This is a genomic window from Janthinobacterium sp. PSPC1-1 (assembly GCF_049897625.1).
Taxonomy (GTDB): Bacteria; Pseudomonadota; Gammaproteobacteria; order Burkholderiales; family Burkholderiaceae_D; genus Janthinobacterium; species Janthinobacterium tructae.
In genome coordinates, this window is sequence record NZ_JAFCWP010000014.1 from 1 (window position 1) to 55,338 (window position 55,338).

A 55,338-nucleotide genomic window follows, 5' to 3' on the forward strand; every position below is an offset into this window, starting at 1 on the left:
GTGCCGCTCGATCCGGCCTATCCGGCCGCGCGCCTGGGGTATATGGTGAGCGATGCGGCCCCGGCCCTGCTGCTGACGCAGCAGCACCTGCTGGCACGTCTGGCCGATGTGTCGGCCGTGCCGCGCCTGTGTCTGGATACGGACTGGGCGGCGGTGGAGGGGTTGTCGACAGACAATATTTCCCCAGTTGCCCAGCCGGCCAATCTGGCCTATGTGATCTACACGTCCGGTTCCACCGGGCAGCCGAAAGGCGTGGCGGTCAGCCATGCAACCGTGGTGAACCTGGCGCACACGCTCAGGGAGACGGTGTATCGCCACACGGGTGAACTGGCGGGCCTGAAGGTGGGCTTGAATGCATCGATATCGTTCGACGCATCGCTGCAGCAACTGGTATCGCTGCTGTTTGGCGCGACATTGTTCGTGCTCACGGAGCAGTGCCGTACCGATCCAGCGCTGCTCTCGGCGGCCATCGGGCGCTGGGGACTGGACGTACTCGATTGCACACCGTCGCAGCTGTCGCTGCTGCTGCAGGTCGAGGCGCGTCTGCCGGGCAGCATGCTCGTCGGTGGCGAGGCCATCGATGCGCATCTGTGGCAGCGCCTGCAGGCCATGCCGCAGCAGCGCTTCTTCAATATGTATGGTCCGACGGAAACCACGGTCGACGCCACGGCGTGCGCCATCGGTGCGGCGGGGCCGTTGCCGGTGCTGGGCGGGGCGCTGGAGAACGTGGGGCTATACCTGCTTGACGCGGCATTGCAGCCGGTGCCCGATGGCGTGCCGGGCGAAGTGTACCTCGCCGGCGCTGGCTTGGCGCGTGGCTATCTGCACCGTCCGGGCCTGACGGCGGAGCGTTTCCTGCCGTGTCCGTTCGGTACGCCGGGTGCACGCATGTACCGCACGGGCGACTTGGCGCGCCGGCTGGCCGACGGGCGCATCGTGTATCTGGGACGCACGGACCAGCAGGTCAAGCTGCGCGGCTACCGTATCGAGCTGGGCGAGATCGAGGCGGCTCTGGCATCGCTGCCAGATATCGCTGAAGCATCAGTCACCGCTAATGCAGACGTAACGGGAGCCTTGCTCCTGGTTGCTTATATAGTGAAGCACAGCAATGCCGCGGCGTTGGATGTAGCCACATTGAGGATGGCATTACAGTCCACGTTACCTGCCTATCTGGTACCGGCGATTTTTATTCTGCTCGATAGATTGCCGCTGACTCCCAGCGGGAAAATCGATCGCAAGGCATTACCTGCGCCAGATAGGGCAAACAGGCAGGAATGCGTAGCTGTCCCCCGCTCCGCGATTGAGTCACAACTAGCTGAGATTTGGGCCAGCGTATTGGCGCTTCAGCAGATTGGAATTCATGATGACTTTTTTGTTTTGGGAGGCAATTCTTTGCAAGCGGTGCGCTTGTTACACTTGATCAAGCAGAGGATGGGATTGATCTGCTCGTTAGCCAACTTCTTTGCGGCGCCTACTATTGCAGGGCTGGCTGCCAGCTTAGCTTCTGCAAAGCAGGAAAATGCATTGCTTGTGCCCTTGCAGCCGAATGCAGCACCTGTGACGCTGTTCTGCGTTCATCCTGTCGGTGGCCGGGTGTTTGCGTATCGGCAATTGGCCGACTCCTTGAAGTCATTCGCGACGGTCTATGGCATCCAGTCGCCCGAAGCGGCAGGGCTGGCGGATCGTTACCTCAGTCTGGAGGTCATGGCCAATGCGTATGCGGATCAGATTTGCCAACAGTGTCCGGAGGGCCCTTACTTCCTGGCAGGTTGGTCTACCGGTGGACGGTTTGCCATTGCTATTGCGCATGTCTTGCGTCTGCGTGGTGCTGATGTTGCCTATGTTGCGATGCTGGATACGACGCACGGCGTCATGGCTCGCGACCTCCCGGAACAAGTGCTGGCAGACGCCATGTTGGGCACGCTCGCGGCATTGCGAGGATCATCTTTTTCGCCGCTTGAGTTGGTCAGCATGCACGCTGAGATGGAGGCACAGAACCTGAAGATAGATAGTCTGTTCAGTGATGCTGCCCGCGATGCTGCCATGCCCTTGTTATCTAAGTGGTGCGGCATATATGTGGATGCGGAGGTGTGGTGGCATTTGCAGCAAGAGGTTGGTATTTCACGACACTATCTGACGCTGCTGGGCAGCGGCGACATTACTGGTGACGCCCTTCCTGTATATGAGTATCGGGCCGCAGGCGTCGTGAAGACAGCAGTTGCTGACAATATTTACGTGACCGCTGGGGACCATTTCAGCATGCTGAAGGCGCCGCATGTACTATCGCTGGCTGAAATGATGGAGGTAACGATGCGAAGCCGGGCCTCCTGAAGGAGCGGTTGGCAGATAGTGGCAATATATTTTATTTAATGTGAAACGTAAATAAAGGAAATCCGTATGTCGAATTTTGAATCTCAAGAAAACGTTGTTTATGAAGTTTTGGTGAATGAAGAGGAGCAATATTCACTATGGTTGCAGGACCGCGAAGTACCGCTGGGCTGGAAGAAGGTTGGCAAGCAGGGAGGGAAGGATGAGTGCATGGCCTTTATCGACGAAGTATGGATTGACATGCGGCCGTTATCACTACGTCTCGAAATGACGTCGTGAATCTGCGATTGTATTACCAGATGAAAATGGTCAGGAGGTCGGTGTTATCAAGATAGATGAAATGGATAGTGCCGGTCGCTCCGGCCGGCCAACTATCCGACAGATGTACGCGTACAATGAAGCTTAGCCTGCCTGCCGCCGCATCTATTCCCGTTATGCTGATTGCCTCAAAACCAAAGAAATGGCCTACATCGCGGTACGTCGCTTTATAGAAGCATTCCTTGGCGGAGAAAAATAGCGTCATTGTCTGGCCAAACGTGAATAAGGAGGATGTCACTATGGACAATTCATCTGAATTGATGGCGACCGATGCAATGGCGTCGTGTTGTTCTGCTGTGCCTGTCGATTCCAAGTCGATGCCGACGCCACGTACACTGCCATACTTCTGCGCCACTGCCCCACTGAGATTGCGATTGTGAGTAATGGATCCCAGCATGCCAGGGGGCCAGATGGGCTCACGGTTGAGCCCGGTGTGGATTTCCAGGTTTTCCAGCCCATATTCGCCTAGCGCCATGCGCGCAGTCAATCGGCCAAAAAAGAATTCCGCCTGACGTATTTTTCGGCTTTGATGGATATGGTGTGGCAGGGGCAAAGCCGCATGCCGGTATGCGTCCGTGTGAAATCGCTCCGCTTCAAAACTGATCAGTTGTATGTTCAAGACATGGCTATTTATATTGATGCTCAGTAGTTGAGCGTATTGCAAGCCGAAGGGATGCAAAGAGGTGAAATCATCATGGGGAATTCTTTTTATGGAGGGCATAGTAATTACCGATGAAAACTGTGGTGACATTGTCCCTCAGCGTTTCTTTAGTTTTGTGGCGGGCCAGGATGACGACTTTAGGCTATGCGCATAGTGCATTGATTATACGTGAGCGAGTGCAATGAATGGTTCTGTCGCCTTGTTGATCGGAGAGCGAAGTTATCCCGGCATGGCACTTCTGCCCTCAAACTGGACGGACCCGTCCTGCCCGCGCATAAAATTGGTCGCGACCGACACTGCATTCGCGCCGTCAAGTGCGAACTGGCCCTTTCGGATCGTATGCATGAGTTCGATGCCGGCAATCACGGAGTAGGCGGAGTGGAATCGTAATCCTCGCACCAAATGATCGCCATCCTCAAGCAAGCCGAGGGCGGCTCACCAATCCCTGAACTGTGCCGCGAGCACGGCATCAGCAATGCCACGTTCTACAAATGGCGCTCCAAGTTCGGCGGCATGGACGCCATCAATGCCAGCTCGCGCAAGATCGTCGATATTGTCGACGTGATCGACGGCATTGCTTTCCAGACGAATATTTTGGCCTTGAACGCGGCAGTGGAGGCGGCCAGGGCGGGCGAACAGGGACGCGGCTTCGCCGTGGTCGCCAGCGAGGTGCGCAGCCTGGCGCAACGTTCGGCCAGCGCCGCCCACGAAATCAAGGCCATGATCGGCGACTCGGTCGAGCGCGTCGACGCGGGCAGCAAGCTGGTGGACGAGGCGGACGCCACGATGGACAAGATCGTGATATCCGTCAAGTAAGTGGTCGACCTGATGAGCGAGATCGCCGCCGCCAGCCAGGAACAGAGCCTGGGTATCGAACAGGTCAACCAGGCCATCACGCAGATGGATGAGGTCACGCAGCAGAACGCCACCCTGGTCGAAGAGCAGGCGGCCAGCCTGGTGCGGGTGGTGGGGGTGTTCAAGCTCGATGCGGGCGCCGCTGCCCGCGCCCGCGCGTCCGGGCCGCTGACAGGCAGGCTGGCGGCCAGGATGTCGTTCGGCATGGCGTTTCGTGGACGTTGCTGCTCTATGGTGCGCGGGCCGCTGCCGTGGCTTGCTTGTCGCACGTCGCCAGGCTGCCTGTGCATGCGGAAAACGCTTCCAGATAGGTGATGGTTTTCTCGTACTCGTCGATCAGGTAGCGCAGCTGATATGCCACGTCGCCGGATTCCCCGGCGGCCTTGTCCCGTAGCCTGGAAATATCGTTCAAAAAGCGTTTTCTTCGCAGCAGTTCCGCAGCCAGGCGCGCCTTGCGTTCGGCGGCCGGTGGCAGCGGATAGGGCTTGCCATTGATGGATTTGACGCCCTCAGGCGTCAGATCCAGGTCCTTGCCGGGTGTGCGAAATTCCACGCTCATTGTGCCATCCGCCTGCACCAGTATCAGCAGTTCGTCGGCGTCGCTGTTGGCTGGCAAGGTCATGGCCAGCACTTCAGGCTTGCCCTTGGGCAGCCAGCGATATTCGAGCTTGACCTGCAACGGCGCCGCGGCCTGCGCCGGCAGGTAGAAGCAGCAGCTGGCGGCGCTGCTCATGTACGGATGCAGGGGATCGGTATCGACAGCGTTGTGGGGATTGCCGACGGAACTGATGCCCACCTGAATCATGCGCGGGCTGTAGTTCAAGGTGCTGACCGATACCTTGCGCTCACCGGTGCTGGGCGTGTACGCGTGCAGGCCCCGCTCCCCGCGCTCGTCGTGGCTCGCAAGGAGCGGCCGGTGGAACAGGGGGGTAATGCCGAAGCTCGCGATATTGCTGATATAGCCGGTATCGGACGGGCCGACGCGCGAGTTGCTGTTGCCCGGCGTGTGGTAGAGGTAGCCGATCTCGTCCAGCGATAGCGCGCTGACCATGCGGTCTTGCTGAAACAGTGGTGGCGACGCGTAACTGTCGCCGTTGCCCATGACTTTGGCGTAGATGGGGCCTGTCCATGGTCCGTGGCCGGTAAAACGCGCAAGTACCACGTACTCGCCCAGCAGCGGTTTGACTTTCAGGACATCTTTGGTCTCACCGGTGACAGGGTCGATGATGGAATAAATGCCCGGAAAGGGATTGGTGGCGACACGCGACAGCGTTGGCAGGGCAAAACAGAGTCCGGCAACCACGGCGATGCCGGTGGCGATGGCGGTGCTGGTAGCTTTCATGCGCCGGGGCCGCTTCCTTGCCTTCGGCACAACGCCACCAGGTCAGCCGGATAGAATTTTGCGTCGTGATAGCTGCTGTCGTCGATATCGAGCACGCAGGTAATGGCGGCCGCTTCCCAGGACCAGTAGCCCCAGAACGACGTGTCGCGCAGGTGGCTGTCGTAATAGGGCTCGCGGCGGCTGGCCTCATACCATTGCTGCAGATAGGCTTGCATCAGCGCAGGGCGGGCATCTTTGTCTGCCGCGAATATCTTGAGTGTATTGACGTAGGGCAACTGGCGCGTGCACTTTGGCCAGGCGGCATCCCTGCCGGCAACGAAGCCGGCCAGTAGCCGTTCCAGCAAGCCATCCTTTTCATGGTTATTGAAATCGATGACAGGCGCCAGCCGGGGCAGCAAGCTGCCCCAGCCCAGCAAAATGCCGAGGCAGACCATGCGGTTGACCTGCTCGTAGCCGTCGCCGGGCAGGGCGAAGTGGGGAAATCCCTGCTCGGCCTCGCCGGCCTGAGCGTCAAATGCCATGTCATGCCGGGCAAACGCCAGCCAGTAACCGAGTATCGTGGGATACGCGGCGCGCAACTCGTCGAGCGCGTGGCCGGCGCTGTAGGCGAGGGCGAGCTGGTCGACGCCATCCCAGGCCCGCTCACGCGTGGCCGTCATGAAATTTTCTGGTGGAATATGTTGCAGCACGTGCGCCGGCTGTTGCAAGCCGGCTGCCACCATGTCGTAGCACTCGTCCTGGCTTTCCTTGCTTTCAAGGTAGATGGCGTAGGACAGCCGCGCTTCCCTGCGCAGAGCCAGAAAATCCTCTTCGTTCAGCGTCTGCATTCTTGTCCCTTGCTGATTATGGTTGCGGCCATGTGACTTCACTGGTGTAGCGGTTTTTTTGCCATAATCGTCGCGCATAAATTAATTCTTCCGCGTGTAGACATACAGTTCTTCATCCAGAAATTGCTGGCGGCGGCGCTCGGGAAATGGAAGATTGTTCATCTTGTCTTGCCGCCGTCGTTATCGACGCGTAACGACGACGCGCTTGCATGGAAAAATGCGGACATTGCCTGGAACTCCGTGTGCTGAGGTAAACGTATCGGCAGTTGATGTAATGACTTGTTTGCAAGATTACACACTAGAAATAGTGATCGAACAAGCGCGATTCAATTGAATCGTGTGCCAGAAAGAAATATACAAAATAGCTAATATGAGCGACTCGATGCCGTGCCGCAGGTGTTTTTCGGCCGTCATCGCCTTTTTACGTGAACCGGAGCCAAGCATGAGCAAGATGAAATACGCGGCCGCTGCGGCCCTGTGTGCCAGCCTGTCGCCCGCCATGGCGGCACCCACCCCGGCCGCACCACCGTTCCTCGATGTGCTCGCCTATCAGTACGCCAATTGCGTCAAACCTGCCTACCATCAGGCCGACCTGCTGGTACAAGACGGGACGGGGCGCTACCAGATCGACGTCAAGGGCGAGACCTACACGGTCGAACTGCAGGAACGCATGGGCTTTTCGCTGCAAGCGGGCATTGACGGTCCCGTGGCGGCCGTCGTCAAGCTGGACCGGCCTCCCAAGGGGCAATTCGAGGAGCAGGCACGCTGGCGCGAACGCTGGCTGCGCGACGTAGCCGAGCGCAGCGGCGTGGCGCTGGACGAGCGGACGCTTGCGGGCGGCGCGCGCCTGCTGACCGTGAACAAGGGCGAAATCAAGGGGAACTATGTGGGGCAGTCGCTGCTGCTCGATCCGGCACGGCAGTTGTTCATCGATATGGCCTGGCCGAATACGCTGGGCATCTATCGCGGTGCCGACGGCTTGCGGCATGTGCGCGCAGTGCAGGATGACGTCTGGCAGCGCCTGCTGTCCTGCCCGCCGACTACATGACGCTGGCGGCCACCGCATACCCCTGCTGCGCGCATGCGCATACACAAATAATAATGATTCTCATTTATAATGCGGGCAATGGGGGTAGCATGGGCTGGCGCCAGGGCGCCACGGGTGGTGAAGGAGGGCATGATGGGCAGTGTGTATGGCAACGAGGACCCGATCGCGCATGAGCATCGCGTGCTGATGGGCGAGTATGGGCGCGCGCAGGCGCGTTGCAGTGCGCAGCTGGCCGCGCAGACGGCGCGCATCGCGCAGCTGGAGTCGGAATTGATGCGCGCGCGGGCGCAGGTCGTGATCCGCGATACGCAGCTGGCACTGGCGCGCGACGCACTGGCCGATCTGGCGGCCAGCGTGCCGGGCTTGCCGACGCGCGCCCGGCTGGCCCGCAAGGTCGAGTGGCTCAGCGAGCGCGTGCAGGACTTGATGCGCGAGTTGCTGCGCCTGCAGTGGCTGCCCGCGCCAGCCTTGCCGGCCGACGTGCGCGAAAAAGCCGTGCTGTATGTGGGCAGCTATTTGACCCGGGATGCGGGCCAGGCTGTGGACGGCGCGCACGTGGCGCAGCAGGCCGTCGAGCAGGCCGGCGGGCGCTTCCTGCACCATGCTGGCGGCGACGATGGCGCCGACGACGTGGCGGCGCTGGAGGCGGGCCTGGTGGCGGCCGACCTGGTGATTTGCCAGACGGGCTGCGTCAGCCACGACGCTTACTGGCGCGTGCATGACCATTGCAAGCGCACGGGCAAGCAGTGCGTGCTGGTGGACCAGCCGCAAGCCATGCATTTCGTGCGCAAGGAAGCGCTGACCGCTTCTTGACGCCGGATTAATGCACGCTTAATCCGCATGGGCCACAATGGCCGTCCATTCGACGTGATAGAGAGCGCCCATGCTGTCCCTGCAAATCGGCCCCCTGGCTTTGCCCACGGGCCTGGTCCTGCTGTTCGTTTCCCTGTGCGTCGCCTACGGCGTGGCGTGGTGGCTGCGGCGCTACCGCCAACTGCCCGACGCCGGCCCCCTCGTTTCCGACCTGCTGATCACCGGCCTGCTGGCGGCGCGCCTGGCGTTCGTGCTGCGCTGGTACGAGCAATACTTCGCGGCTCCCTGGTCCATTTTGAATATCCGTGATGGCGGCTTCCTGGCGCCGGCCGGCATCGCTGCCGCGCTGGCCATCGCCGCGTGGCGCTGCCGGCGTCCCGCCATGGCGGCCATGCGCCGCCCCCTGGCCATCAGCGTGGCGTCCGGCGCGCTGGCCTGGGGCGTGATGAGCGCAGGGATATCGCTGGCCTACGACAAGCCGACGGCCTTGCCGGCCGTGGCGCTGCAGACAGTCGATGGCACGCCGGTGACCCTGGCGGCGCTGGCCGGCGGCAAGCCGATGGTGGTCAACCTGTGGGCCAGCTGGTGCCCGCCATGCCGGCGCGAGATGCCCGTGCTGGCCGCCGCGCAGCAGGCGCGTGCCGATATCGTCTTCGTATATGCGAACCAGCGCGAGGATGCGGCTGCCGCCAGCGCTTTCCTGGACAGCAGCGGCGTCACCCTGCGCAATGTGGTGCTCGACAGCGCGGCGGCGCTGGGCAAGGCGGCCGGTTCCTCGGCACTGCCCACCACCCTGTTTTATGACGCGCAGGGGCGCCTGGTCGATACCCACCTGGGCGAATTGTCCGATGCCTCGCTGGCCAGCAAGCTGCAAAAAATCGCGCCGCCCGGATCTCTCTGATAGTATACCCCCCTATAGTATTTATCGAGGTGAAATCATGGGGCACACGGCGCATAACAAGACCAAGCTGCTGAACAGGATCAAACGCATCAGGGGACAGGTGGAAGGCCTGGAGCGGGGCCTGGAAGAGGGTCGCGACTGCGGCGAAGTGCTGCAGCTGATCGCCGCCGTGCGCGGCGCCGTGAATGGCCTGATGGCCGAAGTGATCGAAGAACACTTGCGCGAGCACGTGGCCAGTCCCGATATCTCCGGCGAGGAGCGGGCCAGGGGCGCCGACGACATCGCGGGCATCCTGCGCACCTACCTCAAATAAGGAGACCGTCATGCAAACGCCATTCTTCAAGGAAGACCTGTCCGCCTGGCAGCACGAGCACGTCTTTGGCGCGGCCAGCGACAAAGCGGAACGCCGCGCGCGCATCGTCATGTGGATCACCCTGGCCACCATGGCGCTGGAGATCGTCGCCGGCTGGTGGTACAACTCCATGGCCCTGCTGGCTGATGGCTGGCATATGAGTTCGCACGCGCTGGCCATCGGCCTGGCCGCGTTTGCGTATGCGGCGGCGCGCCGCTATGCGCGCGACCCCCGCTTTGCCTTCGGCACGTGGAAGATCGAGGTATTGGCCGGCTACACCAGCGCCATCCTGCTGCTGGGCGTGGCCGCGCTGATGGTGTTCGCTTCGCTGGAACGCCTGTTCTCGCCGCAGCCCATCCACTATCCGCAGGCGATGGCGGTGGCAGCCTTCGGCTTGGCTGTCAACCTGGTGTGCGCGCTGATCCTCGGCGGCCACCACGACCATGATCACCACCATGGTCACGAGCAGCACGACCATCATGATCACCACGGCCACCACCATGGAGAAGACCTGAACATGAAGGCCGCGTACATTCACGTGCTGGCCGACGCCGCCACGTCCGTGCTGGCCATCGTTGCGCTGGGCGGCGCGTGGGCTTATGGCTGGCAGTGGCTTGATCCCGTGATGGGCATCGTCGGCGCCGTGCTGGTGGCACTGTGGGCGAAAAAGCTGATGCACGAGACGGGCAAGGTCTTGCTGGACCGCGAGATGGACCATCCCGTGGTGGACGAAATCCGCGAGGCCGTGGAAGTGGCAAGCGCCGGCGACACGCCGCGCATCGTCGACCTGCACGTGTGGCGAGTCGGCAAGCAGCTGTATTCGTGCGCCTTGTCCGTGGTCAGCCGCGACCCCTCGCTGACAGCGGCCGAGCTGCGCGCGCGCATCGGCATCCACGAGGAGATTGTCCACAGCACCATCGAGATTATTCGCCGCCCTTGATAATGATGGTGAAAAAAGCAAGCTGATGCGGGGCGTAGGCAGTATAATGTCGGCTTTTACAGCACGCGCTGTTCACCAGACAGAGAAGAAAATGAGCACATTACCACCATGCCCGCAATGCAAATCCGAATTCACGTATGAAGACGGCAGCCAGTTGATCTGCCCTGAATGCGCGCATGAATGGTCGGCCACGGCTGCAGATGCGACGGAAGAGGGCGCCAAGGTGTACCGCGATTCGGCCGGCAATATCCTGCAGGATGGCGACACGGTCAGCGTCATCAAGGACTTGAAATTGAAGGGCGGCGGCGGTGTCGTCAAGATGGGTACCAAGGTCAAGAACATCCGCCTGGTCGACAGCGACCATGATATCGACTGCAAGATCGACGGTTTCGGTTCCATGAGCCTCAAAACCGAGTTCGTCAAGAAGGTGTAACGCTTTTACCTGTAACACGGCGCGCTGGCTTCATTCCTGCGCGCCGTTTTTTTATTCAGAATCCATGCAAATCGATCATCTCCGCCAGCGCCTGCGCGCCCTCGGTGCCAAGCCCCTGCACGAACAGCGCGTGCTGCGCGACTGGATCCAGGGGCAGCCGCACGACCAGGGCCGGCGCCGCGCCGAAGACTTTTTGCCGCTGCCCGTGCGCGAGGCGCTGCCCGCGCTCGACCTCGAATTGCAGGGCATGCTGAAACTGCTCAGCAGCCATCCGGGCGCGGACGGTTCCGCGCGCCTGCTGGTGGGACTGCACGATGGCCAGACGGTGGAAAGCGTGCTGCTGCCGCGCGACGGCCTGTGCGTGTCCAGCCAGGTCGGTTGCGCCGTCGGCTGCCAGTTCTGCATGACGGGCCGCGATGGCTTGATCCGGCAAGTCACCAGTGGCGAAATCGTGGCGCAGGTGGTACTGGCGCGCACCATGCGCCCCGTGAAAAAAGTCGTCTTCATGGGCATGGGCGAACCGGCGCATAACCTGAACAATGTGATGGAAGCGATCGAGCTGCTGGGCACCGAGGGCAATATCGGCCACAAGAACCTGGTGTTTTCCACGGTGGGCGACCCGCGCGCGTTCGAGCGCCTGCCGCAGGGAAGGGTCAAGCCGGCGCTGGCGCTGTCGCTGCATACCACCAAGCCGGAGCTGCGCGAACAGTTGCTGCCGCGCGCACCCAAGCTGTCGCCGCGCGAACTGGTGGACTTTGGCGAAGCGTATGCGCGCCTGACCGGCTACCCGGTGCAGTATCAATGGACCCTGATGGAAGGTATCAACGATGGCGACGACGAGATGGACGGCATCGTGGCGCTCTTGCAGGGCAAGTACGCCGTGCTCAACATGATCCCGTATAACACCATCGATGACTTGCCGTTCAAGCGTCCCAGCTGGGAAAAGGCGCGCGCCATCGCCGCCGCCCTGCATGCGCGCGGCGTGTTGACCAAATTGCGCGATTCGGCGGGGCAGGATGTGGAGGGCGGCTGCGGGCAGTTAAGGGCGCGCGAAGCGAAAGGCAAGGTCATTCCCATCCGTGTCAGCGTGACGGCGTAGGTCGGATTAGCGGAGCGTAATCCGACATTCGCACTCACCCCCCGCCCAGCAAATCGTTTTCATTCAAGATCGCAAACGCGATCTCGGGATGCGCGGCCAGGCAGCGCCGCACGGCGGCCGGAATGGCGGCGCGCGTCTTGCGGCACAGGCCCGGTTGCTCTTGCAGGCGGATCTGGAAGCCGCGCACGGTGCGCACTTCGCCGCCGCCCGGCGCGATCTGCAATTCCACGCCCAGGTTTTTCTTCAGCAGCAGCTGCAGCTTTTGCAGCTGCGCATACGTGGCGATGCCCTCGATGTGCGCCAGCAAACGCTTTTCTTCCGTCAGGTTCAGGCGCAGGATGGCAAGGTCCGCCTGCGGATCGTCGAGCAGGCGCTCGCGTTCGCAGTCGCACAGCTGCGGCGGACACTCCTTGCGGACTTCAAAATCGACGATGCGCATGCTGGTGTTCCAGTGACGTTCCAATGGCGATGCCGGATGAATCCAGTATCGTCCGCCACCTGGCGCCTGTCAATCAGCGCGGACTGACGATCAGGCGCCAGCGGATGGCACCTTGCTCGCTGCTGTGCTGATGGTGGTTTTGCGGCGGCATGATGTGGCCTTCCGTCGACACGATCTCGTGCGCGCAGCCGTCGCAGCGGTAGATGCCCGAGTAGGGCACGGCTTCGCCGGGCGAGGTCAGTTCATCGAAACGCGGGTGCATGGAGCGGGCCACGTAGCTGGGGTTTTTGTAGTCGGCCATGGAATCGTCTGTAAGTGGGAAATGTCCCCATTCTGGCACACAATCGTGCGCGGCCTTGACCGCGTGTCTTGGCGTGCGTATCGCCCTGTGTTGTAATGTTGCTCATCCCATTTGAACACGCAAGGCAATGAGAACCCGCATCAAGATCTGCTGCATCGCTTCCATCGACGAAGCACAACTGGCGATTGCCGCCGGCGCCGACGCGCTGGGCCTGGTGGCCGCCATGCCGTCCGGCCCCGGTCCGATTCCCGACGCGCGCATCGCGCAGATCGCCGCCTGGACGCCGCCACCTGTCGCCACGTTCCTGCTGACGTCCGAGACGACGGCGCAGCGTATCACCGAACACGTGCGCGCCACGCAGCCATCGACCGTGCAGATCGTCGGGCATATCGACCCGCGTGAAGTCGAGGAACTGGCGCGCCTGCTGCCGCATGTGCGGCGCGTGCAGGTGATCCATGTGGAAGGGCCCGAGGCTTTGGCGCTGATTCCCGCCTACGCGCCCCATGTGCATGCCTTCCTGCTTGACTCCGGCCGTCCTGGCGCGCCGGTCCCGGAGCTGGGCGGCACGGGCCGCACGCACGACTGGTCCATCAGTGCGCGCTTCGTGCGCGCCAGTCCCCGTCCCGTCTTCCTCGCCGGCGGCCTCGATGCAAACAACGTGACGGAGGCGCTGCGCCAGGCGCGGCCCTACGGTATCGACCTGTGCTCGCGCGTGCGCACCGATGGCAAGCTCGATGTCATGAAGCTGGCCCTGCTGATGGCGGCCGTGCGCGACGTGGATGCGGCGCTGTATGCGGAAGGCTAAGCCGTCGTTGCCAATGCGTTCATTTCGCGCACGAACGCTGCCGTAAACGCGGCCACCATGCCGCCCGCCGCGCGCGGCGAGATCAGGCCGACGACGGAATGCGACTCCTCGTCGGGCAGCGCAATAAAACGCACGCCGGGCGGCGCCACCAGACGCATGCTGTCGGGGACGATGGCGATACCCATGTTGGCCTCGATCAGGTTCAGCTGCGAAGTCTTGCGCGACAGGGCGCGCGCCGCCTTCGGAAAGAAGCCCTGCGCCAGGCACAGGCCCGCCACCAGGTAACTGAGGCCACCGCGGTCCTTGTGCGGGATCGAGACGAACGCCTCGTCGCGCAGGGCGGCGATCGTCGTGCGCTGCAGCGCGGCCAGCGGCGACATCGCAGACACGGCCACCACCAGCTTTTCCGCAAACAGTTCGCGCACGACGATATTGGCGTGCTTGCGCAAGGTGGGCAGGCGCACCAGGCCCAGGTCGGCACGGCCTTCCTCGATGTCAGCCGCCTGGTTTTCCGACGAGCCTTTCGACACGTCCAGCGTAACACCGGGAAACTGCGCCAGCAGGCGGTTCAGCACGGCGCCGATGGCGGGCGTGAGGGTGACGGAGCTCGAATGCAGCAGGCGGATGATGCCTTGCGCGCCTTGTCCCACGTGGCGCGTCTGGCGCACGGTTTCATCGATGTCTTCGAGGATGCGCTTTGCCCGTTCATAAAAGACTTGTCCCGCCGGCGTGAGTTCGATATGGCGAGAGTCGCGCGTCAGCAGCAAGGCTTGAACTTCGGTTTCCAGCTCCTTGATTTGCCGGCTCAGGGCCGACTGCGCGATGTACAGCTTTTCCGCCGCACGCGAGTAGCTGCCCGCATCGACGACTTCGACAAAATAACGGAACTGTCTGATGGAAATCAATCGTATGCCTTTTCGAGATCGGTGACTGCCTGATTTGATATTAGCCTTGCCCCGGCGTTCAGGCTACAGTGGATTGCTCTGCTGTCACTGCAAAGGAAAGACCATGCTGGAATTGATCGGGGTGCTGGGAGTACTTGTCAGTATTATCGTAAAACTGATTTTCGTCCAGATCGGCGGAGCTGATGACGGTAAAGAGGATTGAGAGGGAATCAACCCAACAGCGTGAAGCTGGGGTCAGTTCCTTCGGAATCGGAATACGGTCTATCAGACCGTATTCCCCCGTCGGGTCTGACCCCGGATTGTCGCTAACGTTGCCACGAAATTTTGCGGTGTCTCCACGGCTTGCAAATGACAATTCAATGCCACCCCATCCCACTCCATCAACGGCAATCCCGCGCACTTGAGCGCCGCCTCGCGCGCCGTCCACGCCTGCGCCAACCGCAGCGGGCGCTGTGCATCGGGGCAGTCGGCCAGTTCCTCGGCCACCTGCGGCCCCAGGTAATCGCGCGCCAGATTCGCCCAGTCGGGAATGTCCTGCACCCGCATGACGTCGATGCCGACAGCGCCATGCAGACCGATGGCGGCCAGCGAGATGCCCTCATCATGGGTCAATGACAAACCTGCCGCGCGGTCGGCCAGCAGCAAGCGAGGAGGGGCGCCCGGCGTCGACTCCAGCGAAATCGATTCGATATCCATCTTCAGCCACTGCGCCGCCGCTTCGCGCACGGCGGCGCGGATGCGCTGGCGAGCCTCCAAACGCGGCAGGACGGCGGCGATGCCGATCACCAGCACGCCGTCGCACGACCAGAGCACGGTGGCATCCATCAGCTGCGATCAGCTACGCAAAGGTGCCGCCGGGCAGCCGGCCCAGTTGCTGCCGGCGGGGATGTGTTCGCCCTTCATCACCAGGGTCAACGGCCCCAGGCGCGCATTGTCGCCCACCTTGGCGCTGTACAGCACGGAGCTGCGCGGCCCCATGTAGACGCGCTGACCGATGTCCACGTGGTCGATCTTCATCACGCGGTCTTCGAACAAATGCGTCTGCGGGCAGGTCAGCGCATTCAATTCGCTGTAGTCGCCGATATGCACGCAGTCGAATTCCGTGATGTCCGTCGTGTCCATGTAGACGCCGCGGCCGATCTTGCAGCCGAACAGGCGGAAAGCCAGCGGCAGCCACGGCGTGCCGCGCAGGTAGCGCATGAAGTTGGGCACGGCGATGCCTTCATACAGGTTGGTGACACCTTCCGAAATCCACACGAACGGCGTCCACATGGGCGCCGCGTGCTTGCGGTAGCGTCCCAGCAGCAGCCACTTGAACAGCACCACGACGAGGAAATTGCCGATGCCGTAGGCCAGGCCGGCGATCGCCAGGTCGCCCACCACTTCGCCCCAGCGCCCGGCGCCCGCGATCGGCATCACGTCCAGCACCAGCGTGTAGCCGACGGCGATCACCACCGCGTGCGGCGCGACGATGCGGAAGGCTTCGATCAGGCTGCGGCCCAGACGGCGCAGGATGGATGGCTTGAAGGTCAGGTGCTCGGCAAAACCGCTGACCTGTTCGCGCGCGGGCAGGTGCATCGGGGGAGAGCCGAGCCAGGTATCGCCGCTGTGCATCTGCTCATTGCGCGGCGCATGCGTGTGCACGCCGATCAGCACGTGCTCGGGCAGGGTGGTGCCGTCCGGGATATAGCTGCCGTTGCCGACAAAGCTGCGGTGCGAGATGACGGTGGGGCGCATGGTCATCCAGCCGCCGTCGATCTGCTCGTCGCCCAGCATGACGGCGTCGGCGATGAAGGTGTCGTCGCCCAGGGTCAGCATGTCGGGCACCACGCCCAGCGCCGTGGAAATCTCGGCGCCCTTGCCGACCTTGGCGCCCAGCAGGCGGTACCAGTACGGCGCGTAGACGGTGGCGTAGATGCCGTGCAGGACGTTCAGGCTCGACTCCTGGATATGGCTGACCAGCCACTTGGCGCAATAGATATTGCTGTGCACGGGCGAGCTGCCCGGTTTCAAGCGGGGCAGCGCGCCCCAGCGGATGGCGGCCGACAGCAGGGCCGTCAGCACGATCAGCACGGCGCTGGCGGGGAAGGCCAGCAAGAAGTAGCGGGCCAGCTGGGTCGTCACGTCGCGGCCCTGCAGCCAAGGCATCATTTCGCGTTCGTCGAACCAGTCGATCAGCACGAAGCTGGGGAAGACGGGCATGAAGAACAGCACGGCGATGAGGACCATGCCGAAGCAGAAGAACAGGGTTTCGCCCGTCAGGCGCAGGCGCGAGACGGCGGGGCGCGGCGGCTGGCTGGCCGGGTCGTAGGGGCCGATGTCGCGCGCGGGCGAACCGGTCCAGATGCGGCCCGCCGGCACGCTCACGCCATCGGCCAGCGCGGATTGTCCCTCCAGGTGGCCGAAGGCGCCCACCTTGGTATTGCCTTCCAAAATCGCGTAAGAGCTGATGCAGGCATCGTCGCCGATGCTGATCTGGCCCAGCAGCAAACGGCCCCGTTCCACGCGGGCGTTTTCAAAGTTGACGGCATTGCCGACGCTGACGTTGTCGCCGATGGACAGCAGGTCGGGCGCACGCAGGGTCATCGAGCCGATGACCACTTCCTTGCCCACTTTCGCGCCCAGCGCGCGCAGCCACCAGCTGTTCAGCGACGAGCCGCTGAGCAGATACGCGGGCGCCGATTCGACCAGGCGGTCGGCCAGCCACCAGCGGTAATAGGTGACGCCCCACAGCGGATAGCTGCCCGGCTTCAGGCGCCCGGCAATCAGCCACTTGCCGGCAATCGCGATGGCAAATTCGGCCAGGGTCGCGAGCAAGAACACGCCGATCGAGGCGGCGATGGCGCGCGGCACGGTGTCTCCCGTGTCGCCCGTGAAGAAGTGATAGGTAAAGAAGGGCGCCATCCACTGCGCCATGCGCAAGGTGACGAGGCCCGGCACGGCCGCCGCCTGCGCCGCGCCGCACAGCCAGCGCTTCATGGCCGATGGCGGCGTCCAATCCGCTTCCGGCGTGGCCAGCGCAGGCGCTTCGTTCAGTACTGCGGCGATCTTGCCGATCTGGCGATTGTGATAAATGTCGCGCACCGTCATGTGGGCGTAGGCCGGATTGGCGCGCAGGCTTGACGCCAGGCGCGCGGCCAGGAAGGAGTGGCCACCGAGGTCGCTGAAGAAATCAAACTGGCGCCGTATCGGCTGGCCCGGGAACAGTGTTGCCAGCGCCGCGAACAGGGCCGTTTCGGCCGGCGTTTCCGGCATGTCCGACTCGCCCGCCTCGCCGGCCGGCGGCGTCGAGAGCGGCATGGCCTTCAGCGCTTTTCTGTCGATCTTGCCCGAGGTGAGGCGCGGCATCAGCGGCAGTAGCTCGAAACGGCCCGGCACCATGTACGGCGGCAGATGCAGGTTCAGGGCCGCGCGCAGGGTTTTTGTGGACAGGGCATTGTCGGGGGCATCCTCGCTGCCGACGATGTAGGCCACCAGCTGGTCGATGCCATCATCCTTGCGCAGCAACACGGCCACCGTGCCCACGCCTGCCTGCTGCGCCAGCACGGCTTCGATCTCGCCCAGTTCCACGCGAAAGCCGCGTATTTTCACCTGGTCGTCGGCGCGGCCCAGGCACAGCACCTGGCCATCAAGATCGATGCGCGCCAGGTCGCCCGTGCGGTACAGGCGCGCGTCATCCTCGCTGGTCGCCCATGGATTGGGCAGGAATTTTTCCACCGTCAGGTCGGGGCGGCCCAGATAACCTTCGGCCAGGCCGGGGCCGATGATGCACAGCTCACCCGTCTCGCCGCGCGGCAGCAAAGTCAAGGGACGGTTTTCTCCCGGCTCGGCTACCTGCAGCACCAGCAAGCCATAGTTGGGCAGCGGCGTGCCGATGGTGACGGGTTCACCGGGCCGCAGGCGCGCCAGGCTGCACGACACGGTCGCCTCCGTGGGGCCATAGGTGTTGAACATGGCGCGGCCCGGGCGCGACCAGCGCTCGACCAGGGATTCCGGGCACATCTCGCCGCCCAGGTTGATCAGGCGCAGACTGGGCACTTCTTCCGCGAACAGGGCCAGCAGGGTCGGCACGGCATGCAGCACGGTGACGTGGTTGGCTGCCAGCGCGCGCGGCAAGGCTTCCGGGTCGCCCGAAATCTCCTTGGGACCCAGCCACAGGGTGGCGCCCACCAGGTAGGCGATCCAGATTTCCTCGAACGACATGTCGAAGGCGACGGAAAAACCCTGGTAGACGGTATCGGCTTGCGTCACTTCCAGCACGGCGTTTTCGCTGCGCAGGAAGTGGCAGATGCTGCGTTGATTGATCAATATGCCCTTGGGTTTGCCCGTCGAGCCGGAGGTGTAGATCACATACGCGGGGTGTTCGGGCAGGACGGTTGCGCGCGCGGGCAGCAGTTCGCCCGGTGCGGCGGGGGCCAGCAGGCTTTCCGCCGTCCACATGGGACGGTCAAGTCCTGCTTCTTCCAGGCGCGGCGCAAATTGCGCGCAGCTGATGACGCCAAAGCCGTTGGCATCATCGAGGCACACCTGCAGGCGTTCCACGGGCGTGTCTTCATCGACGGGCAGCCAGGCGGCGCCCGCCTTGGCAATCGCCGCCTGCATCAGCAGCAGAGGGGCGCCGCGCGGCAGCCACAGGCCCACGATGTCGCCGGGCTTGACGCCGGCGGCCACCAGGCGCGACGCGGCAAGACCAGCTTGCGCGTCGAGTTCCGCATACGTGATGCGGCGCTCGCCGTCGATCAGGGCGATTTGCTGCGGGCAGCGAAGGGCCGTCGCTTCGAGCAGGTCGGCCAGCACTTCCTCGCGCAGCAGATCCGGTCGCGGCGGGCCGTACAGGATGTCGGCGTGGGTGGAAGGGATGCCTGGGCTGACTGCGGTGAAATCGTTCATGGATGACGCTTATCTGTAATGCGGTGTGAGGAATCTGACGGGCTGCGCGTGGTGCGCGGCACAGTTGATACATTACAGCACGCAAGACATTTCAGCGTTGCAGAACGGGGAATTTTGCTGCGCTTTCGGCAATTATGTGACTGCAGGCTCAACTGCCATGATTACGGAATGTAAAACGGGGAAACATGGCGCCGATTTGCGCCACCGTGCTCGCCGCCGGATAGCCGTGCAGGGGGCGGCCGGCCAGCGCCGCATCCTGGCAGCCTTCGGCGCGGAACTGCTGCAGCACGTAGTTGTCGACGCCTTTCGCGGCCAGGGTGCTGGCCAGGGCCAGCAGTTGTTCGTCCGGCAGCAAGTCCGGGTGGGTAGTGGTGCGGCATTCGTAGGCCACGCCGCTGGCGAGGATGGCGTCCAGGCAGGCGCGCGCCGGGTCGCCGCTACCGGCCACGCGGGTCACATGACGATAGTCGGCAAACGGCGCCTTGATGTCGAAGCCCACCCAATCGACCAGGGGCAGCACTTCCTGAAGGCGCTGCGGATAGATGCAGGCCGTATGCAGGCCGATGCCGAACCCCAGTTCCCTGACGTCCTGCATGGCGCGCGCCAGCGCCGGGTCCATGCACGCTTCGCCGCCGCTGAAGACGACGGCGTCGACCAGGCCCACGCGGCGGCGCAGCCAGGTCAGTACGTCCTGCCAGGGCATGGTGCCCTGCGGCGTGCGCGCCTGCAGATGGGGATTGTGGCAATAGCCGCAACGCCAGGGGCAGCCCTGCACGAACACCACGGCGGCCAGCTTGCCCGGGTAGTCGGTGGCGGAAAAGGGCGTCAGGCCGCCCACTTTCAACTCAGCCACGGCAGGCGGGCTGGCCAACCCGGGCGCTCGCTTCCGTAAAGTACTGGCGCTCGTGGAATTCGCCCTGCTTGCCGATGTTGAACGAGGCGACGGGGCGGTGGTAGCCCATCACGCGCGTCCAGATTTCGCAGCGCTGGCGTTCGCTGTCGAGCAGGGTGATGGCGGGAGTGAAGTCGGGACGTGCGTTCATGGTGTTTCCTCAAGTGATGGAACAGGGTGGGCTTGTTTGCGGGCGATCAGTTCCGCGTCGCAGGTGGGGCAGAATTCATGTTTGCCGGCCAGGTAGCCGTGGCGCGGGCAGATGGAAAAGGTGGGGGTGACCGTGATGTAGGGCAGCGAAAAGCGGCTCAGCGCGCGTTTGACCAGTTCGCGGCAGGCATTCGCATCCGACAGCGCTTCCGTCATGTACAGGTGCAACACCGTGCCGCCCGTGTACTTGCGCTGCAGCGCGTCCTGCAATTCCAGCGCCTCGAACGGGTCGTCCGTATGGCCCACGGGCAGTTGCGACGAGTTCGTGTAATACGGGTTGTCGACGGTGCCCGCCTGCAAAATGGCGGGATAGCGCTTGTGGTCTTCGCGGGCGAAGCGGTAGGTGGTGCCCTCGGCCGGCGTCGCTTCCAGGTTGTACATGTGGCCCGTCTCTTCCTGGAAGGCCACCATGCGGGCGCGCACGTGGTCGAGCAGGCGGATCGCCAGCGCATGGCCCTCGGCGGACGTGATGTCGTAAGCGTCGCCGCTGAAATTGCGGATCATCTCGTTGATGCCGTTCACGCCCAGCGTGGAAAAGTGGTTGCGCAGGGTGCCCAGGTAGCGCTTCGTGTAGGGGAACAAGCCTTGCTGCATCAGTTCTTCGATGGTGCGGCGCTTGATTTCCAGGCTGACTTTGCCCAGTTCCAGCAGGCGGTCCAGGTCGGCCAGCAGCGCTGCCTCGTCGCCGCGCCACAAGTGGCCCAGGCGCGCGCAGTTGATAGTGACCACGCCCAGGGAGCCCGTCTGCTCGGCGGAACCGAACAGGCCATTGCCCCGTTTCAGCAGTTCGCGCAAGTCCAGCTGCAAGCGGCAGCACATGGAGCGGATCATGTTCGGCTTGAGTTCCGAATTGATGAAATTCTGGAAGTAGGGCAGGCCGTAGCGGGCAGTCATCTCGAACAGGCGTTCCGCATTTTCGCTATGCCAGTCGAAATCCTCGGTGATGTTATAGGTGGGGATGGGAAAGGTGAAGACTCTGCCCTTGGCGTCGCCCGCCATCATGATCTCGATGTAGGCGCGGTTGATCATGTCCATCTCGGCCTGCAGCTCGCCATAGCTGAAGTCCATCTCCTGGCCGGCGATGACGGGAATCTGCTCGCGCAGGTCGTCCGGGCAGACCCAGTCGAACGTGAGGTTGGTAAACGGCGTCTGCGTGCCCCAGCGCGATGGCACGTTGAGGTTGAAGATCAGCTCCTGCATGTACTGGCGCACGTCTTCGTAGCGCAGGCTGTCCTTGCGGATGTACGGCGCCATGTAGGTGTCGAAGGAGCTGAACGCCTGGGCGCCGGCCCATTCGTTTTGCAGGGTACCCAGAAAATTGACGATCTGGCCGATGGCGCTCGACATGTGTTTCGGCGGGCCCGATTCGATCTTGCCCGGCACGCCATTCAAGCCTTCATGCAGCAGGGTGCGCAGCGACCAGCCGGCGCAGTAGCCGGCCAGCATGTCGAGGTCGTGGATGTGCAGCGCCGCTTCGCGGTGCGCCGCGCCCACTTCCGGCGGATACACCTGGTCCAGCCAGTAGTTGGCGATGACCTTGCCCGACACATTGAGGATCAGGCCACCCAGCGAGTAACCCTGGTTGGCGTTGGCGTTGACGCGCCAGTCGCGCCGCTCCAGGTATTCATTGATGGACGCGGCGACATCGACCTGGCCGCGTGTGGGGGAAACTGCATTCGTCGTCATGAAACCTCCAATAAACACAACATGCGGTGTTTTTATGAAGGTTATCCACTAAATGTAGTGCCGTCAAAGGGGGCGTGCAAGCGATTCGCGTATCCTTGATCCAGGTGAAAAAACCACCTCAGCCGGTTTTGTTCCAGCGCGTTTCGCGCAGGATCAGCCAGCTCGCGCAAAAGAACGCGGCGCCGCAGGCGGCGATGCTGGCGACGGAGGCGGGCAGTACGTGAGCCCAGATTTCCAGTGGCGTATAGGTGCTCCAGCTGGCCACGCGCGCATCGAACGTGACGTAGTTCGCCAGCAGCCAATAGATGGCCAGCAGGCCCGTGCAGATGGCGGCCTGACGCAGCAGCGGCAGTTGGCGGCGCGCGAACACGGCCAGCAGGAACAGCAGCAGCACGCCCGGATAGGCGCCCAGCACTTCCGGTGACAGCACGGAGATGGTCCCCGCGTCATAGCCATCGGCCGGGCCGGCCCACTGTACTTGCAGCGCGGTGAGGAACAGGGTCAGAAGGAAAATCAGCAGCGGTTTGCGGGTCATGGTGGGCAATCGAAGAGGGAGAAAAGTGGGGCATTTTACAGCCAGGTCAAGCAAGTTGAAGGTGCGCCAGCCATGCATGCATTCCTTCACCTGCGTCAAGGACTGGGCAGCATGGGCGGGGCTATAGTCTGCACCCTGAGCCGATACAGGACTGTGAACATCATGATGCTTGAATCAACTACCGCCACCCGCGTGGCCGGACCGCTGGAACTGGTCTGCCCCGCCGGCAGCCTGCCTGCCTTGAAAGCGGCCGTCGACAATGGCGCCGATACCGTTTACCTGGGCTTTCGCGACGCCACCAATGCGCGTAATTTCGCCGGCCTCAATTTCGACGAGAAGGCCATCGCCGAGGGCGTGCGCTACGCCCACCAGTACGGACGCAAGGTGCTGCTGGCGCTGAACACCTATCCGCAGCCGCACAACTGGGCCGTGTGGCGCAGCGCCATCGACCGCGCCGCGCAAGCCGGCATCGACGCCATGATCGTCGCCGATCCGGGTCTGATGGCCTACGCGGCACAGCACCAGCCGCAGCTGCGCCTGCACCTGTCCGTGCAGGGCTCGGCCACCAACTACGAAGCCATCAATTTTTACCATGAACACTTCGGCATCGCCCGCGCCGTGCTGCCGCGCGTGCTGTCGATGGCGCAGGTGGAACAACTGATAGCCAAGACGGAGGTGGAGATCGAAGTGTTCGGTTTCGGCAGCCTGTGCGTGATGGTCGAAGGGCGCTGCGCGCTGTCGTCGTATGCGACGGGCGAGGCGCCGAACACGCACGGCGTGTGCTCGCCGGCCAAGGCCGTGCGCTGGCTGGAAACGCCGAATGGCCTGGAGTCGCGCCTGAACGGCGTGCTGATCGACCGCTACGCGCCCGGTGAAAACGCCAGCTATCCGACCCTGTGCAAGGGGCGTTTCGAAGTCAATGACGAAGAGTATTACGCGATCGAGGAGCCGGCCAGCTTGAATACCCTGGCGCTGCTGCCGCAACTGATTTCCATGGGCGTGCGCGCCGTGAAAATCGAAGGGCGCCAGCGCAGTCCCGCCTACGTGGCGCAGGTCACGCGCGTGTGGCGCGAAGCGATCGACGCCTGCCGCGAAGGCAATCCGCGCTACGCCGTCAAGCCGGGCTGGATGGCGGCCATGGACAAGCTGGCCGAGGGTCAGCAGCACACTTTAGGCGCCTACCATCGCTCCTGGAAATAGCAAAATCTACTGCGCGTCCCGGGGCGCGGCCTGCGATGCTCACCGTGCTCGAGCACGGCTGCGCTTCTCGGCCTCGCCGCGGGCCGCTCGCTACGGTTTTGTAACTTAAAAAATACTGGAAAAGGCATGCTAAAACTATCGTTGGGTCCTTTGCTGTACTACTGGCCGCGCGCCACCGTCTTCGAGTTTTACCAGCAGATCTCTGGCAGCGCCGTCGAGATCGTGTACCTGGGTGAAACCGTGTGTTCGCGCCGGCATGAAGTGCGCCTGGCCGACTGGCTCGATATCGCCGACATGCTGGCCGCTGCCGGCAAAGAGGTGGTGCTGTCGACGCAGGCGCTGATCGAGGCGGGCGCCGAACTGGCGACCCTGCGCCGCATCACGGGCAATGGCCGCTATACGGTCGAAGCCAACGACATGGGCGCCGTGCACTGCATGGAAAAGGGCGCGCCCTTCGTCGCCGGTCCCCATCTGAACCTGTTCAATGGCCCCAGCCTGCAACTGCTGGCGCGCCTGGGTGCGCGGCGCTGGGTGATGCCGCTGGAAATGGGGCAGACGGCGCTGGCCGAGATGCAGCGCCAGAAACCGGAAGGGCTGGAGACGGAAGTGTTCGCCTACGGCCGCATGCCGCTGGCGTTTTCCGCGCGCTGTTTCACGGCGCGCAACCGCAACCTGCCGAAGGACGACTGCGGCTACAGTTGCCTGGAAGAACCGGACGGCTTGCTGCTGCGCACGCGCGACGAAGTGCCGTTTCTCGTACTGAATGGCACGCAGACGCAGTCTGCCCTCGTCTACAACCTGGTGCGCGAACTCGACGCCATGCGCGACATGGGCGTGGCGGTGGCGCGCATCAGCCCGCAGGCCATGCATACGGAACAAGTCATCGCCATTTTCGACCGCGCCCGCCGCGGCCAGGTCAGCGGCGTGGGCGCCCAGGCCCAGCTGGCGGCCTGCCAGCCGGCCGGCGCCTGCGACGGCTACTGGCACGGCCAGCCTGGCATGGAACAGCACGCCGCTCATTGAACGCATCGAAAGGAAGCACCATGCAAGATCAACTGGAAAGATTGCCCATCCCGGCCAAGCCCGCCATGAGCAAGCCCGCCATGTCGTACCGGCTGCCCGAACCGCTGGCCGAATTGCTGTCCAAGCTGCCGCCGTATCCCGCCTCCTGGCTGTTCGTGCAAGGCCTGAACCGCCTGCTGGCGCCGCAATTGCCCGACGATGTGCGGCGCAGCCTGGAGGGGCGCAGCCTGCGCCTGCGCCTGGTCGACGCGGGCATCGCCTTCGATTTCGAGTGGCAGGGCACGGTGTTCGTGGCCGAGCGTTATGTGGACGTGCCGGACCTGTGCATCGCCGCCAGCGTGCATGACCTGATGCTGCTGGCGCGGCGCCAGGAAGATCCTGACACACTGTTCTTCAGCCGTCGTTTGAGCCTGGAAGGCGATACGGAGCTGGGCCTGCTGTTCAAGAATACGCTCGACGCCATCGAGCTGCCGCCGTTCGATTTACAGGCGCTGGGACCGCGCCGCGTGCTGGCGCATCTGCGCGACCGGGGCGCGCGGGAGGGCTGAGCGGAGCAGGGGGAGCGGAGAAGGGCTGGAGCCGGCGTTCAGTGGCGGCAATGGCCGCAGGCGCCGCTGCAGGACGGCAGTTGTTCCTCATCGGAGGCCTCGCCCATGAAGCCGGCGTCGTTGACGGCCGCCAGCAGGCGCTCCTGCGTGGCCAGCCGTTCGTCAAATTGCACCGTGGCGCCGTGGCGCGCCAGCGAGACGCTCACGGTGGCCACACCCGTGACGGCCTCGAGCGCGCCCGTCAGCCTGTCGGCGCAGCCTTCGTGATCCATCCCGATAATATTCAAGCGTGCTGTCTGCATGGGTTCCTCTTGTTTTTCAGATAAAAAAACAGCGTAGGCGAGGGGTGCGCATGCCGTCCAGAGCAGCACGCAAGATTTATTTTCTATTTGCGGTTTTATTGATCTGGATTAATTCACTCTCTCCGGGACAGCCTGTAACTGCTGTTGTTTTATACACATTTGCCCTATTCCAGTCGACAAGCGTGCTCTGCTGCGCGATACTGCCATTCTGATAAGAACGCTATGAAAGCGCTGGAAAGGAGGGGCCATGCAGCGCCGCCCCCTGCTCAAACTTGCCGCCCTGTGGCCGTTGGGCGCGGCCGCCGCCAGCACGTCGCCGCCGCTGCCGCTCGTGTATCCGCGGCATCAGGCACTCAATGATCCGCAGCAAGGCTACGTGACGGCCTTGCTGCAACAGGCGCTGGCGCGTTCGGGCCAGGCGTATGCATTGCGCCGCTCCGAACTGCGCATGGTGCAGACGCGCGCCATGCAGGAAATCGCCACGGCGTCGGGCAGCGTCGACGTCGTGTGGGCCATGACGAGCCGCGCGCGCGAAGCGCAATTGCTGCCGGTACGCATCCCCATCGACCGTGGCCTGATCGGCTGGCGCGTGGCCCTGATCCAGGCGCGCCAGCCGCAGTTGCTGCGGGGCGTGCACAGCATCGCCGCGCTGGCGCGGCTGTCTGCCGGCCAGATGCGCGACTGGCCCGACTCCGCCATCCTGCGAGCGAATGGCTTGCGCCTCGACACCTCGAGCACCTACGAAGGCCTGTTCCGGCAACTGGCGGCAGGGCGCATCGATTACTTTCCCCGTTCCGTGATCGAGGCGCAAAGCGAGCTGGCCAGCCACGCGCAATTGCCGCTGGCGCTAGACACCCACCTGGTCATCCGCTACCCGGCCGCGCTGTACTTTTTTGTCGGCAGGCACCGGCCGGAACTGGCACGCCATATTGAAATCGGACTGGAAAGCATGCTCGCCGATGGCAGTTTCGCGCAGCTGTTCCAGCAGCATTTCGGCCGTCTCGCGGATGGCCTGAAGCTGTCCCATCGCTACATGCTGGAACTCGCCAATCCCGACTTGCCGGAGGAGACGCCACTGGCGCGCAAGGCACTTTGGTATCGTCAAAATCATTACTAGTGGTTTTGTTGATCCGTGTCAAACCATCGCTCCAATCGTGCGCAGGATGTTTGATGAAACGCAAGGCGAGTTCAATAGAACACCTGTTGACACTTGTAAAATTTTCACCGAACATGATTCCTCGTAACAACATTTCCCCGGCACGGGCCTTCAGGGCCGGTGCTGCGCGGGACTCTGTACACCCGTTCATCCGCCAGCACCTGCCAGCCCGAGAACGGGTAACCAACCGTCTCTTTTCGAAGGTTTGCTCATGCTCGATTTGATCGCGTCGGTATTGCACCAGGTGCCGGAATTGGCCTTGTTCCTGGCCCTGGCCCTGGGCTACGCGGTAGGGCAGATACGCTTCGGTCCCATCCAGCTGGGCGGCGTGTGCGGCACCCTGATCGCCGCGCTGCTGATCGGCCAGCTGGGCATCACGCTGGACGCCAGCGTCAAGAATGTTTTTTTCATGCTGTTCATCTTTGCCCTCGGCTATGCGGGCGGTCCCCAGTTCTTTGCCAACCTGAATGCCAAGGGCTTGCGCTTGGGAATACTCTGCCTGATCGAAGTGGTGGTGGTACTGGCGCTGGTGCTGCTGGCCACGCGTTTCCTGGGCCTGGACCAGGGCACGGCTGCCGGCATGATGGCGGGCGCGGCGACGGAGTCGGCCGTCGTCGGTACGGCCACGGACGCCATCTCGAAGCTGGCGCTGCCGGCCGCGCGCATCGCCGAGCTGCAGGCCAACGTGGTCACCGCGTATTCCATCACGTATATTTTCGGCCTGATCGCCATCGTCATCGTCACCAGCCAGATTTTCCCGCTGTTGCTGCGCGTCAATCTGCGCGAGGAAGCGGACAAGCTGTGGGAAAAGATGGGCGGCGCGCAAACCGATGGCGACGGGGTGCAGGCCACGCCGGAAATGGTGGGCCGCGCCTACCGCATCAGCCGTGGCGCTGGACGCCGTCTCGATGCCTTGCAGCATATTTTTGCGGGCCGCGCCAGCATCACGCGCGTGCGCCGGCACGGCAAGGTGCTGGACCTGGAACCGGCACTGCGCCTGCGCGCCAATGACGAAGTGCTGGTGATCGGCCACCGTCCCGCGCTGGTGGCGGCCGAAGCCATCCTGGGCGAGGAATTTGCCGACACGACGGGCTTGAACATGGCAGTGTCCGCCGTCGAAGTGGTGCTGCAGCAAGCCGCGCTGGTGGGCCAGCCCCTGCGCCAGCTGGCCTTGCCTTCCGGCGTGCATGTGGCGGCCGTCGTGCGTGGCGAGCACAGCATGCCGCCCCTGCCGGACCTGGCCCTGCAGCGCGACGACGTGCTGCGCCTGTACGGCACGAAGGACGGGCGCGAACTGAACACGGCGCTGGCCGCCATCGGCAAGCGCGTGCCCACCGGGGACCGCAGCAATATCGTCTACGCCAGCATCGGCATCGTGCTCGGTGTGTATATCGGCGGCTTTACCGCCAAGCTGGGCGGTATCCCGTTTTCGCTGGGCACGGGCGGCGGCGCCTTGCTGACGGGCCTGGTATTCGGCTGGTACCAGGCGCGCAAGCCGGGCATGCCGGGCATCCACCCCAGCGCGCTCGACATGATGAAGGATATCGGCCTGGCCACCTTCATCGCCTGCGTGGGCCTGGCGTCGGGACCGCAGGCGATCGAGCTGATCCGCCAGTATGGGCTGTCGCTACCGCTGATGGGCGTGCTGATCGCCGTCGTTCCCGCTTCGCTGTCGTTGCTGGTAGGCCACTTTTTCCTCAAGCTGGAAGCGCCCGTGCTGCTGGGCGCCATCGCCGGCCAGCAGTGCAGCACGCCGGCCCTGTCGGCTGTGCAAAACGCGGCCGGCAACTCGACGCCCTTGCTGGGCTACACGATCACGTATGCGATCTCGAACGTGGTGCTTCCCCTGCTGGGGCCGCTCATCGTGGCCCTGGCCGGCTCGGTCCACGCGTGAAGCCCGCAAGAGCACAGGCAGTAAAGAATTCCTTCAACACGAAAGGCGGTCCGTATGGAATGGTTGCATGAGTTATTCAAGAAGTCGCCCGAAATTGCCTTGTTTCTCTCCCTGGCAGTGGGTTACTACATCGGCAAGATCAAGTTCGGCTCGTTTCAGCTGGGCGGGGTCGCCGGTTCACTGCTGGTGGCGGTCCTCGTCAGCCAGGTAGGCGTCGCCATCGATCCCGGCGTCAAGTCGGTGCTGTTCGCCCTGTTCATTTATGCGGTCGGCTATGAAAGCGGACCGCAGTTCTTCAACTCCCTGGGGCGCCAGTCGGTGCGCGAAATCATCCTGGCCGTGGTGCTGGCCGTGACGGCGCTGCTGACGGTGGTCATCATGGCCAAGGTCTTTGGCCTGGACAAGGGCCTGGCGGCCGGCGTGGCGGCGGGCGGCTTGACGCAGTCGGCCATCATCGGCACGGCCGGTGACGCGATTACCAAGCTGGGCCTGGCGGCCGACGAGGTGGCGCGCCTGCAGGGCAATGTGGCCGTCGGCTATGCCGTCACCTACGTGTTCGGCTCGTTTGGCGCCATCATCGTTTGCGTCAATATCTTGCCGAAACTCATGGGGCGCACCATCCGCGAAGATGCGATCAAGGCGGAAACGGCGCTGCAGGCAGGCGTGCAGGTGCTGGGACCTGGCCAGACGCCGGCCGCGCCTGACCTGATCGGCCGCATCTACGATGTGGGCCCGGGCGCAGGACGCTCCGTGGAGGAGATCGAAAGCGCGCATCCGAACACGGCGATTACCATCGAGCGCGTGAAACGCAATGGGCAGATCATCGACGTCAGCCCCGACCTGGTGCTGGCGGCCGACGATATCGTGCTGCTGGTGGGCCGGCGCGAAGCCATGCTCAGCGTGTCTTCCCAGCTGGGCAAGGAATTACTTGCCGTCGAAGGCATGGAACTGGTGATGCAGCGCCGCGACATGGTGCTGACCAACAAGGCTTACCACAACAAGACGGTGGGCGAAATCCGCAGCGCGACGGCGCCCGGCGTGCGTCACGGCATCTTTGTCGTGCAGCTGAGCCGCATGGGCAAGATCTTGCCCATGCAAGCGGAAACCATCGTACAGACGGGCGATGTGGTGACCATTTATGGCGCCGAGCAGGACGTCAAGCGCGTGGCAGCCGAAGTGGGTTACATGATCGTGCCGAGCGCCAAGACGGACTTCGTCTACATGGGCGCCGGCCTCGTCGTCGGCCTGCTGGTGGGCTTGCTGGTGGCGCGCATCGGTTCGATTCCGCTGACCCTCGGCAGCGGCGGCGGCGTTCTGCTGTCGGGCCTGGTATTCGGCTGGTTCCGCGCCAAGCGCCAGACGTTTGGCTACATGCCCAGCGGCGCCGTGCAAATCCTGAAAGACCTGGGCCTGGCCGGTTTTGTTGCTGTCGTCGGCCTCACGTCCGGCCTGCAAGCCGTGCAAACCGTGCGCGAACACGGCCTGACCCTGTTTGGCGTGGGCGTGGTGGTGACCATCCTGCCGATGATTTTGACCATGCTGATTGGCCGTTACATCTTGCGCTATGACAACGTGGCCGTGTTTGCGGGCGCCTTGTCCGGCTCGCGCAGTGCCAATCCCGCGTTCGGCGAAGTGCTGAATGCGGCGCAAAATTCGATTCCCACCGTACCGTTTGCCATCACCTATGCCTTGGCCAACGTTTTCCTGACCTTGCTGGGGCCGCTGATTGTGGCCTTCGTCTGAGTCTGCATGTATGTGCAAGAACCTTTGCAAGAACCCTCAAAATTATCAGTCTGATAAGGAGTAGCAAAAATGGATTTCAGTAACCCCGCCAAACTCGCCCTGTTGAGCCCCTTCGAACTGAAGGATGCGCTGATCCAGACGGCCAAGCAAAGCAACCGCCTGATGCTCAACGCGGGCCGCGGCAACCCGAATTTCCTGGCGACCACGCCACGCCATGGCTTCTTCCAGTTCGGCCAGTTCGCCATGACGGAAGCGGAGCGCTCGTATGTCTACATGGACGACGTGGGCGGCTTTCCCACGCGCGATGGCATCGAGGCGCGCTTTGAAATTTTCGTGCGCAAACATGAGGGCAACCCTGGCGCGCATTTCATCGAGGCGGCCGTGTCGTATGTGCGCGACCAGCTGGGCCTGAGCGCGGGCGATTTCATCTATGAAATGTGCGAAGCGATTCTGGGTTGCAACTATCCCGTGCCGGACCGCATGCTGCGCCTGTCCGAGAAAATCGTCGGCCAGTATATCCACCGCGAAATGATCGGCGACCATCCGTTTATCGGCAACTTCGACATGTACGCCGTCGAAGGCGGCACGGCGGCCATGACGTATCTGTTCTCCAGCCTGAAATCGAACCACATCATCCAGGAAGGCGACACCATCGCGCTGGGCATGCCGATCTTCACGCCGTACATCGAGATTCCCCAGCTCAATGACTACAAGCTGAACACCGTGCACATCGATGCGCCGCAATCGAACAATTGGCAATTCACCAAGAAGGAGCTGGACAAGCTGCTGGACCCGAAAGTAAAAGCTTTCTTCCTCGTCAACCCCAGCAATCCGCCTTCCGTCAAGATCGACGACGAGACCCTGGAATACATCGCCAAGATCATCAAGAAGCGTCCAGACCTGATCATCCTGACCGATGACGTGTATGGCACCTTTGCCGACAATTTCGTCTCGCTGTTCGCCATTTGCCCGTTCAACACCATCCTCGTGTATTCGTTCTCGAAATACTTCGGCGCGACGGGCTGGCGCATGGGCGTGGTGGCCACGCATGAAAACAATGTGCTCGACGACAAGATTGCCAAGTTGCCGGAAACCATCAAGAAGCAGCTCGATGCGCGCTATCACTCCATCACGACGGAGCCGCGCCAGCTGAAATTCATCGACCGCCTGGTGGCCGACAGCCGCACGGTGGCGCTGAATCACACGGCCGGCCTGTCCACGCCCGTGCAGGCGCAGATGACCCTGTTCTCGCTGTTCTCGCTGATGGATGAAGAGCAAAAGTACAAGCAGTCGATGAAGCGCATCGTGCTGCGCCGCAAGGAAGCGCTGTACCGCGAACTGGGCTTGCCGATGGTGCACGACGCCAATTCCGTGCGCTACTACCACCTGCTGGACATGGAATCGCTGGCCGCGCAGATGCATGGCGTGGAGTTTTCGCAGTGGCTGCTGAAAAAACTCAAACCGAACGAAGCGCTGTTCCGCCTGGCCGAGGAAACGGGCGTCATCCTGTTGCCGGGCCGCGGTTTCGGCACCACGCATCCTTCCGGCCGCGTGTCGCTGGCCAACCTGAACGAATACGACTACGCGAACATCGGCCGCGCCATCCGCAACATGGCGTCCGAGTTCTTTGCCGTGTTTGAAAAGGAAAAAGAGAAGGGCAGTAAAAAAGCCAAGAAATAACTAGCGTGGCAGAGGCTTGACCGCAACGGGCGCTCCGCAAGAGGCGCCCGTTTTTGCATGCCAGCTCCAGTAACCAATAGTGCAGCCTGGAATGGACATCCGTGGATATAATTGCTATTGTGAAAGTATAAACATGGCAACCCCGTGCTTTCCCTCATTCATTGACTGGACGCTACATGGGCAGATTGCAAGGACATTTATCATTATTGCTGGCGGGCGCGCTGGGCGCGGCCATGCCCGCCGTGGCGGAACCGCTGACATTCAGCGAAGCGCTGCAGCAAGCGGCCAAGGCTTCGGGCGCCGTGCAGGGCGCCGCGCTCGACGTGCGCGCAAAAACACTGAAGGCGGAAGCCTTGTCGAATATCGATGGCCCGTCGGTGGACTTGACGGCGTTTCGCGGCCGCTTGTCGACGGACTTGAGTATCGATACCAGCGGCTTGGCCGGCGTGGTGGGCGGCATCGAATCGGTGCTGCCGCCGATTCCCGGCTTGCCCACGCCGCACATTCCCAATTCCCTGAACCGTGAAGTGGTGACGGACCTGACCTCGTTCGGCTTGCTGGGCATGTGGCCCATCTACACGGGCGGGCGCCTGGATGCCGTCAAGGGCCTCGCTTCCAGCCTGACCCTGGCCGCGCAGGCGGAGCACACGGAAGCGGAAGAACAGCTGGCCACCCTGGTGGCGCAGCGCTATTTCCAATTGTTGCTGGCCAAGCGGGTGGTGGCCGTGCGGGCCGAAGTGACGGCCGGCGTGACGCAGCACCAGCGCGACGCGGCCAAGCTGGAAAAGGGTGGTCTGATTTCGCGCGCGGAACGCCTGCGCGCCGACGTGGCCCTGGACAGCGCCCGCAGCGAGGAAGCGCAGGCGCGCAGCGACGAGGAAATCGCCCAGGTGGCGCTCGACCGCTTGCTTGCCGTCAACTCGCAAGTGCTTCCCAGCACGCCGCTGTTCGTCAACAGCTTGCCGGTTGGCACTTTGCAATCGTTCATCAGCACGGGCATGCGCGAGAATGCAAACTGGAAAAAGATCGACAGCAAGCGCGTGCAGGCCGAGCAAGCCTTGAAGCTGCATGGCAAGGAATATGCGCCCACCGTGTTTGCCATCGGTAATTACAATTTGAACCGCGGCAATGAAAAACTCGTGCGCTCGAACTGGGCCATCGGCCTGGTCGTGTCCGTGCCGCTCGTGCACCGCATCAATACAGGCAAGATGATCGCCGCCGCCAAGCTGGACCAGGAGCGGGTGGAAGTGGTGGCGCGCCAGGCCGAGCGCGACATTCCCACCCTGATCGAGAAGAACTGGCGCGCGCTGGAAAACGCCCGCATCCAGTATTTGTCCACGGCCTCGTCGGTGGAGCTGGCACGCGAAAATATCCGTTTGCAAACGGTGGCCTTCCAGCAAGGGCAAGTGACGTCGCTGGAAGTGGTCGATGCGCGCCTGAACCTGGCCAAGGTGGAAACACAGCGCGCGCAGACGGCCTATAACTATGTGATGGGGCTGGCGCAATTGCTGGAAGCGACGGGCGAGACGCAGCGCCTGGGCAGCCTGGCGGCAGCGGCCGATATCCAATTACCTGTGGACAAATAATAATGAGTACTTCCAAAAAACCCTTGGCCATAGTCGCCGCCGTCATCGTGCTAGCCTTCGTGGGCTGGGGCTTGTACCAGGCGTTCCAGCCGCAGCGCCTGCCGTTGCAGGGACAGATGGATGCGCAGGAAGTGAATGTCTCGTCGAAAGTGCCGGGCAGGGTGGGCGAGCTGTACGTCAAGCTGGGCCAGACGGTGCCGAAAGGAGAGCTGCTGTTCCAGCTGACGAGTCCGGAAGTGGACGCGAAGATCGCGCAAGCGACGGCCGCCACGCAGGCAGCCGATGCCGTGGCGCAAAAGGCGCAAGCGGGTGCGCGTCCGGAAGAAGTCGCCGCGGCGAAAGCCAACTGGGAGCGGGCGCAAACGGGTGCCACCATCGCCAAGACCACGTACACGCGCGTCAACAATATGTTCGAGCAAGGCGTGATCGCCCAGCAAAAACGTGACGAGGCGCAAGCGCAATGGCGCGCCGCCGACCAGCTGGCGCAGGCGGCTCGCGCGCAATATGACATGGCGCAAAAGGGCGCCCGTCCGGAAGACAAGACGGCTGCCGCCGCGCAGGCGCGCCAGGTGGGCGCCGTGCTGACGGAAGCGCAGATCGCCCTGGCCGAGACGAAGATCGCCGCGCCGGTGGCGGGCCAGGTCAGCAAGATCCAGATACAGCCCGGTGAACTGGCGCCGCAAGGCTTTCCTGTGATTACTCTGGTGAATCTGGACGATGCCTGGGCCGTGCTGCAGGTGCGCGAAGATGAAATGGCGGCGTTTGGCATGGGCAGCACGCATACGGCCAACGTGCCCGCGCTGAAACAGCAAGTGAGCTTCAAGGTCAGCTCCGTGGCCGTGCTGCCGGACTTTGCCACGTGGCGCGCGGCCCGTCCGGGCGGCACGGACTTGCGCACCTTTGAAATCCGGCTGCGCCCGGCCATCAAGGTCGATGGCTTGCGTCCGGGCATGTCGGTCGTGTTTCCACCACTCTGATACGCGATGAGCGAAGCGGATAAAGGGCCGGTTTCTACGCTGGCGCGCGAGTGGGCGCGGCTGCGCGGCGATTTTTGGGATCTGGGCATGCTCAGCTGGATTCCCGTCGCGCTGTGCGGCATGTTGTGGCTGGTGTTTTCCGCCGGCATCGCGCGCGACTTGCCCATCGTCGTCATCGATAACGACAACTCCACCCTGTCGCGCCAGCTTACGCGCTGGCTCGACGCTTCGCCCGGCATTGCCGTGGCGGCGAAAGTGGCGTCCAGCGACGAAGCCCTGCATCGCTTGCGCGAACGCACGGCATTCGGCTATCTGGTCATTCCCGGCGATTTCGAGCAGAAACTGCTGGGTGGCCGTCAAGCTACCGTGCAATGGCTGTACAACGCGCAGTTTTCCTCGCACGCGGGCGCCTTGCTGCGCGACGTGCGCACGGTCAGCACGACCTTGTCGGCCGGCATCGAGATGACGGCGCGGGTGAAAAAGGGCATGTCGGGCGTGCAGGCGGCGGCCCAGTTCGAACCGATCCGCACGACACTGAACAGTCTATACAATGAAAACACCAGCTATGAAGCGTTTCTGACCCTGGCCCTGATGCCGGCCATGCTGCAGATTTTCATCGTCGTCGCCGTCGTCACGTCCATCGGACGCGAGTTGCGCGACGGCACGGTGCCGCAATGGCTGGCCTCGGCCAACGGTAGCTGGCTGGCCGCCGTCGGCGCCAAGCTCCTGTTTCCCCTCATCGCCTATTGCGCGCTGGCGCTGCTGTATCTGCTGTTTTTCAGCCTGGCGCGGGACTGGGCCGTGGCGGGCAGTTTGCCGGCCTTGCTGCTGAGCATGTTGTTGCTGGTGCTCGCGTATTGCGGCCTGGCCACCTTGCTGATCGCCGCCACCTTGTCCCTGCGCCTGGCCCTGTCGGGCGCTGCCTTCATCACGGCGCCGGCCTTCGCGTTTGCGGGCCAGGCCTTTCCCTTGATGGCCATGCCGGCGCCGGCGCGCGCCTGGGCGGAAGCCTTGCCGCTCACGCATTATCTGCAACTGCAAACGAAATACTGGCTGGCCGGCGCGCCATGGCGCTATGGCGTGCAGGAAATGCTGATACTGGCCGGCTTTGCCGTCGGCTGCGGCGCCGTGGGCGTCTTCCTGCTGGCGCGCCGCGCAAATACCCCGGCCGCCTGGGGACGCACATGATGTGGCCGGCTTTTCTCGCCACCTGGCGCGCCATGCTGACGGACAAGGGCGCGCTGACCTTGCTGTTTATCGGCGGCATCATCTATTCCTTCTTCTATCCGCTGCCGTACTCGACGGAAATCGTCCAGCGCGTGCCCGTGGCGGTCGTCGACCAGGACCGCAGCGCCATGTCGCGCCAACTGACGCGCTTCGCCATGGCCCATCCATCGTTGCATGTCGTGGCCGTCACGCCGGACTTGCCCGTCGCGCAGGATTTATTGTGGCGCGACCAGGTGATGGGCGTCTTGATCCTGCCCGACGGCTTGCAGACGGACGTGCTGGCCGGCCGCGCCGCCCATGCGCAAGTGGCGGGCAATGGCCTGTATTTGATGCTCAACAAGGTGGCCCTGAATGGCCTGGCCGAAGTGGTGGGCACCGTGTCGGCCGGGATTGAGCTCAAGCGTTTGGGCGCCGGTACGCCGTCCAGCGTGCAGGCCAGCCAGCAGCGCTCGCCCATCGCCTTCGACGCCGTGCCCCTGTTTAACGTCAAGGAAGGCTATGGCGCGTATGTCGTGCCGGGCGTGGCTACTCTCATTGTGCAGCAGACCTTGCTGATCGGCATGACCATGCTGTTCGGCACCTGGTATCAGCGCAAGCGTTTTCCGATAGCGGGTCAGCGCACGGCGGGCGGCTATGCGGGCATGCTGCTGGCGTTTGCCTGCGTGGCGTTCCTGAACTGCTGCTATTTCTTCGGTTTCGTCTTCTGGTTCCAGGATTACCCCCGTGGCGGCAACTTTGGCGGCATGCTCTTGCTGCTGGTGCTGTTTTCGCTGGCGGAAGCCGCGTTCGGCATGCTGCTGGGTATGCTGTTCCGCACGCGCGAACGGGGTACGCAGCTGATGATCGCCACCTCGATGCCGATTCTGTTCCTGGCCGGTCTGACGTGGCCTGTCTCGTCCATGCCCGTCGTGCTGCAATGGCTGCGCTGGCTGCTGCCATCCACGGCCGGCATCCAGGGCTTTGTCGCACTTAACCAGATGGGCGCTTCGCTGTATGAAATCCGCCATGAAGTGGCGGGCTTGCTGGCCTTGCTGCTGGCGTGCGTGGCGCTGGGCTGGTGGCGCTGGCGCGCCGAGGCGCCAGCGCCCAGCATCAAACAAGGATGATCATGAAACCAGGGAAAGAGCTGGAGCCCCCAGTGGCTGTGGGGTTTATATAAATATTCGGTGTGCACAATGACAAGGACGGAAAGCGCTGGTGGTTGACCGACGACGAGAAGGTTGACCTGCTCTGGCCGCATCGCTAGCGACGGGATCCGTCATGCCTCTTGTTCTGTAATGCTGCCAGCAGCAGCTGGCAAAAGCCGTCACGCACGGGGTCGGGTAGGTTGTCATTGGCCCGCAGCAGGCTGGCGACACTGGGCAGCGGCGCCAGCCGTTCCAGTGCCACATGCCGGTGCATGCCCTGGCCCAGGTTGCGTTCATTGACCACCGCCATGCCCAGGCCGGCGGCAATCGCGGTCTGCATGCCCGCCACCGATGGGCATTCCAGGCCCACGCTCCAGGCAATGCCGGCCTGGCCCAGCTTTTCCTCGGCCAGCCGGCGGTAAAAGCAGTGCGGCCCGTAGGTGATCAGCTTGACGGTCTCGCCCGGCAAGGTCTGCTCTGCCGTGGCGGCGCACCAATGCAGCGTTTCTGTCCATAACAGCGTGTCGCCCGGCGCCGCATTGCCAGCAAAATCCTGGTGCAAAATCACATCGAGCACGCCATCGGCAAAGCGTTCGCGCAATACCTGGCTTTGCTCCACCACCAGCTGCACGTCCACCTTGGGGTGGTGATGCGAAAACTGCGCCAGCACCGCACACACGTCCGTCAATGAAATCTGCTCCGTCACGCCGATGCGCAGCCGGCCGTGCATCGCCGATGGCGAAAAATGGGCGACGGCATCATCGTGGGCGTCGAGTATGTTCACCGCATGCCGCAGCAGCACGGCTCCCTGGTCGGTCGTGCCAAACAGCCCGCCGCTGCGCGCCAGCAGCTGGCAATCGAGCTGCTGCTCCAGCCGCTTGATTTTCCAGCTGACGGCCGATTGGCTCAGATGGAGCAGGCCGGCGGCCTGGCTCATGCTGCCGGTGTGTACCACTGTCCTGAACACACGCAGGGCGTCGATGGATAGGCGCAAATTCATAGGTTATGACAAAAGTTGGATTGAAGGTCAAAAGAATGTCACTGGCGTCATGTTGAGTCTAGCCTTAACCTTCAGGTTCTGCAAACAAAAGGACATCTGATGACGAGTCAAGAACCGCTGTTGAATGGCCACGCCTTGATCCACGGCCACCGTATCGCCACCGGCATCCATGGCGCAGGCACGCCGCTGGTACTGGTGCATGGCACACCGGCGCACAGCATTATCTGGCGCGAACTGGTGCCGTTGTTCGTTGATGCCGGTTTCCACGTGCACCTGTATGACTTGCTGGGCTTCGGAGCATCGGAGCGACCCGTTGACGCCGATACCTCGGTGGCCGCGCAAATGATCTTGCTGGCAGCCTTGCTCGACCACTGGCAGCTGCCCACCACCCATTTGTTCGGCCACGATATCGGCGGCGCCATTGCGCTGCGCCTGGCGTTCGGCCACGCGGCGCGCCTGCGCAGCTTGAGCATCGCCGACGCGCCCAGCTACGACTCCTGGCCATCGCCCACCTGGAAACATATGCGCGATGAATTCGCCGCGTGTGCTTTGATGCCGGCCAGCGAGCATCGCAGCACGATGGCGCGCCAGCTCGGCATGGCCGTCTTTCACAAGGACAGGATGCAGGGCGAGCTGCTGCGGTGTTACCTGGAGCCGCTGTGCGGCGTGGTGGGCCAGCCCTCGTTCTATCAGCATCAGGTAGCGCACTATAACGGCTGTTACACCATGGACTTTGCCGAAAAATTACCATACTTAAAGATGCCGGTGCAGATATTATGGGGCCGCCAGGACGAGTGGCAGCCGGTGGCCTATGCCCATCGTCTGCAGCGCGATATTTCCGGCGCCAGCTTGCATCTGTTTGACGAGGCAGGGCACTTCTTGATGGAAGACGCGCCATTGCCCGTCGCTGCACAAGTCATCGCGTTTGTACATCACACAGAGAGGAATAGACCATGATATTGATCGGAATGCTCGATTCGCCCTACGTCCGGCGTGTTGCCATTGGTATGAAAGTGCTGGGCCTGGAGCATGAACACCGGCCCCTGTCGGTGTTTTCCGATTTCGACAAGGTACAAAACATCAACCCGGCCGTCAAAGTGCCGACCCTGCTTACCGACGACGGCCAGGTGCTGATGGAATCGAGCCTGATCCTGGCGTATCTGGAAGAACTGGTCGCGCATGCTCCCCGTATCAGGCCGGAACCGGGTCCGGCCCGTCTGCGCGCGCTGTGCCAGACCAGCTATGCTTTGGCAGCCTGCGACAAAGCCGTGCAGATCGTTTATGAGCGGCGCTTGCGCCCGCAGGAAAAACAGCACCAGCCCTGGCTGGATCGGGTCCAGCTGCAGTTGCATGGGGCCTGGAGGCAGCTGGAAGCATCGTTGCGCGAAGAGACGCCGGACTGCTTGAGTATTGCCGGCATCACCATCGCAGTGGCCTGGAGTTTTGCTCAGCAGATGGTGCCCGACGTGATGGCGGCCAGCGATTATCCGGCCGTGGCCGCTTTGACGGCGCTGGCCGAGCAGCAGCCGGTGTTTTTGGCCACGCCGATGGCGGGCTGAGTTGCTTGTCATCCGAACCGGTGCTTGCAGGTGGCTTGTGCAATAATTTCATTTCCTTAACGGAAGAGTATTGCCATGCCGTCTTTTAACCTGTTCCAGCGCCTGTCCCAGGCCCCCACCAAACCCAAGGCGGCGCCCGCCGCACGGCAGTTCGATGTGGCGGACCTGTACCAGGGCCCCATCGCGCTGGGAGCGGAAGGCGAGGCGCAAGCGCGTCCTTTCGATGAAAAGCTGCGCCAGGCGTATTTCTGGATCGTCAACCACGCCATCATCAGCCCCCATTACGACATCGAGTACAACGATGGCCCGTCGCAGACGTACTCCGTGGGCGACAGCCGCCGCACCCTGAATCTGCCGTCGGCACAAAGCTATTCGAGTTTTATTTTGCTGCCGCTGCTGACGTTTGCCACGCGCCGCAAATGCCTGTTCGTCGGCGGGCCGGGGCGTGGCAAGACGGCCAGCGCCTTGCTGATGGGCGTGCTGGCCGGCTCCACCGTCAAGGAAGTCAAGCGCGCCATGCAGCACGGCCACCCGCAGATGACGGTGGCCGATTTGCTCGGCAATCCGCTGCCGTTCGACCTGGTCAACGCGCAAAGCATGGACGATATCCGCATCGCCTGGCGCGCCTGGCTGGGCATGCGCGTGAAGATTGTCGATGAATACAACCGCATCCCCACGCGCACGCAAAGCGCGCTGCTGACCGTCATGGGCGACAATTACGCGGAAGTGCTGAACCATGTTTACGAGTGCCCGGAGGCGGCCTGGTATCTGACGGCCAACGACGACCAGGGCGGCGGCACCTACCAGGTGATCGAGGCGCTGCGCGACCGGGTCGACGTGACGGTGCAGGCGCTGGCCTTCAATCCGCGCTTTTTGAATGAACTGCTGCTGCGCGTGGAAGAAAACCTGCGGCCCGAAGAGCTGGTGCCGCCCGATATCATCTTCACGGAAGGCGAGGTGGATCAAATAGGCGTAGCGATCCGCCAGGTAGGCATACCGGACGCCGTGCGGCGCCGCCTGGAATTTTTCGCCAGCCAGTTCGAGCTGTTCGAGACGGCGGGTGGCCAGTTCGAATACATGACCAAGGATACGGCCCGCCTGGCCGGCGCAGACCGTGGCGCCGCGCAGGCGGCCGACAATGGGCGCGACCGTTTGAAGGATCTCGGCTGCCAGACCCTGAACGGCATCTCCGTGCGCACCCTGATGGCGCTCATGATCTACGCCAAGGCCATGGCCTACTTCCGCGGCAACGGCGAGGTGGAGCTGGAAGACTTGCGCCAGGTGCTGCCGTTCGTACTGCATAACAAGCTGCAGCCGGACCCGGACGCGCCATTCTTCGCGCTGCCGGAAAACGCCGCCTACCGCAGCGACAGACTGGGCTGGCTGCGCCGTTTGTTCGATTTGTCCAACGATGAATTCAACCGCCTCGACCTGGACCGCGATGACCCGGTGGGCATGCTGTCGGCCGAATTCGACCTGGGCCTTGACGGCGTCAGCGAGCGCGAGACTCTGGCGCGCCTGAACCGCATTGAAAAGCTGATCGGCGAACGCACGAAGGGCAGAAAACTGTATGGCCCCCTGTACGACGATTTGCTGAAGCTCAAATACCTGCACCAGCGCTATACGAATTACCGCAGCTGGCTGCGTTCGCAATGAGTGTCCAGCATTGTCAAGGCTTTCTGGACGCGCTGGCGCTACTCAATAGTGAAGCCAGCGACCTGTGTGCGAGCTACGAGTTGCAGCGCTTGCCCGATGCGTCGGATCTCGCCACGGCGCTGGGTTTGCGCGTCGAAGATTATGCCCTGAACGTCATCGAACCCGCACGCGACTTGCCGGCAGCCCTGTGGCACCTCCGTGCGGCGCCGTGCGGGCGCGCGCACCTGGAACAAGTGTGCCAGCGCTGGTTTTTCTCGTCGCGGCACATGCAGGCGGCGCCGCCCGGGCGCTTCCGCGCGCTGCTGGTGGCCGCCTTCCTGGAGGCGCTGGACGACGCGCTGGGCGGATTTTCCCTGCACGCCGTGACGATGACGCCGCCCTCCGGTTTTTGGTATGCCATCCACTGGGACGAGATCGCGTTCGAACTGGGGGATGAACGCCATCTGCTGCACTTTTCGCACAGCGACTGAGGAGTGGCGATGATTTCTCCTGCCTTTGCCTCGATACTCGCCAGCGGCCGCGCCCAGTTCAATGCGCGTGCCGTGGAAGCGCGCCGGCGCTTTCCCTCGCTCGACATGGCCGCCTTTGGCGCCTTTTTGCACGATGGCGTCGATCCGCTGGTGGTGGCCGTGGCCGCCGCTGCGCCCGAGCGCGTGGGCGGCGCGACCCTGGCCGCCTACGACATGGCCCTGGAACTGGTGGGCCACGGCCTGGTCGGTCCGGCGGCGAAAACCCCCTTCTTGAATACCGTCTGGCGCGAACTCGCACCATCGTTTGCGCCGCTGCTGGCGACGGCCCCCGTCGAGGTGCTGGGCATGCTCAGCAATGCCGCCATCCACTTAGCTTCCGTGGCGGGCGCGCGTCCCGCGCAGTGGCAGCGCGAGCTGGCTACGCTGGCAGCGCAGATCGTCACGCTGGCGCAGCTGCGCGCCGTGGGCCAGGTGCTGGCCTGGCGCGCCGGTGTCGCGCATTTCCGCCAGGGCGCGCTGGCCGCCGCCGACACCTTGCCGCCCGCGCTGGCGCTGGCGGCCTTTGGCGAGCCCGGTGCGCACTGGCCGCAGGTGCATGCGCAGTTGCTGGCGAATCCGTGGCGCGGCAATGCCGATGGCAGGGAGTTCGGCAGCTTCACCGGCCTCGGTGGCGATTTCGGCACGCCGCCGCAAGTGCGCGCGACAAAGGACGGTTTTGTCGTGCGCAGCGCCGAGCGCCATTACCTGCTGGTGGCCGATGCCTGCGGCGCCGTGCTGCACGGCGCCACGGCGCAGGAGTATGAGCAGGCCAATACCGGCCTGCCATCGTCCGTGCGCCTCGATGGGGCGACCGTGCATATCGGCGCGCGCAGCATCGCGCTCGATGTGCCGGCCGGCGACATCGCCATCGCCGCCAATGCGCACACGCTTGCCATCACGTCACCCTGGACGCACGCCATCCGCCTGCTGCCGCTCGCATGAAGAAGGACGCTGACACCACCTTGATCGAGGCCTGGCGCGCCGCCTGGCCCGAGGCCCTGGCCGTGTGGAGCAAATTTACGCGCTTGCGCGACCCGAGCCTGTGCGCCAGCCACGTCGAGGCCAGCAAGCAGGGCTTGTCCGGCAGCTTCGCCATGATCCGTTTGCTGGACCAGAGCGTCGTGATCGACTTGCCGCTGGTGACGGAACTGGGGCTGGACGGCTATGCGCTGGAAGTGCTTGCCCATGAAATCGGCCACCACATCCTCGCGCCGGGCAGCGCGAGCGACCAGTTTCGCCTGCTGGCGCGCATGCGCCGCGCCTTGCCCACCCTGGAGCAGCATGCGCCCATGGTGGCCAACCTGTACACGGACCTGTTCATCAACGACCGTTTGCAGCGCCAGGCGAACCTGCGCATGGCCGACATCTACCGCAAGCTGCAGCAGGGGCGCACGGCGCAAGCTGACGCCAAGGACAAGGCCAGCGGCGGCGTATGGACCCTGTACATGCGCATCTATGAAAACCTGTGGCAGCTGGAAAAGGGCGAGCTGGGTGGCGCCAATGTGGATGAGCGCCTGGACACGGATGCCTGGCTGGGCGCGCGCCTGATACGCGTGTATGCGAACGACTGGATGCTGGCGGCGGGGCACTTCGCCACCTTGCTGCTGCCTTACTTGGTGGAAGACACGGATGCTCTGGGGGACAGTCTTGATCCCAGCCGCTATCTGCAGGACACGCGTGACGCGGCCCGTGGTTGCCAGACCTACGGCGCGCAGCAGATCGAGGATGACGAGGAGGGCGGCGCCATCCATCCCGTGCACGACAAACGCATTTCCGGCCTCGATGGCGAGGAGCCGCCGGCCGAGGCGCCTGCCAGATCGGGTGGCGGGCAACTGCGCGAACCGTTCGAGCTGGGCGATATTTTAAAGGCTGCGGGCGTGAACCTGAGCGACCATGAAATCGCCATCCGCTACTACCGCGAGCGGGCCTTGCCGCACCTGGTGGCGTTTCCCAGCCGCCCCGCGCCCGAGTCGCAGGAGCCGCAGATGGAAGGGCTGGAAGCGTGGGAGATCGGCGACCCGTTGGAAGACATCGACTGGCTGCAATCCGTGATGCAGTCGCCGCGCCCCGTGCCCGGCGTGACCACCGTGCGCCGCGTATATGGCCGCGAACCGGCGCGCGCCATCGATGCCGTGCCCGTCGATCTGGACATGTACGTGGATAGTTCCGGATCCATGCCGAATCCGCAGGCGCACACCTCGTTCCTGACCCTGGCTGGCGCCGTCATCGCCCTGTCCGCCCTGCGCGCCGGCGCGAAAGTGCAAGTGACCCTGTGGAGCGGCAAGAACGAGGTGATGCAAACGCCCGGTTTCGTGCGCGATGAAGACATGATCCTCGGCGTGCTGACGGAATTTTTTGGCGGCGGCACCTGTTTCCCCATCCACCGCCTGCGCCAGACCTATGCGGCCAAGCGCGAGCGGCCCGCGCACATTTTGATGATTTCCGACGACGGCATCACCACCATGTTCGACAATGATGAACTGGGCAACAGCGGCTGGGATATTTCCGCCAAGGCGCTGGCGCAGGGCGGCGCGGGCGGCACCATGGCCCTGAACCTGGAGCGCGACTGGGATGGCGCGGCGGCCAACAAGTGGCTGCAGCAAACCTATGACGATTTAAAGCGCGCACGCCGCGAACAGGGCTGGGATATCCACGCCGTCGAGCGCTACGAGGACTTGCTGGACTTTGCGCGGGCGTTCAGCCGCAGGCATTATGTGAAGAGTTAAATAAGATGAATATGCGCAGCAAAATTCCGGGGTCAGACCCGACGGGTCCGACCCCAGCATTTGCCGTTGGGTTGAGGTAATGACATCATGATGCAAATCGGTCCCCACCTCGAAATATTAACCCACCGCCTGGCCGACACCCCCGTCGAATTCCTCGCCGAGCCCCGCATCGCCGGCGTCGCCAATGCGCAGGCGGTGGCGGTTGCTGCACTGGTCAACGATATCCTGCTGCTGCATGGCGCGCGCGCGCCGGCCGCGTCCTTGCAGGGTTTCATAGGCGCGCAAGTGAAGGCGGACCGCAACCGCCTGGCGCTGGCCATGATCTTGTGCTGGCTGCTGGCCGACGACTGGTTCATCGGCCAGCAGTTGCCGCAGCCAGCCCTGCTGCAGGTGCTGGGGGAGGCGGCGCGCGAACTGGCCGCCAGTACGCCGGCCCACCAGTTTACGCAAGACCCCGAGCGGCGCGAGGAACTGGCGCGCATCGTGCTGGCGCGCCTGGGTTTTCGGCCCAGCGACGAAAGCGTGGCGCAGGCTACGGACAGGTTGTCTGCCATCAGCGGCACGGAGCGCCGCCGCCTGCTCGAAGCGAGCCGGCTAGCCGAGCAACGCGCGCGGGAAATCCGCGAGGCGCTGGCGAAAAAGGCGGCCGAGGAATCGGCCGACAAGTGGTCGCGCGAATGACGCTCGCTGGCAAACCTGACGTCAATCTGCCGGGCGGCGCCTGGGAATCGGACCGCGATTATTGTCCCACCCTGACGCCGGCGGGCGCGCGCATGCTGGAAAAACTGCGCAGCCATCCTTGCGCGCCCCAGTACCGCAACCGCAGCGGCAACAAGCTGCTGGCCGGGGAGGTTGAAGCGCTGCGCGCCTATGAGCAGGAAGTCATGCAGGCGGTAGTCGCTTGGAGCGCCGTCGCGCCGCCATCCTGGCTGCCCGATTTTCTCAAGGCGACTTATGCGACGGTGCCGTACTATCGCGCCTGCGGTTCGGCGCCTTCTCGCCTTGCGGACGTGGCGCCCATCAGCCGCGCCGAACTGGCGCACGATATCGCCGCCTTCGTGCCCGACGAGGCGGATCTGGCGCGCATGATCAACTTCCAGACGACGGGCACCACGGGCCACCCGCTGCTGATCGCCTCGCACCCGCTGGTGGCGGGGCGCTACCTGGCTTTCCACAAGCGCGCACTGCGCCGCTTCGGCGTCACCCTGCACCATGGCGCGGGCCAGGTGGGCGTCATGTTGCTGGGGCACCAGCGTCGCTGCTTCACCTATGTCTCCGTCACGCCCACGATGGACGAATCGGGCCTGGCGAAGATCAACCTGCATCCGGACGACTGGCGTCAACCTGAAGACCGTGCGCGCTACCTGGACGCCATGGCGCCCGAGCTGATCGCGGGCGACCCCATCTCGTTTGCCGCGCTGTTATCCCTGCCCATGACGCACAAGCCGGCCGCGCTGCTGTCGGTCTCGATGATGCTGTTGCCCGGCATGCGCACGCGCCTGGAGGCGGCGTTCGGCTGCCCCGTGCTCGACATCTATTCGCTCAATGAAGTGGGGCCGGTCGCCGTCTACGACGAGCGGGCGGGCGGCCACGTGCTGCTGCAGCACCGCTTGTACGTGGAAATCCTTGATAGTGCGGGCCAGCCCGTGCCGGATGGGGTACGCGGCGAAATCACGGTGACGGGCGGTTTTAACTTTTGCCTGCCCCTGGTACGCTACCGCACGGGCGATTACGCCTCGCTGGCGCATGGCCCGCACGGTCCCGTGCTGGTGGGCCTGGCGGGCCGCAGCCCCTTGCGTTATCGCACGGCGCAGGGGCAGTGGATCAACAATATCGACATCACGCACGCCTTGAAGCCGCTGGCCATCGCCTTGTTCGGCGTGCACCAGCATGGCGATGGCAGCGTCGCGCTGCGCCTGGCGCCGGGCGCCATGCCGCAAGCCGACCAGGCGCGCGCCTTGCTCGCGCCTTTTTTCGGCGCCGTCACGGTCGAGACCTTGCTGGCGGAAGACAAGATCATTCAATACACCTCGGATTTGCGGGAAGCAGTGGCATGAACCTTTATAAGCGCGGCCTCGTGGTGGGCAAATTCTGTCCGCTGCACCTGGGCCATGAATTATTGATACAGCGCGCCACGGACGGGTGCGAGGAGCTGCTGGTGGTCAGCTACACCAGGCCTGAATTTCCCGGCCTGGAACCGGCGCGTCGGGAAGCCTGGCTGCGCGCGCAGTTCCCGCAGGCGCACATCGTGGTACTGGACGATACCCGCCTGGCTGCCCTGTGCGCGGCGCGCGGTCTGCCTGCGCGTCCGCTGCCGCACAACGACGACGAGGGCGACGCGCATCGCCATTTCATGGGCTGGCTGTGCTGGACGGTGCTGGCGCTGCCCGTCGATGCGGTGTTCAGCAGCGAAGATTACGGCCCCGGCTTTGCGCAGGTGTTGGCGAGGCATTACGCGATGGGAGCGGTGGCGCATGTCAGCGTGGACCAGGCGAGAATGCTGGTGCCCGTGTCCGGAACGCGGGTAAGGCAAGACCCGCAGGCCCACAGCGCCTTCCTGTCGCCCGTCGTGCGCGCCGACTTTGTCACGCGGGTGTGCGTGCTGGGGGGCGAATCGAGCGGCAAGACGACACTGGCCGCCGCGCTGGCAGCGCATTTCGATACCGGCTGGGTGGCCGAGTATGGCCGCGAGCTGTGGGAAAGCCAGGATGGCATTTTGCACTACGACGATCTGCTGAACATCGGCAGGGAACAGTTGCGCCGCGAAGCGCAAGCCGCCATGGCCGCGCAGCGCTGGCTGTTTTGCGACACGTCGCCCCTGACCACCTATTTTTACTGTGTCGAGATGTTCGGCAGGGCCGAGCAGGAACTGGCGCAGCTGGCCGAACATCGTTACGACCTGGTGCTGCTGTGCGCGCCCGACTTCCCCTTCATCCAGGATGGCACGCGCCGCGACGGCGATTTCCGCGCGCGCCAGCATGCGTGGTACAGGGACGAGCTGGCGCGGCGGGGGATTGCGTATGTCGATGTGTCCGGCACGGTCGCAGACAGGGTCGGACAAGTCGCGCAGTGGCTCGTGCGTAGGTCGGATTAGGCCCGAAGGGCCGTAATCCGACATCACCACATACGTCAACAATGTTGTCGGATTACGCGGCTGCGCCGCTAATCTGACCTACGTCGTAAAAGCAGCGTTCACTGCTGTCAGGATCTCATCGGAAAACGCTTCATCGTCGACGGCGCGCGCCAGCGCCACGGCGCCCACCATGGCCGACAGCATGACGATGGCGTCCTGCCGTGGGTTGCGCTTTTTCTGCCACGGAAAATGCGTCGCCAGCTTGCCGATGATGGATTTCAGGTGGTAGGTAAAGGCGGGACGCACGGCCGGCTGCTTGCGCGCGTCGCCGGCCAGGGCCGCCAGCAGGCAGCCATTGCCCGGCGCATCGCGGTGGGCCGCGCTCACATAGTCGCGCACATACTGGCGCATGGATTCCGGGCTGAGGGTTGCCGCATCGAGCGCCGCGCGCGAGTGTTCCGAGCCGTGCAGGGTGCTTTCGGCCATCAGCGCTTCCTTCGAGGCGAAGTGGTTGTAGAAGGGACCATGCGTCAGCCCCGTCGCCTGCATGATCTGTCCCACGCTGACGCCGTCAAAGCCTTGCTCACGGAATAGCCGCGCCGCTTCCCGCAGGATGCGCTGGTGTTTTTCTGCCGTCTCGGCCGCTGGGTATCGCATGGTGTTCTCCGCTCATTGCACTTTTCTGTTGACATCATACATGACGTACGTCATGCTTGCGACATTAAACATGATGACCATCATGTTTAATGTCGCATCGAAGCATGATCAGCATCATGCTTGCGGTCCCTGCATTTCAATTTGAAAATCCTAAAGGAATCATCATGAGTACAAGCACTATCCAAGGCACGGCCCTCGTCACTGGCGCATCGTCTGGCCTGGGCGCCGTGTATGCGGACCGCCTTGCCAGCCGTGGCTTTGATCTGATCCTGGTGGCGCGCCGCGTCGAGCGCCTGGGCGTGCTGGCCAAGTCGCTGGCGGAAAAGTATGGCGTGGCCGTGCGCGCCATGGCGGCCGACCTGTCTGCGCCGGCCGACCTGCAGCGCGTGGCCGATGAACTGGCCGGCAACCCGGCCATCACCATGCTGGTCAATAACGCGGGCGCGTCGACCCTGGCGCCCGTCGTCGATACGCCCAGGGCGGGCATCGCCAGCATGGACAAGGTGAATGTGACGGCGCTGGCCCAGCTGACCTACGCCGTGCTGCCGCAATTCAAGCAGCGCAACCGCGGCACCATCATCAACATCGGTTCCGTGCTGTCCTTCCACATCCTGCCGGTCAGCACGATCTACAGCGCCACCAAGGGCTATGTGATGAATTTCACGCGGGGCTTGCAGCAGGAACTGGCCGGCACGGGCATCACGGTGCAACTGGTGCTGCCCGCATCGACGGCGACGGAAATCTGGGAACTGAGCGGCGTGCCGCTGGCGCAGCTGGACCAGGCCACCATCATGCGCGCGGAAGACTGCGTCGATGCGGCCCTGGCGGGCCTGGACCAGGGCGAGTTGGTGACCTTGCCTTCCGTCGAAGACCAGGAGCTGTGGGAGCGCTTCGACGCGGCCCGCCTCGCGCTGTTCGCGGGCGCGATGCACGGCAAGCCGGCATCGCGCTACGGCCTCAGTGGCTGACAGGAGGGCTGACAGCACCACGCGCAGAAGCTACAGCGGCCGCACGGGAATGCAGATCTCGCAAGAGAATTCGCCGGTGGCCGGGTCCATTGCCGTGGCGGCGGAAAAGCGCTCGAAGCAGGGGCGCTCGTCCCACTGCAGGCCGCTGGCCGGCAGCCATTCGCGCGTCATGCGCGTCCACGTCTCGGCGATGGCGCTGGACGGTCCCTTGAACTGCGCTACCGCATAGCGCCCGCCGGGCAGGGTGGTGATGCTGGTCCGGCCGGCTGCCTGGAAGCCATCTGGCAAGGCGACGCAGGCGTCGTAGCGGCATTTGTCCGGTGGCGTGATGCTGGGATCGTCATGGCCGATGCCGTAGCAGGTGGCGTCGCCCAGGCCGTGCGACTGCATCCATGGTGCGACGGTGTCGCGCCAGAAGGCGCTGATGGCGGGGCCGTAGGGGCCGATATGGCGCTGGCACGCCACGCTGGCGGGCGGCAGATCGAGGATGGTAACTTGCATGGGACGCTCTCTATGAAATGGATTGGAGTGCCCATGGTGCTGGAAGTTCGGCGCGTTTTCCTGATCCGCATTGCGCATGGCCTGATCCGGATTGCTATCTTGCCGGCGCTGGCGCATGGCCGTGAGCATGGACGCGTTTTTCGCGGCAACGCCGGCGCGCCAGGCTGTTGGCGTACAGCCGAATTTCAGTTTGAAGGCGCGCGCAAACGCTTCGCCGGAACCGAAGCCCGTCGCCAGGGCAATGTCCAGTATCGCTTCGTCGGCGCGGCAGGCCAGCCGCAAGGCGGCCGTTTCCAGGCGCCGGCGGCGCGCATAGTCGCCCAGCGTTTCGCCCATCCAGGCGGCGAACACGCGGTGAAAGTGGAAGCGCGAAAAATGCGCGACGTCGGCCAGCTGCGCCAGGTCCAGCGGCGTGTCGAGGTGGCGGTCGATATGATCGAGCACGGCATTCATGCGCCGCGCATATTCGGCGCGGAACTGGCCACGGAACTGGCAAGATACCGGCTGCTCAGGGGGAGTAGGAGGAGAAGACATGCCGCCGATTATGGCATGAAGACCCCTCCGTGCGGTTTGAAATAGGGCCTCATGCCGCGTTCAAGGCCGGTTCAAGTTCGTTGCGCCAGTCGTCGATTTATGCCGGCAGTGATACATAGCCCGCTGGACGGCTGCACAGTTCCAATAGCCAGGCGATCGAGCGATACGGGCGGCCCGTTTCGGACGAGAGCCCGATCTCGCAAGTGCGGTTGGTCGATACGCCGCAGCCGCAGCCGGTGGGCAGCTCGGCCTCGATCTTGCGCAGCGCATGGCGGTTCAGTTCAGGTGCCGCGAAGCCCAGGTCGCCGCCGAAACCGCAGCAGCCCGCGCTGGCCGGCTGCACGATCTGTTCGGCACAGGCGCTCATCACGGCCCGCAGTTTTTTGTCTGAACCGCTTTTTTGAACCGAGCAATTGATATGCAAGGCAATCGGGCCAGCTTGTTTGACCAGGCTGAGCTTGGGCAGCAAGGCGTCATGCGCAAATTCATGGAAATCGGACACGCTCAGACGGCCGGCCATGTGCTGTTGCAGGCGCAGGGTGCAGGCGCTGGCATCGGTGACGATGCGATAGCGCCCGTTCTCGGAGGCTTCGGCCAGCGCCGCTTCCAGCCGCCTGGCGCTGGCATCGGCTTGTTCCGTCATGCCCTTGCTGGCCAACATCTGGCCGCAGCACAGTTGTTCGACACCGCGCGGTAGCCGTGGCGCGTAGCCGGCGCGCTGAAGCAGTGTCTGGATCACGTCGGGCAATGGCGTTTCGCCGTCCTGATCCGGTCCAAAGATGCGGCTGGCGCAACTGGGAAAATATACCACCGGTTCGCCGGGGCCGGGAGCCTGTGGCGTGACTTTGGCGGCGGCGCGCGGCATGCTGCGGCGCCAGGCGCCGCCCGACACCGTGGCCAGCGTCCGTTCGCCGACGATACTGGCGGCGCCATGCCCAAGCCGCAATCCCAGACGCGCGAGCAGGGCGACGGCGCCGAAATGGTTGCCGCTCCAGCGCCCGATACGGCGCGCCGCATCGCTGTGCCGGCGGCCGCGCAAATCGCGCACCAGGGCGCCGGTATCGATGCCGACCGGGCAGGCGCTGGCGCACAGGCTGCAACCGGCGCAGGTGCCCAGTCCCATATACACGTAGTCCTCGGCCAGTTTGCCGGGCGCCTCGCCGGCCAGTTCACGCCGCGACATTTCGCGCCAGGCGATGATGCGCTGGCGCGGCGACAGCGTGAGCTGGTGCGAGGGGCACTTCGGCTCGCAAAAGCCGCACTCTATGCATTTGTCGACCAATGCGGACGCGGTCGGCAGGGGCTTGAGATGCTCCAGATGGGCTGTGGGATTGTCGTTGAGGATGACGCCGGGATTGAGCAAGCCGGCCGGGTCGAAGCTTTGCTTGATGCGGTACATCAGGGCGGTCGCCTCGCGGCCCCATTCCAGCTCGACGAAAGGCGCCATATTGCGTCCGGTGCCATGTTCGGCCTTCAGCGAGCCCTGGTACTTGTTCACCACCAGGTCGCACAGTGCCTCCATCAGGCGGCGGTAGCGCTGCACTTCCTGCGCCTGGCCGAAATCCTGCGTGAACACGAAGTGCAGATTGCCCTCGAGCGCATGGCCGAAAATGACCGCCTCGTGGTATTCGTACTGGCGCAACAAGGCTTGCAAATCGAGCGTCGCGGCGGCCAGCGAATCGAGCGGGAAGGCGACATCTTCGATGATGACGGTGGTGCCAGTCGCGCGCATCGCCCCGACGCTGGGGAAGATGCCCTTGCGTACGTTCCAGTAGATCTCGCATTGCGCCGGGTCGCTCGAAAAGCGCGCCGGTGCTATCGTGTCAAACGCTTGCAGCGCCGCCAGCGCCGCCGCGACGTCACGTTCCAGGGCCGCTTCGTCGCCACCGCGTACCTCGATCAGCAGGGCGGCCGCGCCGGCGTCCAGTTGCCGCAGCATCGGCGGCAGGCCGGCCTTGTTCTCGACCGAGCGCAGCGCGGCGCGGTCGAGCAACTCCACCGCCGACACGGCCAGTGGCTTGAGCGCCAGCACGGCGGCGCAGGCGCCGGCGATGTCGGCGAAAAAAACCAGCGCGCTGGCCTTGTGCCGGTGTTCCGGCACGGTGTCGTAGGTGATGCTGGAAATGAAGCCGAGCGTGCCTTCCGAGCCTATCATCAGATGGCACAGGATGTCGATCGGATCGTCAAAATCGACCAGCGCGTTCAGGCTGTATCCGGTCGTGTTCTTGATCTTGTACTTGCGCCGGATCAGGGCCGCCAGCGCCAGGTTCGCGCGCGTTTCCCGGCCCAGTTGCGCCAGCGTCGACAGCAGTGCGCCGTGACTGCGTTGAAAGGCGGCGACGCTGAGCGGGTCGGCGCTGTCGAGCAGGGCGCCATCGGCCAGCATCACGCGCATCGCACGCAGGGTGCGGTAACTGTTTTGCGAGGTGCCGCAGCACATGCCCGAGGCATTGTTGGCGGCGATGCCGCCGATCTTGCAGGTGGCGATCGAGGCCGGATCGGGACCGATCTTGCGGCCCAGCGGCGCCAGGCGGCGATTCACCTCGGCGCCTATCATGCCCGGCCCCAGTCGCACGCTCAGCGCGTCGTCGTCCAGCGCATAGGTGGCGAAGCCGTCGCCCAGCAATACCAGCATGCCGTCGGTCACGGCTTGCCCGGACAGGCTGGTGCCGGCGGCGCGGAAGGTCAGGTGCATCTGATGCTGGCGCGCCACCTGCAGCACATGCGCCACGTCGGCCTCGTCTTCCACCACCACGACCACCTGGGGCAGCATGCGGTAGAAACTGGCGTCGCTGCCCCAGCTCAGGCGGCGCAGTTCATCGGTGATGACGCGCGCGTCCGGCAGGCGTGCGCGCAGCGCCGCGATCAAGGCCGGGTTCGGGGTAGTGGATGCGGTGTTCGATCGGTTCATGCTGGCGTACTCCTGTTTATTATCTTCGGCAAGACAGAAGCCACTACCATCATGGCCTTGCCATGCTCATTGTTATCGCTGACATGCCAACGCTTCAGTCACGCAAGGGCGTTCAGGCCACCCGCTTGCAGCGCAGGGCCAGCAAATTGAGCCAGCGTTCCACGCCTTTCACATCGCTGCTGCACGATGCATAGTCGGTGACGGTGCGCGCCGCGCGCTCAAGCAGTTGAATGTCCGCCTCGTGCTGGCGCGCCACATGCGGGTCTTCGAGAAACAGCACGCGGCGGCATTGGCGGTTCAGGATCAGTTCGGCAATTTGCGCATCGCCGCCCAGGGGACCGCTGCGGAAAGGTCGCACCCAGTTGCGGCCGGCCACTTCTCCCTTGATCTTTTGCGCCAGCTGATTGAGCAAGCCGCCTGTGGTGCCCGTGGCGCAGCGCATCGCGAAGCTGTCCAGCAATGCGAAATGCCGCTCCGCCAAGGCCAGCATGCAGCCTTTCATCGCGTCGTGCGCAATCAGGGCGATGCTTTCATTGGCCAGGTCAAAGGTGGAATCGAGCGTCGCATCGGGCGCCGCGCCAACGGCCACCGCTTCCAGTTCGAGCCACTCCCTGGCGCCGGCGAGGGTCGACAGGAATGGTTTGCCATGGATGACGCATTGACGTTTCAAGGCCAGCGCTTCGGGAAAATTGGACGACGGGTCCAGCGGGTCCATCAGGTAAATCACCGCGTCCAGCGCCTTGGCCGGATCGCTCTCGACGACGCGCGACACGAGCATCATCAGACCGCCTTCGCGGCCATAAGGAAAGCGCTCGATCGATGGGTAGTGCGGCAGCAAACCGTGGCTCAGGATGGCGTCGAGGGTTCTGCCCACGACGACGAATTGCGGCTGGAGGTGGTTTTCGATCGCCGCCTGCCCACCCTGGAGCAGGCGCACCAGGGCCGAGTCGGCGGCATCCTGATGCGCCCGGTTTGCGGCCAGACCGATTCTGTAACGGGGAGAATGCAAGGGCATGATGGTTCGGCTTTCAAGGCGGCGCTGCGGGTGGCCTCGCGTCCGGAAAGGGCGCGAGGCCAATCTGTGTCACAGATCAGAGCGTGATTGCTGTTCCCAGTTGCTGGAGAAATTGCGCCAGCCATTGTGGATGCGCGGGCCATGCCGGCGCCGTGACGAAAGCGCCATCGGTGACTGCCTGGTCCACTGCAATGTCCGCATAATCGCCACCGGCCAGACGCACTTCCGGTGCGCACGCGGGATACGCCGCAATGCGTTTTCCGCGGATGACATCGGCGGCGACCAGCACTTGCGCGCCATGACAGATGGCCGCGATCGGTTTGTCGGCCGCCGCGAATTGGCGCACGATCTCGATTACGCGCGGGTTCAGGCGCAGATATTCCGGCGCGCGACCGCCCGTGATCATCAGGGCGTCGTAGTTGCACACCTCGACTTCGTCGAAGCTGGCATTGAGCACAAACAGATGCCCCGGCTTCTCGGTATAGGTCTGGTCGCCCTCGAAGTCGTGAATCGCGGTCTTGATCTTCTCGCCGCTCTTCTTGCCCGGGCAGACGGCATGCACCGTGTGACCGACCATCTGCAATGCCTGGAACGGCACCATCATTTCATAATCTTCCGCAAAATCGCCGGTCAAAAACAAGATTTTTTTCGCTGCCATGTGTGTCTCCTGGTGAAAGTGCCTGCTCCACGCCGCGCCGGCCGTGCGTTGTCATCCGTCCTGCATGGCAAGACGGTCCTGTACGGCAGACGCGGGGGAGTAGTGGAATTAAGATTTATAGTTGTACAGCAGTGCCGCCAGGACGGCGCCCAGCAGCGGGCCGACGACCGGCACCCAGGCATAGCGCCAATCGCTGTCGCGCTTGCCCGGGATGGGCAGGATCGCGTGCATGATGCGGGGACCGAAGTCGCGCGCCGGGCTCATCGCGTAACCCGTGGTGCCGCCGAGCGACACGCCGATGCCCAGCACCAGCAGGGCGACCGGCAAGGCACTCATGGCGCCCAGTCCGAAGCTCGGCGCCGCCATGTTCAACACGGCAAACACGAGAACGAAGGTGGCGATCATTTCGGAAGCGAGGCTGCCGAAGGTGCCACGGATCGCCGGGCCGGTGCAAAACACCGCCAGTTTGGTGTCGCCATCGGGGGTGGCCTCGAAGTGCTTGTAGTAGATGACCCATACCAGAAACGC

The 55,338-nt window shown here is 63.6% G+C and carries 51 protein-coding genes and 3 pseudogenes (1 of these 54 only partly in view); 33 read left to right on the plus strand and 21 right to left on the minus strand.

Features of this window, described 5'->3' with window-relative positions:
• Together ACP7EG_RS27030 and ACP7EG_RS27035 are read left to right on the plus strand one after the other, a co-directional pair.
• The coding region (locus tag ACP7EG_RS27030; RefSeq protein WP_426090143.1) for a non-ribosomal peptide synthetase at window positions 1–2,331 on the plus strand (2,331 nt) is incomplete at its 5' end.
• A gap of 66 nt (window positions 2,332–2,397) precedes the next feature.
• Window positions 2,398–2,607: an MbtH family protein gene (locus tag ACP7EG_RS27035; protein WP_426090144.1), complete on the plus strand. Its 210-nt coding sequence runs from the start codon at window positions 2,398–2,400 to the stop codon at window positions 2,605–2,607.
• A 13-nt stretch (window positions 2,608–2,620) separates the two neighbouring features.
• Here ACP7EG_RS27035 and ACP7EG_RS27040 read toward each other — a convergent pair whose 3' ends face one another.
• The gene (locus ACP7EG_RS27040; protein WP_426090145.1) at window positions 2,621–3,367 is read right to left on the minus strand and encodes a 4'-phosphopantetheinyl transferase family protein; all 747 of its coding nucleotides are present in this window, start codon (window positions 3,365–3,367) and stop codon (window positions 2,621–2,623) included.
• Between the two features lie 184 nt (window positions 3,368–3,551).
• Window positions 3,552–3,691, minus strand: a pseudogene (locus ACP7EG_RS27045) (IS6 family transposase); the annotation flags it as partial.
• An 18-nt stretch (window positions 3,692–3,709) separates the two neighbouring features.
• Here ACP7EG_RS27045 and ACP7EG_RS27050 point away from each other — a divergent pair.
• Together ACP7EG_RS27050 and ACP7EG_RS27055 are read left to right on the plus strand one after the other, a co-directional pair.
• Window positions 3,710–3,829 (plus strand): annotated as a pseudogene (locus ACP7EG_RS27050) (transposase); the annotation flags it as partial.
• Window positions 3,821–4,477 (plus strand): annotated as a pseudogene (locus ACP7EG_RS27055) (methyl-accepting chemotaxis protein); the annotation flags it as partial. The pseudogenes ACP7EG_RS27050 and ACP7EG_RS27055, both read left to right, overlap by 9 nt.
• Here ACP7EG_RS27055 and ACP7EG_RS27060 read toward each other — a convergent pair.
• Both ACP7EG_RS27060 and ACP7EG_RS27065 read right to left on the minus strand, forming a co-directional pair.
• The gene (locus ACP7EG_RS27060; RefSeq protein WP_426090146.1) at window positions 4,392–5,504 is read right to left on the minus strand and encodes a hypothetical protein; all 1,113 of its coding nucleotides are present in this window, start codon (window positions 5,502–5,504) and stop codon (window positions 4,392–4,394) included. The pseudogene ACP7EG_RS27055 and the gene ACP7EG_RS27060 sit on opposite strands and share 86 nt — an antisense overlap.
• Window positions 5,501–6,331, minus strand: coding sequence for a PoNe immunity protein domain-containing protein (locus ACP7EG_RS27065; protein WP_426090147.1), 831 nt, complete (start codon window positions 6,329–6,331; stop codon window positions 5,501–5,503). Before ACP7EG_RS27065 ends, ACP7EG_RS27060 begins: the two co-directional genes overlap by 4 nt.
• Window positions 6,332–6,773: 442 nt before the next feature.
• On the opposite strand from ACP7EG_RS27065, the gene ACP7EG_RS27070 reads away from it, so the two are divergent.
• From ACP7EG_RS27070 to ACP7EG_RS27100, 7 genes are all read left to right on the plus strand, one after another.
• On the plus strand, window positions 6,774–7,379 hold the full coding sequence (locus ACP7EG_RS27070; protein ID WP_426090148.1) for a hypothetical protein: 606 nt from the start codon (window positions 6,774–6,776) through the stop codon (window positions 7,377–7,379).
• A 273-nt stretch (window positions 7,380–7,652) separates the two neighbouring features.
• Window positions 7,653–8,192 carry a DUF2325 domain-containing protein gene (locus ACP7EG_RS27075; RefSeq protein ID WP_426090202.1) on the plus strand — a complete coding sequence of 180 codons (540 nt, stop codon included), beginning with the start codon at window positions 7,653–7,655 and terminating at the stop codon, window positions 8,190–8,192.
• A 70-nt stretch (window positions 8,193–8,262) separates the two neighbouring features.
• The gene (locus ACP7EG_RS27080) at window positions 8,263–9,093 is read left to right on the plus strand and encodes a redoxin family protein (protein WP_426090149.1); all 831 of its coding nucleotides are present in this window, start codon (window positions 8,263–8,265) and stop codon (window positions 9,091–9,093) included.
• A 37-nt stretch (window positions 9,094–9,130) separates the two neighbouring features.
• On the plus strand, window positions 9,131–9,406 hold the full coding sequence (locus tag ACP7EG_RS27085; RefSeq protein ID WP_426090150.1) for a metal/formaldehyde-sensitive transcriptional repressor: 276 nt from the start codon (window positions 9,131–9,133) through the stop codon (window positions 9,404–9,406).
• A 10-nt stretch (window positions 9,407–9,416) separates the two neighbouring features.
• The gene (gene dmeF, locus ACP7EG_RS27090; protein WP_426090151.1) at window positions 9,417–10,385 is read left to right on the plus strand and encodes a CDF family Co(II)/Ni(II) efflux transporter DmeF; all 969 of its coding nucleotides are present in this window, start codon (window positions 9,417–9,419) and stop codon (window positions 10,383–10,385) included.
• Between the two features lie 91 nt (window positions 10,386–10,476).
• Window positions 10,477–10,818 (plus strand): zinc ribbon domain-containing protein YjdM, encoded by a 342-nt coding sequence (locus ACP7EG_RS27095; protein WP_426090152.1) that lies wholly within the window; start codon window positions 10,477–10,479, stop codon window positions 10,816–10,818.
• 64 nt (window positions 10,819–10,882) lie between these two features.
• Complete coding sequence (locus ACP7EG_RS27100; protein ID WP_426090153.1) at window positions 10,883–11,917, plus strand: RNA methyltransferase; 1,035 nt, start codon at window positions 10,883–10,885, stop codon at window positions 11,915–11,917.
• Window positions 11,918–11,951: 34 nt separating this feature from the next.
• Here ACP7EG_RS27100 and ACP7EG_RS27105 read toward each other — a convergent pair whose 3' ends face one another.
• Together ACP7EG_RS27105 and ACP7EG_RS27110 are read right to left on the minus strand one after the other, a co-directional pair.
• Window positions 11,952–12,356, minus strand: a complete 405-nt coding sequence (locus tag ACP7EG_RS27105) for a hypothetical protein (RefSeq protein ID WP_426090154.1) — start codon at window positions 12,354–12,356, stop codon at window positions 11,952–11,954.
• A 73-nt stretch (window positions 12,357–12,429) separates the two neighbouring features.
• Window positions 12,430–12,657: a hypothetical protein gene (locus ACP7EG_RS27110; protein WP_071078121.1), complete on the minus strand. Its 228-nt coding sequence runs from the start codon at window positions 12,655–12,657 to the stop codon at window positions 12,430–12,432.
• 127 nt (window positions 12,658–12,784) lie between these two features.
• Between ACP7EG_RS27110 and ACP7EG_RS27115 the strand changes: the two genes are divergently transcribed.
• Window positions 12,785–13,462: a phosphoribosylanthranilate isomerase gene (locus ACP7EG_RS27115; protein ID WP_426090155.1), complete on the plus strand. Its 678-nt coding sequence runs from the start codon at window positions 12,785–12,787 to the stop codon at window positions 13,460–13,462.
• Here the strand turns inward: ACP7EG_RS27115 and ACP7EG_RS27120 are convergent.
• The 7 genes from ACP7EG_RS27120 to ACP7EG_RS27150 form a co-directional block, all read right to left on the minus strand.
• Window positions 13,459–14,367, minus strand: a complete 909-nt coding sequence (locus tag ACP7EG_RS27120) for a LysR family transcriptional regulator (RefSeq protein WP_426090156.1) — start codon at window positions 14,365–14,367, stop codon at window positions 13,459–13,461. The genes ACP7EG_RS27115 and ACP7EG_RS27120 overlap by 4 nt on opposite strands.
• Before the next feature lie 264 nt (window positions 14,368–14,631).
• The gene (locus ACP7EG_RS27125; protein WP_426090157.1) at window positions 14,632–15,180 is read right to left on the minus strand and encodes a 4'-phosphopantetheinyl transferase family protein; all 549 of its coding nucleotides are present in this window, start codon (window positions 15,178–15,180) and stop codon (window positions 14,632–14,634) included.
• Window positions 15,181–15,201: 21 nt separating this feature from the next.
• Entirely contained in the window at window positions 15,202–19,257 is a 4,056-nt protein-coding gene (locus ACP7EG_RS27130; RefSeq protein WP_426090158.1) for a Pls/PosA family non-ribosomal peptide synthetase, read from the minus strand.
• A gap of 148 nt (window positions 19,258–19,405) precedes the next feature.
• Window positions 19,406–20,110 carry an anaerobic ribonucleoside-triphosphate reductase activating protein gene (locus tag ACP7EG_RS27135; protein WP_426090159.1) on the minus strand — a complete coding sequence of 235 codons (705 nt, stop codon included), beginning with the start codon at window positions 20,108–20,110 and terminating at the stop codon, window positions 19,406–19,408.
• Window positions 20,103–20,300: an anaerobic ribonucleoside-triphosphate reductase gene (gene nrdD, locus ACP7EG_RS27140; RefSeq protein WP_071078116.1), complete on the minus strand. Its 198-nt coding sequence runs from the start codon at window positions 20,298–20,300 to the stop codon at window positions 20,103–20,105. Before nrdD ends, ACP7EG_RS27135 begins: the two co-directional genes overlap by 8 nt.
• Window positions 20,297–22,045, minus strand: a complete 1,749-nt coding sequence (locus tag ACP7EG_RS27145; RefSeq protein ID WP_426090160.1) for a ribonucleoside triphosphate reductase — start codon at window positions 22,043–22,045, stop codon at window positions 20,297–20,299. The genes nrdD and ACP7EG_RS27145 overlap by 4 nt, the downstream gene beginning before the upstream one ends.
• 118 nt (window positions 22,046–22,163) lie before the next feature.
• A complete protein-coding gene (locus ACP7EG_RS27150; protein WP_096234812.1) occupies window positions 22,164–22,580 on the minus strand; it encodes a hypothetical protein in 417 nt (138 codons plus the stop codon).
• Between the two features lie 162 nt (window positions 22,581–22,742).
• Between ACP7EG_RS27150 and ubiU the strand changes: the two genes are divergently transcribed.
• From ubiU to ubiT, 3 genes are all read left to right on the plus strand, one after another.
• Window positions 22,743–23,780, plus strand: coding sequence for a ubiquinone anaerobic biosynthesis protein UbiU (gene ubiU / locus ACP7EG_RS27155; RefSeq protein ID WP_426090161.1), 1,038 nt, complete (start codon window positions 22,743–22,745; stop codon window positions 23,778–23,780).
• A 126-nt stretch (window positions 23,781–23,906) separates the two neighbouring features.
• Window positions 23,907–24,803 (plus strand): ubiquinone anaerobic biosynthesis protein UbiV, encoded by an 897-nt coding sequence (gene ubiV / locus ACP7EG_RS27160; RefSeq protein ID WP_426090162.1) that lies wholly within the window; start codon window positions 23,907–23,909, stop codon window positions 24,801–24,803.
• Window positions 24,804–24,823: 20 nt separating this feature from the next.
• A complete protein-coding gene (ubiT, locus tag ACP7EG_RS27165) occupies window positions 24,824–25,351 on the plus strand; it encodes a ubiquinone anaerobic biosynthesis accessory factor UbiT (protein ID WP_099759795.1) in 528 nt (175 codons plus the stop codon).
• Between the two features lie 38 nt (window positions 25,352–25,389).
• On the opposite strand, the gene ACP7EG_RS27170 is transcribed toward ubiT, so the two are convergent.
• Window positions 25,390–25,653 (minus strand): heavy-metal-associated domain-containing protein, encoded by a 264-nt coding sequence (locus ACP7EG_RS27170; protein WP_426090163.1) that lies wholly within the window; start codon window positions 25,651–25,653, stop codon window positions 25,390–25,392.
• Between the two features lie 247 nt (window positions 25,654–25,900).
• Here ACP7EG_RS27170 and ACP7EG_RS27175 point away from each other — a divergent pair, with 247 nt between their 5' ends.
• The 8 genes from ACP7EG_RS27175 (at window position 25,901) to ACP7EG_RS27210 (ending at window position 37,022) form a co-directional block, all read left to right on the plus strand.
• Window positions 25,901–26,770 carry a substrate-binding periplasmic protein gene (locus ACP7EG_RS27175; protein ID WP_426090164.1) on the plus strand — a complete coding sequence of 290 codons (870 nt, stop codon included), beginning with the start codon at window positions 25,901–25,903 and terminating at the stop codon, window positions 26,768–26,770.
• 250 nt (window positions 26,771–27,020) lie between these two features.
• Window positions 27,021–28,703, plus strand: coding sequence for an aspartate-alanine antiporter (gene aspT, locus ACP7EG_RS27180; protein ID WP_426090165.1), 1,683 nt, complete (start codon window positions 27,021–27,023; stop codon window positions 28,701–28,703).
• 54 nt (window positions 28,704–28,757) lie between these two features.
• Window positions 28,758–30,446 (plus strand): aspartate-alanine antiporter, encoded by a 1,689-nt coding sequence (gene aspT, locus ACP7EG_RS27185; RefSeq protein ID WP_096234816.1) that lies wholly within the window; start codon window positions 28,758–28,760, stop codon window positions 30,444–30,446.
• Window positions 30,447–30,515: 69 nt separating this feature from the next.
• Complete coding sequence (locus ACP7EG_RS27190; protein WP_426090166.1) at window positions 30,516–32,126, plus strand: bifunctional aspartate transaminase/aspartate 4-decarboxylase; 1,611 nt, start codon at window positions 30,516–30,518, stop codon at window positions 32,124–32,126.
• Window positions 32,127–32,302: 176 nt separating this feature from the next.
• Window positions 32,303–33,712, plus strand: coding sequence for a TolC family protein (locus ACP7EG_RS27195; RefSeq protein ID WP_426090167.1), 1,410 nt, complete (start codon window positions 32,303–32,305; stop codon window positions 33,710–33,712).
• A gap of 2 nt (window positions 33,713–33,714) precedes the next feature.
• Entirely contained in the window at window positions 33,715–34,689 is a 975-nt protein-coding gene (locus ACP7EG_RS27200) for an HlyD family secretion protein (protein ID WP_426090168.1), read from the plus strand.
• Window positions 34,690–34,695: 6 nt separating this feature from the next.
• Window positions 34,696–35,877, plus strand: coding sequence for an ABC transporter permease (locus ACP7EG_RS27205; RefSeq protein ID WP_426090169.1), 1,182 nt, complete (start codon window positions 34,696–34,698; stop codon window positions 35,875–35,877).
• Window positions 35,874–37,022, plus strand: coding sequence for an ABC transporter permease (locus ACP7EG_RS27210; protein ID WP_426090170.1), 1,149 nt, complete (start codon window positions 35,874–35,876; stop codon window positions 37,020–37,022). Before ACP7EG_RS27205 ends, ACP7EG_RS27210 begins: the two co-directional genes overlap by 4 nt.
• Window positions 37,023–37,158: 136 nt before the next feature.
• Here ACP7EG_RS27210 and ACP7EG_RS27215 read toward each other — a convergent pair whose 3' ends face one another.
• Complete coding sequence (locus tag ACP7EG_RS27215) at window positions 37,159–38,043, minus strand: LysR family transcriptional regulator (RefSeq protein WP_426090171.1); 885 nt, start codon at window positions 38,041–38,043, stop codon at window positions 37,159–37,161.
• A 99-nt stretch (window positions 38,044–38,142) separates the two neighbouring features.
• On the opposite strand from ACP7EG_RS27215, the gene ACP7EG_RS27220 reads away from it, so the two are divergent.
• The 9 genes from ACP7EG_RS27220 to ACP7EG_RS27260 all read left to right on the plus strand — a co-directional run bounded on the left by ACP7EG_RS27220 (window position 38,143) and on the right by ACP7EG_RS27260 (window position 47,587).
• The gene (locus tag ACP7EG_RS27220; protein ID WP_426090172.1) at window positions 38,143–39,000 is read left to right on the plus strand and encodes an alpha/beta fold hydrolase; all 858 of its coding nucleotides are present in this window, start codon (window positions 38,143–38,145) and stop codon (window positions 38,998–39,000) included.
• Window positions 38,997–39,602 carry a glutathione S-transferase gene (locus tag ACP7EG_RS27225; protein ID WP_426090173.1) on the plus strand — a complete coding sequence of 202 codons (606 nt, stop codon included), beginning with the start codon at window positions 38,997–38,999 and terminating at the stop codon, window positions 39,600–39,602. Before ACP7EG_RS27220 ends, ACP7EG_RS27225 begins: the two co-directional genes overlap by 4 nt.
• A 75-nt stretch (window positions 39,603–39,677) precedes the next feature.
• On the plus strand, window positions 39,678–41,258 hold the full coding sequence (locus tag ACP7EG_RS27230; RefSeq protein WP_426090174.1) for an AAA family ATPase: 1,581 nt from the start codon (window positions 39,678–39,680) through the stop codon (window positions 41,256–41,258).
• On the plus strand, window positions 41,255–41,728 hold the full coding sequence (locus ACP7EG_RS27235; RefSeq protein ID WP_426090175.1) for a hypothetical protein: 474 nt from the start codon (window positions 41,255–41,257) through the stop codon (window positions 41,726–41,728). Before ACP7EG_RS27230 ends, ACP7EG_RS27235 begins: the two co-directional genes overlap by 4 nt.
• 9 nt (window positions 41,729–41,737) lie before the next feature.
• Window positions 41,738–42,709 carry a hypothetical protein gene (locus ACP7EG_RS27240; RefSeq protein WP_426090176.1) on the plus strand — a complete coding sequence of 324 codons (972 nt, stop codon included), beginning with the start codon at window positions 41,738–41,740 and terminating at the stop codon, window positions 42,707–42,709.
• Window positions 42,706–44,493, plus strand: coding sequence for a VWA domain-containing protein (locus ACP7EG_RS27245; RefSeq protein WP_426090177.1), 1,788 nt, complete (start codon window positions 42,706–42,708; stop codon window positions 44,491–44,493). Before ACP7EG_RS27240 ends, ACP7EG_RS27245 begins: the two co-directional genes overlap by 4 nt.
• 87 nt (window positions 44,494–44,580) lie before the next feature.
• A complete protein-coding gene (locus ACP7EG_RS27250) occupies window positions 44,581–45,174 on the plus strand; it encodes a hypothetical protein (RefSeq protein ID WP_426090178.1) in 594 nt (197 codons plus the stop codon).
• Window positions 45,171–46,550, plus strand: a complete 1,380-nt coding sequence (locus ACP7EG_RS27255; protein WP_426090179.1) for an AMP-binding protein — start codon at window positions 45,171–45,173, stop codon at window positions 46,548–46,550. Before ACP7EG_RS27250 ends, ACP7EG_RS27255 begins: the two co-directional genes overlap by 4 nt.
• Window positions 46,547–47,587: an AAA family ATPase gene (locus tag ACP7EG_RS27260; protein WP_426090180.1), complete on the plus strand. Its 1,041-nt coding sequence runs from the start codon at window positions 46,547–46,549 to the stop codon at window positions 47,585–47,587. The genes ACP7EG_RS27255 and ACP7EG_RS27260 overlap by 4 nt, the downstream gene beginning before the upstream one ends.
• A 78-nt stretch (window positions 47,588–47,665) precedes the next feature.
• On the opposite strand, the gene ACP7EG_RS27265 is transcribed toward ACP7EG_RS27260, so the two are convergent.
• Complete coding sequence (locus ACP7EG_RS27265) at window positions 47,666–48,223, minus strand: TetR/AcrR family transcriptional regulator (RefSeq protein ID WP_426090181.1); 558 nt, start codon at window positions 48,221–48,223, stop codon at window positions 47,666–47,668.
• A 164-nt stretch (window positions 48,224–48,387) separates the two neighbouring features.
• Between ACP7EG_RS27265 and ACP7EG_RS27270 the strand changes: the two genes are divergently transcribed.
• Window positions 48,388–49,191 (plus strand): SDR family NAD(P)-dependent oxidoreductase, encoded by an 804-nt coding sequence (locus ACP7EG_RS27270; RefSeq protein ID WP_426090182.1) that lies wholly within the window; start codon window positions 48,388–48,390, stop codon window positions 49,189–49,191.
• A 30-nt stretch (window positions 49,192–49,221) separates the two neighbouring features.
• Here the strand turns inward: ACP7EG_RS27270 and ACP7EG_RS27275 are convergent, their stop codons facing one another.
• From ACP7EG_RS27275 to ACP7EG_RS27295, 5 genes are all read right to left on the minus strand, one after another.
• A complete protein-coding gene (locus ACP7EG_RS27275; RefSeq protein ID WP_426090183.1) occupies window positions 49,222–50,226 on the minus strand; it encodes an AraC family transcriptional regulator in 1,005 nt (334 codons plus the stop codon).
• Between the two features lie 97 nt (window positions 50,227–50,323).
• On the minus strand, window positions 50,324–53,137 hold the full coding sequence (locus tag ACP7EG_RS27280; RefSeq protein WP_426090184.1) for an FAD-binding and (Fe-S)-binding domain-containing protein: 2,814 nt from the start codon (window positions 53,135–53,137) through the stop codon (window positions 50,324–50,326).
• A 112-nt stretch (window positions 53,138–53,249) separates the two neighbouring features.
• Window positions 53,250–54,152, minus strand: coding sequence for a methylglyoxal synthase (locus ACP7EG_RS27285; RefSeq protein ID WP_426090185.1), 903 nt, complete (start codon window positions 54,150–54,152; stop codon window positions 53,250–53,252).
• A 76-nt stretch (window positions 54,153–54,228) separates the two neighbouring features.
• Window positions 54,229–54,810 (minus strand): DJ-1/PfpI family protein, encoded by a 582-nt coding sequence (locus ACP7EG_RS27290; protein ID WP_426090186.1) that lies wholly within the window; start codon window positions 54,808–54,810, stop codon window positions 54,229–54,231.
• 108 nt (window positions 54,811–54,918) lie between these two features.
• Window positions 54,919–55,338, minus strand: the 3' portion of a protein-coding gene (locus ACP7EG_RS27295) for an MIP/aquaporin family protein (RefSeq protein WP_071078092.1). Its footprint extends 288 nt past the window's final position; the window shows 420 of its 708 coding nt (coding positions 289–708); its start codon lies off the right edge, out of view; it ends in the stop codon at window positions 54,919–54,921.

What these genes read in the sequence shown, in the direction of transcription:
- ACP7EG_RS27035 (WP_426090144.1), top strand. Translation starts at nt 2,398, where the DNA reads ATGTCGAATTTTGAATCTCAAGAAAACGTTGTTTATGAAGTTTTGGTG.
- ACP7EG_RS27040 (WP_426090145.1), bottom strand. Translation starts at nt 3,367, where the DNA reads ATGCCCTCCATAAAAAGAATTCCCCATGATGATTTCACCTCTTTGCAT.
- ACP7EG_RS27060 (WP_426090146.1), bottom strand. Translation starts at nt 5,504, where the DNA reads ATGAAAGCTACCAGCACCGCCATCGCCACCGGCATCGCCGTGGTTGCC.
- ACP7EG_RS27065 (WP_426090147.1), bottom strand. Translation starts at nt 6,331, where the DNA reads ATGCAGACGCTGAACGAAGAGGATTTTCTGGCTCTGCGCAGGGAAGCG.
- ACP7EG_RS27070 (WP_426090148.1), top strand. Translation starts at nt 6,774, where the DNA reads ATGAGCAAGATGAAATACGCGGCCGCTGCGGCCCTGTGTGCCAGCCTG.
- ACP7EG_RS27075 (WP_426090202.1), top strand. Translation starts at nt 7,653, where the DNA reads ATGCGCGCGCGGGCGCAGGTCGTGATCCGCGATACGCAGCTGGCACTG.
- ACP7EG_RS27080 (WP_426090149.1), top strand. Translation starts at nt 8,263, where the DNA reads ATGCTGTCCCTGCAAATCGGCCCCCTGGCTTTGCCCACGGGCCTGGTC.
- ACP7EG_RS27085 (WP_426090150.1), top strand. Translation starts at nt 9,131, where the DNA reads ATGGGGCACACGGCGCATAACAAGACCAAGCTGCTGAACAGGATCAAA.
- dmeF (WP_426090151.1), top strand. Translation starts at nt 9,417, where the DNA reads ATGCAAACGCCATTCTTCAAGGAAGACCTGTCCGCCTGGCAGCACGAG.
- ACP7EG_RS27095 (WP_426090152.1), top strand. Translation starts at nt 10,477, where the DNA reads ATGAGCACATTACCACCATGCCCGCAATGCAAATCCGAATTCACGTAT.
- ACP7EG_RS27100 (WP_426090153.1), top strand. Translation starts at nt 10,883, where the DNA reads ATGCAAATCGATCATCTCCGCCAGCGCCTGCGCGCCCTCGGTGCCAAG.
- ACP7EG_RS27105 (WP_426090154.1), bottom strand. Translation starts at nt 12,356, where the DNA reads ATGCGCATCGTCGATTTTGAAGTCCGCAAGGAGTGTCCGCCGCAGCTG.
- ACP7EG_RS27110 (WP_071078121.1), bottom strand. Translation starts at nt 12,657, where the DNA reads ATGGCCGACTACAAAAACCCCAGCTACGTGGCCCGCTCCATGCACCCG.
- ACP7EG_RS27115 (WP_426090155.1), top strand. Translation starts at nt 12,785, where the DNA reads ATGAGAACCCGCATCAAGATCTGCTGCATCGCTTCCATCGACGAAGCA.
- ACP7EG_RS27130 (WP_426090158.1), bottom strand. Translation starts at nt 19,257, where the DNA reads ATGAACGATTTCACCGCAGTCAGCCCAGGCATCCCTTCCACCCACGCC.
- nrdD (WP_071078116.1), bottom strand. Translation starts at nt 20,300, where the DNA reads ATGAACGCACGTCCCGACTTCACTCCCGCCATCACCCTGCTCGACAGC.
- ACP7EG_RS27145 (WP_426090160.1), bottom strand. Translation starts at nt 22,045, where the DNA reads ATGACGACGAATGCAGTTTCCCCCACACGCGGCCAGGTCGATGTCGCC.
- ACP7EG_RS27150 (WP_096234812.1), bottom strand. Translation starts at nt 22,580, where the DNA reads ATGACCCGCAAACCGCTGCTGATTTTCCTTCTGACCCTGTTCCTCACC.
- ubiU (WP_426090161.1), top strand. Translation starts at nt 22,743, where the DNA reads ATGATGCTTGAATCAACTACCGCCACCCGCGTGGCCGGACCGCTGGAA.
- ubiV (WP_426090162.1), top strand. Translation starts at nt 23,907, where the DNA reads ATGCTAAAACTATCGTTGGGTCCTTTGCTGTACTACTGGCCGCGCGCC.
- ubiT (WP_099759795.1), top strand. Translation starts at nt 24,824, where the DNA reads ATGCAAGATCAACTGGAAAGATTGCCCATCCCGGCCAAGCCCGCCATG.
- ACP7EG_RS27170 (WP_426090163.1), bottom strand. Translation starts at nt 25,653, where the DNA reads ATGCAGACAGCACGCTTGAATATTATCGGGATGGATCACGAAGGCTGC.
- ACP7EG_RS27175 (WP_426090164.1), top strand. Translation starts at nt 25,901, where the DNA reads ATGCAGCGCCGCCCCCTGCTCAAACTTGCCGCCCTGTGGCCGTTGGGC.
- aspT (WP_426090165.1), top strand. Translation starts at nt 27,021, where the DNA reads ATGCTCGATTTGATCGCGTCGGTATTGCACCAGGTGCCGGAATTGGCC.
- aspT (WP_096234816.1), top strand. Translation starts at nt 28,758, where the DNA reads ATGGAATGGTTGCATGAGTTATTCAAGAAGTCGCCCGAAATTGCCTTG.
- ACP7EG_RS27190 (WP_426090166.1), top strand. Translation starts at nt 30,516, where the DNA reads ATGGATTTCAGTAACCCCGCCAAACTCGCCCTGTTGAGCCCCTTCGAA.
- ACP7EG_RS27195 (WP_426090167.1), top strand. Translation starts at nt 32,303, where the DNA reads ATGGGCAGATTGCAAGGACATTTATCATTATTGCTGGCGGGCGCGCTG.
- ACP7EG_RS27200 (WP_426090168.1), top strand. Translation starts at nt 33,715, where the DNA reads ATGAGTACTTCCAAAAAACCCTTGGCCATAGTCGCCGCCGTCATCGTG.
- ACP7EG_RS27205 (WP_426090169.1), top strand. Translation starts at nt 34,696, where the DNA reads ATGAGCGAAGCGGATAAAGGGCCGGTTTCTACGCTGGCGCGCGAGTGG.
- ACP7EG_RS27210 (WP_426090170.1), top strand. Translation starts at nt 35,874, where the DNA reads ATGATGTGGCCGGCTTTTCTCGCCACCTGGCGCGCCATGCTGACGGAC.
- ACP7EG_RS27215 (WP_426090171.1), bottom strand. Translation starts at nt 38,043, where the DNA reads ATGAATTTGCGCCTATCCATCGACGCCCTGCGTGTGTTCAGGACAGTG.
- ACP7EG_RS27220 (WP_426090172.1), top strand. Translation starts at nt 38,143, where the DNA reads ATGACGAGTCAAGAACCGCTGTTGAATGGCCACGCCTTGATCCACGGC.
- ACP7EG_RS27225 (WP_426090173.1), top strand. Translation starts at nt 38,997, where the DNA reads ATGATATTGATCGGAATGCTCGATTCGCCCTACGTCCGGCGTGTTGCC.
- ACP7EG_RS27230 (WP_426090174.1), top strand. Translation starts at nt 39,678, where the DNA reads ATGCCGTCTTTTAACCTGTTCCAGCGCCTGTCCCAGGCCCCCACCAAA.
- ACP7EG_RS27235 (WP_426090175.1), top strand. Translation starts at nt 41,255, where the DNA reads ATGAGTGTCCAGCATTGTCAAGGCTTTCTGGACGCGCTGGCGCTACTC.
- ACP7EG_RS27240 (WP_426090176.1), top strand. Translation starts at nt 41,738, where the DNA reads ATGATTTCTCCTGCCTTTGCCTCGATACTCGCCAGCGGCCGCGCCCAG.
- ACP7EG_RS27245 (WP_426090177.1), top strand. Translation starts at nt 42,706, where the DNA reads ATGAAGAAGGACGCTGACACCACCTTGATCGAGGCCTGGCGCGCCGCC.
- ACP7EG_RS27250 (WP_426090178.1), top strand. Translation starts at nt 44,581, where the DNA reads ATGATGCAAATCGGTCCCCACCTCGAAATATTAACCCACCGCCTGGCC.
- ACP7EG_RS27255 (WP_426090179.1), top strand. Translation starts at nt 45,171, where the DNA reads ATGACGCTCGCTGGCAAACCTGACGTCAATCTGCCGGGCGGCGCCTGG.
- ACP7EG_RS27260 (WP_426090180.1), top strand. Translation starts at nt 46,547, where the DNA reads ATGAACCTTTATAAGCGCGGCCTCGTGGTGGGCAAATTCTGTCCGCTG.
- ACP7EG_RS27265 (WP_426090181.1), bottom strand. Translation starts at nt 48,223, where the DNA reads ATGCGATACCCAGCGGCCGAGACGGCAGAAAAACACCAGCGCATCCTG.
- ACP7EG_RS27270 (WP_426090182.1), top strand. Translation starts at nt 48,388, where the DNA reads ATGAGTACAAGCACTATCCAAGGCACGGCCCTCGTCACTGGCGCATCG.
- ACP7EG_RS27275 (WP_426090183.1), bottom strand. Translation starts at nt 50,226, where the DNA reads ATGTCTTCTCCTCCTACTCCCCCTGAGCAGCCGGTATCTTGCCAGTTC.
- ACP7EG_RS27280 (WP_426090184.1), bottom strand. Translation starts at nt 53,137, where the DNA reads ATGAACCGATCGAACACCGCATCCACTACCCCGAACCCGGCCTTGATC.
- ACP7EG_RS27285 (WP_426090185.1), bottom strand. Translation starts at nt 54,152, where the DNA reads ATGCCCTTGCATTCTCCCCGTTACAGAATCGGTCTGGCCGCAAACCGG.
- ACP7EG_RS27290 (WP_426090186.1), bottom strand. Translation starts at nt 54,810, where the DNA reads ATGGCAGCGAAAAAAATCTTGTTTTTGACCGGCGATTTTGCGGAAGAT.